51 protein-coding genes and 1 tRNA gene (1 of these 52 running past the window's edge) are annotated in these 57,671 nt (G+C 70.9%); 40 read left to right on the top strand and 12 right to left on the bottom strand.

Features of this window, described 5'->3' with window-relative positions; genetic code table 11:
- From leuC to HZZ10_RS08540, 5 genes are all read left to right on the top strand, one after another.
- Positions 1–1,240, top strand: partial view of a 3-isopropylmalate dehydratase large subunit gene (leuC, locus tag HZZ10_RS08560; RefSeq protein ID WP_179913198.1) — the 3' portion only. It extends 200 nt beyond the left edge of the window; 1,240 of the gene's 1,440 nt are visible here — the last part of the coding sequence; the start codon falls outside the window, past its left edge; it ends in the stop codon at positions 1,238–1,240.
- A 26-nt stretch (positions 1,241–1,266) separates the two neighbouring features.
- The gene (gene leuD / locus HZZ10_RS08555; RefSeq protein ID WP_179913197.1) at positions 1,267–1,905 is read left to right on the top strand and encodes a 3-isopropylmalate dehydratase small subunit; all 639 of its coding nucleotides are present in this window, start codon (positions 1,267–1,269) and stop codon (positions 1,903–1,905) included.
- Between the two features lie 236 nt (positions 1,906–2,141).
- A complete protein-coding gene (gene murA / locus HZZ10_RS08550; RefSeq protein ID WP_056131103.1) occupies positions 2,142–3,458 on the top strand; it encodes a UDP-N-acetylglucosamine 1-carboxyvinyltransferase in 1,317 nt (438 codons plus the stop codon).
- Positions 3,459–3,729: 271 nt separating this feature from the next.
- Positions 3,730–4,707: a lysophospholipid acyltransferase family protein gene (locus tag HZZ10_RS08545; protein ID WP_179913196.1), complete on the top strand. Its 978-nt coding sequence runs from the start codon at positions 3,730–3,732 to the stop codon at positions 4,705–4,707.
- Positions 4,704–5,714, top strand: a complete 1,011-nt coding sequence (locus HZZ10_RS08540) for an NAD(P)H-dependent glycerol-3-phosphate dehydrogenase (protein ID WP_179913195.1) — start codon at positions 4,704–4,706, stop codon at positions 5,712–5,714. Before HZZ10_RS08545 ends, HZZ10_RS08540 begins: the two co-directional genes overlap by 4 nt.
- Before the next feature lie 147 nt (positions 5,715–5,861).
- On the opposite strand, the gene HZZ10_RS08535 is transcribed toward HZZ10_RS08540, so the two are convergent.
- On the bottom strand, positions 5,862–7,046 hold the full coding sequence (locus HZZ10_RS08535) for a trans-sulfuration enzyme family protein (RefSeq protein ID WP_056131108.1): 1,185 nt from the start codon (positions 7,044–7,046) through the stop codon (positions 5,862–5,864).
- Between the two features lie 42 nt (positions 7,047–7,088).
- Between HZZ10_RS08535 and HZZ10_RS08530 the strand changes: the two genes are divergently transcribed.
- Positions 7,089–8,273, top strand: a complete 1,185-nt coding sequence (locus HZZ10_RS08530; protein ID WP_228087293.1) for a D-alanine--D-alanine ligase family protein — start codon at positions 7,089–7,091, stop codon at positions 8,271–8,273.
- Between the two features lie 187 nt (positions 8,274–8,460).
- Here the strand turns inward: HZZ10_RS08530 and HZZ10_RS08525 are convergent, their stop codons facing one another.
- Positions 8,461–9,030 carry a DUF3515 family protein gene (locus tag HZZ10_RS08525; protein WP_308507535.1) on the bottom strand — a complete coding sequence of 190 codons (570 nt, stop codon included), beginning with the start codon at positions 9,028–9,030 and terminating at the stop codon, positions 8,461–8,463.
- A gap of 64 nt (positions 9,031–9,094) precedes the next feature.
- On the opposite strand from HZZ10_RS08525, the gene HZZ10_RS08520 reads away from it, so the two are divergent.
- Complete coding sequence (locus HZZ10_RS08520) at positions 9,095–10,096, top strand: thiamine-phosphate kinase (protein WP_179913194.1); 1,002 nt, start codon at positions 9,095–9,097, stop codon at positions 10,094–10,096.
- Positions 10,097–10,189: 93 nt separating this feature from the next.
- Here HZZ10_RS08520 and HZZ10_RS08515 read toward each other — a convergent pair whose 3' ends face one another.
- Entirely contained in the window at positions 10,190–10,705 is a 516-nt protein-coding gene (locus tag HZZ10_RS08515; RefSeq protein WP_179913193.1) for a GNAT family N-acetyltransferase, read from the bottom strand.
- Between the two features lie 117 nt (positions 10,706–10,822).
- Positions 10,823–11,014, bottom strand: a complete 192-nt coding sequence (rpmB, locus tag HZZ10_RS08510; RefSeq protein ID WP_056131119.1) for a 50S ribosomal protein L28 — start codon at positions 11,012–11,014, stop codon at positions 10,823–10,825.
- A 339-nt stretch (positions 11,015–11,353) separates the two neighbouring features.
- On the opposite strand from rpmB, the gene HZZ10_RS08505 reads away from it, so the two are divergent.
- The 3 genes from HZZ10_RS08505 to rsmD all read left to right on the top strand — a co-directional run bounded on the left by HZZ10_RS08505 (position 11,354) and on the right by rsmD (position 16,521).
- Entirely contained in the window at positions 11,354–13,483 is a 2,130-nt protein-coding gene (locus HZZ10_RS08505; protein ID WP_179913192.1) for a DAK2 domain-containing protein, read from the top strand.
- Positions 13,480–15,762, top strand: coding sequence for an ATP-dependent DNA helicase RecG (locus tag HZZ10_RS08500; RefSeq protein WP_179913191.1), 2,283 nt, complete (start codon positions 13,480–13,482; stop codon positions 15,760–15,762). The genes HZZ10_RS08505 and HZZ10_RS08500 overlap by 4 nt, the downstream gene beginning before the upstream one ends.
- A 168-nt stretch (positions 15,763–15,930) precedes the next feature.
- Complete coding sequence (rsmD, locus tag HZZ10_RS08495) at positions 15,931–16,521, top strand: 16S rRNA (guanine(966)-N(2))-methyltransferase RsmD (RefSeq protein ID WP_179913190.1); 591 nt, start codon at positions 15,931–15,933, stop codon at positions 16,519–16,521.
- 13 nt (positions 16,522–16,534) lie between these two features.
- Here rsmD and HZZ10_RS08490 read toward each other — a convergent pair whose 3' ends face one another.
- The gene (locus HZZ10_RS08490) at positions 16,535–17,386 is read right to left on the bottom strand and encodes a GNAT family N-acetyltransferase (protein WP_179913189.1); all 852 of its coding nucleotides are present in this window, start codon (positions 17,384–17,386) and stop codon (positions 16,535–16,537) included.
- Positions 17,387–17,431: 45 nt separating this feature from the next.
- Between HZZ10_RS08490 and coaD the strand changes: the two genes are divergently transcribed.
- The 7 genes from coaD (at position 17,432) to HZZ10_RS08455 (ending at position 21,836) form a co-directional block, all read left to right on the top strand.
- On the top strand, positions 17,432–18,004 hold the full coding sequence (gene coaD, locus HZZ10_RS08485) for a pantetheine-phosphate adenylyltransferase (protein ID WP_179913188.1): 573 nt from the start codon (positions 17,432–17,434) through the stop codon (positions 18,002–18,004).
- The gene (locus HZZ10_RS08480) at positions 18,001–18,522 is read left to right on the top strand and encodes an ATP synthase subunit B family protein (RefSeq protein ID WP_179913187.1); all 522 of its coding nucleotides are present in this window, start codon (positions 18,001–18,003) and stop codon (positions 18,520–18,522) included. The genes coaD and HZZ10_RS08480 overlap by 4 nt, the downstream gene beginning before the upstream one ends.
- 234 nt (positions 18,523–18,756) lie before the next feature.
- On the top strand, positions 18,757–19,332 hold the full coding sequence (locus tag HZZ10_RS08475) for a YceD family protein (RefSeq protein WP_056131134.1): 576 nt from the start codon (positions 18,757–18,759) through the stop codon (positions 19,330–19,332).
- Between the two features lie 2 nt (positions 19,333–19,334).
- The gene (gene rpmF / locus HZZ10_RS08470; protein WP_012866141.1) at positions 19,335–19,529 is read left to right on the top strand and encodes a 50S ribosomal protein L32; all 195 of its coding nucleotides are present in this window, start codon (positions 19,335–19,337) and stop codon (positions 19,527–19,529) included.
- A gap of 47 nt (positions 19,530–19,576) precedes the next feature.
- Positions 19,577–20,281 carry a ribonuclease III gene (rnc, locus tag HZZ10_RS08465; protein WP_056131137.1) on the top strand — a complete coding sequence of 235 codons (705 nt, stop codon included), beginning with the start codon at positions 19,577–19,579 and terminating at the stop codon, positions 20,279–20,281.
- A gap of 36 nt (positions 20,282–20,317) precedes the next feature.
- Positions 20,318–21,247, top strand: coding sequence for a bifunctional DNA-formamidopyrimidine glycosylase/DNA-(apurinic or apyrimidinic site) lyase (gene mutM, locus HZZ10_RS08460; RefSeq protein ID WP_179913186.1), 930 nt, complete (start codon positions 20,318–20,320; stop codon positions 21,245–21,247).
- 187 nt (positions 21,248–21,434) lie between these two features.
- Positions 21,435–21,836: a DUF4259 domain-containing protein gene (locus HZZ10_RS08455; protein ID WP_179913185.1), complete on the top strand. Its 402-nt coding sequence runs from the start codon at positions 21,435–21,437 to the stop codon at positions 21,834–21,836.
- 117 nt (positions 21,837–21,953) lie between these two features.
- Here HZZ10_RS08455 and HZZ10_RS08450 read toward each other — a convergent pair whose 3' ends face one another.
- Positions 21,954–22,910, bottom strand: a complete 957-nt coding sequence (locus tag HZZ10_RS08450; protein ID WP_179913184.1) for a phosphoglycerate dehydrogenase — start codon at positions 22,908–22,910, stop codon at positions 21,954–21,956.
- Positions 22,911–23,161: 251 nt separating this feature from the next.
- Between HZZ10_RS08450 and HZZ10_RS08445 the strand changes: the two genes are divergently transcribed.
- On the top strand, positions 23,162–23,791 hold the full coding sequence (locus HZZ10_RS08445) for a response regulator (protein WP_179913207.1): 630 nt from the start codon (positions 23,162–23,164) through the stop codon (positions 23,789–23,791).
- Positions 23,792–23,944: 153 nt separating this feature from the next.
- Here the strand turns inward: HZZ10_RS08445 and HZZ10_RS08440 are convergent, their stop codons facing one another.
- The 5 genes from HZZ10_RS08440 to HZZ10_RS08420 are packed head-to-tail and all read right to left on the bottom strand — an operon-like array spanning position 23,945 to position 31,302.
- Positions 23,945–25,147: a sensor histidine kinase gene (locus HZZ10_RS08440; protein WP_056131162.1), complete on the bottom strand. Its 1,203-nt coding sequence runs from the start codon at positions 25,145–25,147 to the stop codon at positions 23,945–23,947.
- Entirely contained in the window at positions 25,131–27,002 is a 1,872-nt protein-coding gene (cydC, locus tag HZZ10_RS08435) for a thiol reductant ABC exporter subunit CydC (protein WP_179913183.1), read from the bottom strand. The genes HZZ10_RS08440 and cydC overlap by 17 nt, the downstream gene beginning before the upstream one ends.
- Positions 26,999–28,690: a thiol reductant ABC exporter subunit CydD gene (gene cydD / locus HZZ10_RS08430; protein ID WP_179913182.1), complete on the bottom strand. Its 1,692-nt coding sequence runs from the start codon at positions 28,688–28,690 to the stop codon at positions 26,999–27,001. The genes cydC and cydD overlap by 4 nt, the downstream gene beginning before the upstream one ends.
- Before the next feature lies 1 nt (position 28,691).
- The gene (gene cydB / locus HZZ10_RS08425) at positions 28,692–29,783 is read right to left on the bottom strand and encodes a cytochrome d ubiquinol oxidase subunit II (RefSeq protein WP_179913181.1); all 1,092 of its coding nucleotides are present in this window, start codon (positions 29,781–29,783) and stop codon (positions 28,692–28,694) included.
- Between the two features lie 31 nt (positions 29,784–29,814).
- Complete coding sequence (locus HZZ10_RS08420; RefSeq protein WP_179913180.1) at positions 29,815–31,302, bottom strand: cytochrome ubiquinol oxidase subunit I; 1,488 nt, start codon at positions 31,300–31,302, stop codon at positions 29,815–29,817.
- 595 nt (positions 31,303–31,897) lie between these two features.
- On the opposite strand from HZZ10_RS08420, the gene HZZ10_RS08415 reads away from it, so the two are divergent.
- The 19 genes from HZZ10_RS08415 (at position 31,898) to HZZ10_RS08325 (ending at position 52,718) form a co-directional block, all read left to right on the top strand.
- On the top strand, positions 31,898–35,743 hold the full coding sequence (locus HZZ10_RS08415; RefSeq protein WP_179913179.1) for an Rne/Rng family ribonuclease: 3,846 nt from the start codon (positions 31,898–31,900) through the stop codon (positions 35,741–35,743).
- A 107-nt stretch (positions 35,744–35,850) separates the two neighbouring features.
- Positions 35,851–36,423: a GNAT family N-acetyltransferase gene (locus HZZ10_RS08410; RefSeq protein WP_308507534.1), complete on the top strand. Its 573-nt coding sequence runs from the start codon at positions 35,851–35,853 to the stop codon at positions 36,421–36,423.
- 361 nt (positions 36,424–36,784) lie between these two features.
- Positions 36,785–37,093, top strand: coding sequence for a 50S ribosomal protein L21 (rplU, locus tag HZZ10_RS08405; RefSeq protein ID WP_174269741.1), 309 nt, complete (start codon positions 36,785–36,787; stop codon positions 37,091–37,093).
- A gap of 76 nt (positions 37,094–37,169) precedes the next feature.
- Complete coding sequence (rpmA, locus tag HZZ10_RS08400) at positions 37,170–37,427, top strand: 50S ribosomal protein L27 (protein WP_056131185.1); 258 nt, start codon at positions 37,170–37,172, stop codon at positions 37,425–37,427.
- A 113-nt stretch (positions 37,428–37,540) separates the two neighbouring features.
- Positions 37,541–39,100 carry a GTPase ObgE gene (gene obgE / locus HZZ10_RS08395; RefSeq protein ID WP_056131187.1) on the top strand — a complete coding sequence of 520 codons (1,560 nt, stop codon included), beginning with the start codon at positions 37,541–37,543 and terminating at the stop codon, positions 39,098–39,100.
- A gap of 136 nt (positions 39,101–39,236) precedes the next feature.
- Entirely contained in the window at positions 39,237–40,349 is a 1,113-nt protein-coding gene (gene proB, locus HZZ10_RS08390) for a glutamate 5-kinase (protein WP_179913206.1), read from the top strand.
- An 87-nt stretch (positions 40,350–40,436) separates the two neighbouring features.
- Entirely contained in the window at positions 40,437–41,732 is a 1,296-nt protein-coding gene (locus tag HZZ10_RS08385) for a glutamate-5-semialdehyde dehydrogenase (RefSeq protein WP_179913178.1), read from the top strand.
- A gap of 180 nt (positions 41,733–41,912) precedes the next feature.
- Positions 41,913–42,065, top strand: coding sequence for a hypothetical protein (locus HZZ10_RS08380; RefSeq protein WP_156382718.1), 153 nt, complete (start codon positions 41,913–41,915; stop codon positions 42,063–42,065).
- Positions 42,066–42,087: 22 nt separating this feature from the next.
- The gene (gene nadD / locus HZZ10_RS08375) at positions 42,088–42,702 is read left to right on the top strand and encodes a nicotinate-nucleotide adenylyltransferase (protein WP_179913177.1); all 615 of its coding nucleotides are present in this window, start codon (positions 42,088–42,090) and stop codon (positions 42,700–42,702) included.
- Entirely contained in the window at positions 42,699–44,171 is a 1,473-nt protein-coding gene (locus HZZ10_RS08370; protein WP_179913176.1) for a hypothetical protein, read from the top strand. The genes nadD and HZZ10_RS08370 overlap by 4 nt, the downstream gene beginning before the upstream one ends.
- Positions 44,172–44,179: 8 nt before the next feature.
- Positions 44,180–44,626 carry a ribosome silencing factor gene (gene rsfS, locus HZZ10_RS08365; RefSeq protein WP_056131202.1) on the top strand — a complete coding sequence of 149 codons (447 nt, stop codon included), beginning with the start codon at positions 44,180–44,182 and terminating at the stop codon, positions 44,624–44,626.
- A complete protein-coding gene (locus HZZ10_RS08360) occupies positions 44,623–45,303 on the top strand; it encodes a histidine phosphatase family protein (RefSeq protein ID WP_179913175.1) in 681 nt (226 codons plus the stop codon). Before rsfS ends, HZZ10_RS08360 begins: the two co-directional genes overlap by 4 nt.
- Before the next feature lie 46 nt (positions 45,304–45,349).
- Positions 45,350–45,422 (top strand) — tRNA-Ala (locus tag HZZ10_RS08355).
- Positions 45,423–46,093: 671 nt separating this feature from the next.
- Positions 46,094–47,380, top strand: a complete 1,287-nt coding sequence (locus HZZ10_RS08350) for an MFS transporter (RefSeq protein ID WP_179913174.1) — start codon at positions 46,094–46,096, stop codon at positions 47,378–47,380.
- A gap of 91 nt (positions 47,381–47,471) precedes the next feature.
- Entirely contained in the window at positions 47,472–48,767 is a 1,296-nt protein-coding gene (locus HZZ10_RS08345) for a hypothetical protein (protein ID WP_179913173.1), read from the top strand.
- Positions 48,768–48,929: 162 nt separating this feature from the next.
- Complete coding sequence (locus HZZ10_RS08340; RefSeq protein ID WP_179913172.1) at positions 48,930–49,280, top strand: ArsR/SmtB family transcription factor; 351 nt, start codon at positions 48,930–48,932, stop codon at positions 49,278–49,280.
- A gap of 146 nt (positions 49,281–49,426) precedes the next feature.
- The gene (locus HZZ10_RS08335) at positions 49,427–50,914 is read left to right on the top strand and encodes an amidase (RefSeq protein ID WP_179913171.1); all 1,488 of its coding nucleotides are present in this window, start codon (positions 49,427–49,429) and stop codon (positions 50,912–50,914) included.
- Positions 50,915–51,014: 100 nt separating this feature from the next.
- The gene (locus HZZ10_RS08330) at positions 51,015–51,608 is read left to right on the top strand and encodes a CueP family metal-binding protein (protein ID WP_179913170.1); all 594 of its coding nucleotides are present in this window, start codon (positions 51,015–51,017) and stop codon (positions 51,606–51,608) included.
- A gap of 264 nt (positions 51,609–51,872) precedes the next feature.
- Positions 51,873–52,718, top strand: a complete 846-nt coding sequence (locus HZZ10_RS08325) for an LLM class F420-dependent oxidoreductase (protein ID WP_056131211.1) — start codon at positions 51,873–51,875, stop codon at positions 52,716–52,718.
- Positions 52,719–52,875: 157 nt separating this feature from the next.
- Here HZZ10_RS08325 and HZZ10_RS08320 read toward each other — a convergent pair whose 3' ends face one another.
- The gene (locus tag HZZ10_RS08320; protein ID WP_179913169.1) at positions 52,876–53,589 is read right to left on the bottom strand and encodes a HEAT repeat domain-containing protein; all 714 of its coding nucleotides are present in this window, start codon (positions 53,587–53,589) and stop codon (positions 52,876–52,878) included.
- A gap of 208 nt (positions 53,590–53,797) precedes the next feature.
- Here HZZ10_RS08320 and HZZ10_RS08315 point away from each other — a divergent pair, with 208 nt between their 5' ends.
- From HZZ10_RS08315 to HZZ10_RS08305, 3 genes are all read left to right on the top strand, one after another.
- Positions 53,798–54,823 carry a LacI family DNA-binding transcriptional regulator gene (locus HZZ10_RS08315; RefSeq protein WP_179913168.1) on the top strand — a complete coding sequence of 342 codons (1,026 nt, stop codon included), beginning with the start codon at positions 53,798–53,800 and terminating at the stop codon, positions 54,821–54,823.
- A gap of 67 nt (positions 54,824–54,890) precedes the next feature.
- Positions 54,891–56,552, top strand: coding sequence for an ABC transporter substrate-binding protein (locus tag HZZ10_RS08310; RefSeq protein WP_179913167.1), 1,662 nt, complete (start codon positions 54,891–54,893; stop codon positions 56,550–56,552).
- 84 nt (positions 56,553–56,636) lie between these two features.
- Positions 56,637–57,614, top strand: coding sequence for an ABC transporter permease (locus tag HZZ10_RS08305; RefSeq protein WP_056131218.1), 978 nt, complete (start codon positions 56,637–56,639; stop codon positions 57,612–57,614).
- Positions 57,615–57,671 lie beyond the last annotated feature (57 nt).

Here is a 57,671-nt window from a genome sequence, read left to right as displayed (position 1 = left end):
GACGCTGAACATCGACCTGCCGATCGCGGACCTCACGAGCCGCACGCAGATCCAGACCCTGCGCAACAACGCGAAGGAGTTCGGCGTCCGCATCCACTCGCTCGGCGACGCCGACCAGGGGATCGTGCACGTGGTCGGCCCCCAGCTCGGTCTGACCATGCCGGGTCTCACCGTCGTCTGCGGGGACTCGCACACCTCGACGCACGGTGCTTTTGGTGCCCTCGCCTTCGGCATCGGCACGAGCGAGGTCGAGCACGTCCTCGCCACGCAGACCCTCCCGCTCGCACCGTTCAAGACGATGGCGATCACCGTGAACGGCTCGCTGCCCGAGGGCAGCACGGCGAAGGACATCATCCTCGCGGTCATCGCGAAGATCGGCACCGGCGGCGGGCAGGGCTACGTGCTCGAGTACCGCGGCGAGGCCATCCGGTCGCTCTCGATGGAGGGCCGCATGACCATCTGCAACATGTCGATCGAGGCGGGCGCCCGCGCCGGCATGATCGCCCCCGACGAGACCACCTTCGAGTACCTCAAGGGCCGCCCCCACGCCCCCGAGGGCGCCGACTGGGACGCTGCCGTCGAGTACTGGAAGACCCTGCGCACCGACGACGACGCGACCTTCGACACAGAGGTGATCCTCGAGGCCGCCGACCTCGAGCCCTTCGTCACCTGGGGCACGAACCCCGGCCAGGGCCTCCCGCTCTCGGCCAACGTGCCGGTCCCGTCCGAGATCGCCGACGAGAACGAGCGCGTCACCGCCGAGCGCGCGATCGAGTACATGGGTCTCAACCCCGGGACCCCGCTGCGCGACATCGCGATCGACACGGTGTTCATCGGCTCGTGCACCAACGGGCGCATCGAAGACCTGCGTGCCGTCGCCGAGATCATCGAGGGCAAGAAGAAGGCCGACACGCTCCGCGTGCTCGTCGTCCCCGGCTCGGCGCGCGTGCGCCTGCAGGCCGAGGCCGAGGGCCTGGACAAGGTGTTCCTCGACTTCGGTGCGGAGTGGCGCAACGCCGGCTGCTCGATGTGCCTGGGCATGAACCCGGACCAGCTGGCACCCGGAGAGCGCTCTGCGTCGACCTCCAACCGCAACTTCGAGGGTCGTCAGGGCAAGGGCGGACGCACGCACCTCGTCTCGCCGCTCGTCGCGGCAGCCACCGCGATCCGCGGGACGCTGTCCTCGCCGTCCGACCTCGCCCAGGACGCGGCCGGCGCCGACGCCCTGCAGCCCGCCTGACCGCCCCGAAGGTTTCTGGAGTCATCATGGAGAAGTTCGCAACGCACACAGGTGTGGGCGTCCCGCTGCGCCGCAGCAACGTCGACACCGACCAGATCATCCCCGCCGTCTACCTCAAGCGCGTGACCCGCACGGGCTTCGAGGACGCGCTCTTCGCTGCCTGGCGCGGTGACGAGTCCTTCGTCCTCAACCAGCCCGCGTACTCGAGCGGCTCCGTCCTCGTGGCCGGTCCGGACTTCGGCACGGGCTCGTCGCGTGAGCACGCCGTGTGGGCACTCAAGGACTACGGCTTCAAGGCCGTGCTGTCCGCGCGCTTCGCCGACATCTTCCGCGGCAACTCCGGCAAGCAGGGTCTGCTCGCCGCGCAGCTCGCCCAGGAAGACATCGAGCTGCTCTGGAAGGTCCTCGAGACCAAGCCGGGCACCGAGGTGACCGTCAACCTGGTCGACCGCACGGCGTCTGCCGACGACGTGGTCGTGCCCTTCCAGGTCGACGACTACACCCGCTGGCGCCTCATGGAGGGCCTCGACGACATCGGCCTGACCCTCCAGCACGAGGCCGAGATCACCGAGTTCGAGGCGTCCCGCGCCGCGTGGCGTCCGAAGACGCTGCCGGCCAAGCACCTGCCGCCCGTCGAGATCGAGGCGGCTCGTCCCGTCTCCTGACGAGAGCCGCGGGCGAGCGCCCGGACGATCACCACGGAGGGGTCACCTGGAGGAACAGGTGGCCCCTCCGTCGTGTTGCACGACGTGGGCGCTGTGCACCGCCGTGCCCCGCGGCCCCGGCGCGCGCGACGGATCGCCAGGCGGACCGTCAGACGCAGCGTCCGGTTGAGTGAAGACACCGTGCATGTCCACCGCTCCGTTAGGAGCAGTGCCGAACGATAGGCGACCATAGCGTCATGACAGATCTGCTCTCCGTCGACGGCGGGAACCCGCTGAACGGCACCATCACCGTGCGCGGTGCGAAGAACTTCGTCTCCAAGGCCATGGTCGCCTCGCTCCTGGGCGAGGGCCCGAGCGAGCTGCGCAACGTGCCCGAGATCCGCGACGTCAAGGTCGTCTCCGGTCTCCTCGAGCTGCACGGTGTCTCGGTCGACTACGACGTACCCGCAGGCGTGCTGCGCCTCGACCCGAGCAACGTCGAGTCCGCCCACGTGGCCGACATCGACGCGCACGCCGGGTCGAGCCGGATCCCCATCCTCTTCTGCGGCCCGCTGCTGCACAGGCTCGGCGAGGCCTTCATCCCCGACCTCGGCGGCTGCCGCATCGGTGACAGGCCGATCAACTACCACCTCGACATCCTGCGGCAGTTCGGCGCCCAGGTGGACAAGCGCGAGCAGGGTATCCACCTCACCGCCCCGAACGGTCTGCGCGGCACCAAGATCTCGCTGCCCTACCCGAGCGTGGGGGCGACCGAGCAGCTGCTGCTCACCGCCGTGCGCGCGGAGGGCATCACCGAGCTCTCGAACGCGGCCATCGAGCCCGAGATCATGGACCTCATCAACGTCCTGCAGAAGATGGGCGCGATCATCTCGGTCGACACCGACCGCGTGATCCGCATCGAGGGCGTCGCCAAGCTGTCTGGCTACCGCCACACAGCCCTCGGAGACCGTATCGAGGCGTCGTCGTGGGCCTCGGCCGCGCTCGCCACGCAGGGTGACATCTTCGTCAAGGGCGCGACGCAGCCCGAGATGACGGCCTTCCTCAACACCTTCCGCAAGGTCGGCGGCGAGTTCGAGGTCGAGGACGACGGCATCCGGTTCTACCACCCGGGCGGCGAGCTCAAGTCGATCGTCCTCGAGACCGACGTGCACCCCGGGTTCATGACCGACTGGCAGCAGCCGCTCGTCGTGGCGCTCACCCAGGCCACCGGGCTGTCGATCGTTCACGAGACGGTCTACGAGAACCGTTTCGGCTTCACCGACGCCCTGCGGGGCATGGGCGCCAACATCCAGGTGTACAAGGAGTGCCTCGGCGGGCGGCCGTGCCGCTTCGGCCAGCGCAACTTCTACCACTCCGCCGTGATCTCCGGTCCGACCCCGCTCGCCGCGGCCGAGATCGAGGTCCCCGACCTCCGTGGAGGCTTCAGCCACCTCATCGCCGCGCTCGCCGCGAAGGGCACCTCCAAGGTCCGTGGCATCACGCTCATCGACCGTGGCTACGAGCGCTTCACCGAGAAGCTCGAGGCCCTCGGCGCGGAGTTCTCCCGCAGCTGACCGAGGCAGCCTCGCGACGCTCTGGCTGACCGACCCGGCCTGGCGCCGCTCGGGTGCCACCGCGCACGACGCCCCGCACCGTCCCTCGACGGTCGCGGGGCGTCGTGCGTCTGATGCCGGGTCGGCCCTGGGCCTTGGGCCCTGGTGGCCTCAAGCCCTCGCGGCATCGTGTCCGCGTGTCCGCGTGAACGCGTGAACGCGTGTCCGCGTGAACGCGTGAACGCGCGACCGCGTGCGGGACGCAGCCGACCCCTGGCGGTAGCCTTGCCCGGTGACATCTGAGTCGAGCACGTCCACAGGCAGTGGCAGGTCCTTCACGTACAGGTTGGCCGCCGGGATCCTCAAGCCCGTCCTGGTGGCGATGGGCGTCAAGGACTGGCAGGGCACCGAGCACCTGCCGACGACAGGCGGATACCTCGCCGTGGCCAACCACATCACGAATCTCGACCCCCTGACCTTCGCGCACTTCCTCTACGACTCGTCCCGCCCGCCGCGGATCCTCGCGAAGGCGTCCCTGTGGAAGGTCCCCGTGCTCAAGGGTGTCCTGGTCCGCACAGGCATGATCCCCGTGCACCGGGGGACCGCAGGAGCCGCGTCCTCGCTCGCCGACGCGGTCCGCCAGCTCGAGTCGGGGGAGTGCGTCGCCGTGTTCCCCGAGGGAACCCTCACCCGCGACCCGGACCTGTGGCCGATGGTCGGCAAGACCGGGGCGGCCCGCCTCGCGCTCAGCAGCGGCGTCCCGGTGATCCCGGTCGCCCAGTGGGGACCGCAGCTGATCCTCCCGCAGTACTCCAAGCGTCTGCACCCCTTCCCGCGCAAGAAGGTCTCGGTCCACGCTGGACCGCCTGTCGACCTCTCCGACCTCCTCGACCGCCCCCAGGACGCCGCCGTCCTCACGGAGGCCACCGAGCGCATCATGGCCGCCATCACGGCCCTGCTCGAGGAGATCCGCGGCGAGAAGGCCCCTGCAGTCCGCTACGACATGCGCAAGGCGGCCCGCGCCCAGCAGGCCGCTGCCGCTGCTTCGGCGGAGGTCCCGGCTGGGGAGCCCGACATGGACGCCGCTCCGGGGACGGTCGCGGACGCTGAGCAGGCCACGAGCGAGCTCGTCCCAGACCTCGAGCCGACGGGAGGCACCTTGCCCGTCGAGGGGACCGGCCGCAGCACCGGTCCTGGCGACGAGCCGGTCGACGGCACCTCCGACGTCTCCGAGCCCGACCAGCCCACGACCGACGAGGGACGCAGGTGATCGCCGCGGTCCTCGGCTCGGGTGCCTGGGGGACCACCTTCGCGCAGGTGCTCGCCGACGCGGGCTGCACGGTGCGTCTGTGGGGCCGCAACGCCGACGTCGCGCAGCAGATCACGACCGAGCACGTCAACGGGAAGTACCTGCCGGGCGTCGTGCTGCCCGAGTCGATCTCCGCGACGACAGACGTCGCCGCGGCCCTCGAAGGGGTCGACCTCGTGGTCGTCGCCATCCCGTCGCAGAGCGCTCGCGCGACCCTCGAACCCCTGCGCGACCTCGTGCCGCCGACCGCCGTCGCGGTCTCCCTCATGAAGGGCGTCGAGCTCAGCACAGACCGTCGCATGAGCGAGGTGGTCGCCGAGGCCCTCGCGATCGACGCCAGCCGGGTCGCCGTCGTCTCTGGGCCCAACCTCGCAGGCGAGATCGCGCGTCGTCAGCCGACGGCGACGGTCGTGTCCTCCTCCGACCCGCAGACCGCGGCGCTCGTCGCGAAGGCCTGCTCCTCCGGCTACTTCAGGCCGTACACCAACGCCGACGTCGTCGGTGTCGAGCTCTGCGGCGCTGTCAAGAACGTCATCGCGCTCGCCGTGGGCATGGCCCAGGGCCGCGGCTTCGGCTACAACACCACGGCGACGGTCATCACGCGTGGCCTCGCCGAGATCAGCCGCCTGGGCCTCGCGCTCGGAGCCGACGCGGAGACCTTCCCCGGGCTCGCCGGGATGGGCGACCTCATGGCGACGTGCGCCTCACCCTCGTCACGCAACCACACGCTCGGCAAGCACGTGGGCCAGGGCATGACCCTCGACGACGCGATCACCGCGACGGGCGGGACCGCCGAGGGTGTGAAGTCGTGCCGCTCGGTGCTCGAGCTCGCCCGGTCTGTCGGTGTCGAGATGCCGATCACCGAGGCCGTCGTCGGGGTGCTGCACGGTGGTCTGCCCGTGGACGACATCGCCCGCGGGCTGCTCGCACGCCCCCAGCGCTCCGAGGGCGTGCGCGGAGACGCGTGACTGCTGCAGGCTCGTGACCCACCAGCTCGTAGCCGACCACGCTGTCCCGGCGGCTGAGCTCCGACGGCGGCAGGCTCGTGACCGAGCAGGAGCCGCGGCTGGTGCCCTGCGCGCACAGCCGCCGCAGGGACCAGCCGCCGAGGCCGTTCAGGCTCCGGTGACGAGGCGCAGCGCACGGTCCAGGTCGGCCCAGAGGTCCTCGACGTCTTCGATCCCGACGCTCAGGCGGAGCAGGTCCTCCGGGACCGTCAGGGACTCGGTCGAGAAGCGGCGGCGACGCTCGAGGGTCGACTCGACCCCACCGAGGCTCGTCGCGGGGACCCACAGGTCGAGGGCGTCGACCACAGCATCGGCCGCCTCGATACCGCCGACGGGCCGCAGACCGATGATCGCGCCGTAGCCGTCCATGACCCGGGTCGCGACCTCGTGGCCCGGGTCGTCCGGCAGGGACGGGTGCCGGACCTGCGCGACGCCCGGGTGCGCGGAGAGGCGCAGGGCGATCTCGGCGGCGTTCGCCTGGGCACGCTCGACCCGCAGCGCGAGGGTGCGCATGCCGCGCAGCGCGAGCCACACCTCCCACGGGCCGGCGATCGCACCGTGCAGCGTGCGGTAGGCACGCACCGAGCGCTCCAGGTGCTCCGAGCTGGTGACGACGGCCCCGAGGACCACGTCGGAGTGTCCGGCGAGGTACTTGGTCACCGAGTGCACCACGAGATCGGCGCCAGACTCGAGCGGCCGCTGGACCAGCGGCGTCGCGAAGGTGTTGTCGACCGCGACGAGAGCCCCGGCGCGGTGGGCCGCGTCGACGAGGACCGGCAGGTCGGCGACCTCGAGCATGGGGTTGGTCGGAGACTCGATCCACACGAGGTCGGCCCCGGCGAAGGCAGCGGCCGATGCCTCGGTGTCCGCGATGTCGACCCGACGGACCGTGACCCTGTGCCGCTGCGCCATGTCGTCGACAAACCCGAGGGTCACCTGGTACGCGTGCTGCGGGACGACGACCGTGCCGCCGTCCGGGACCATCGCGAGGACCGAGGCGATCGCCGCCATGCCGGAGGCGAAGACCACACCGCTCTGCGTGGCCCCCTCGAGCTGGGCGAGAGCGTCCTCGAAGGGCTCCCAGGTCTCGGTGCCGGACCGGGTGTAGAGCTTGTCCTCGGGGGAGGGGACGCCGGCCGAGACGTAGGTCGAGGACAGCACGACAGGGGGGTTGACGGGCCCGCCCTGGACCCGGGGCGGGCGCCCGGCCGTGACGGCGACCGTCGCGGGTGAGACCGGGCCGTGGCCGGTGCGGGGAGAGGTGGGCTCAGGGGTCGTCGACGCGTCGTCCATGCGTCCGAGACTAAGCCGTCACCTCCGGTAAAGTCGCACGCGATGGCTACAGTCTCAGAATCCCAGACTCCCACCCCTGCTCTCGGCGCGGTGGCCCCGGTCGCACCCGGCGAGACCGTCGGCCGCCCTCGCGTGGTCCTGCTCTTCGGCGGACGCTCCGGAGAGCACGTCATCTCGTGCGCGACAGCTGCCGGCGTCATGCGGGCGATCGACCGCGACCGTTTCGACGTGGTCCCGGTCGGCATCACGCGCACCGGTCAGTGGGTGCTCGTCGAGGACGACCCCGACCGCTGGGCCATCACCGAGGGCCGTCTGCCCGAGGTCGACGCGACGGGCACCGAGGTGCTGCTGCCGCTCGCCGTGGGGCAGAACGCCCTGCGCGTCCTCGAGGCCGGTGAGATGCCACGCATCCTCGGAGACGTCGACGTCGTCTTCCCGCTGCTGCACGGGCCCTTCGGCGAGGACGGCACCCTCCAGGGCATGCTCGAGCTCGCCGACGTCCGCTACGTCGGTGCAGGCGTCCTCGCCTCGGCCGTCGGCATGGACAAGCACTTCATGAAGCTCGTGCTCGCCGGGCAGGGGCTTCCCGTCGGGCCGTACACGGTGATCGCACCGGGTGAGTGGGACCGTGACGAGCAGGGTGCGACAGCCCGAGTCGCAGACCTCGGGCTGCCGGTCTTCGTCAAGCCTGCCCGTGCCGGGTCGAGCCTGGGCATCAGCAAGGTCGACGACCTCGCCGACCTGCCTGCGGCCGTCGCGGAGGCGTGTCGGCACGACCCGAAGGTGATCGTCGAGGCCGGGATCGTCGGCCGCGAGATCGAGTGCGCCGTCCTCGGTGGACGCCGCGGCGAGCGTGCCCGCGCCTCGCTGCCCGGTGAGATCCAGGTGACCGACGAGGCTCACGCCTTCTACGACTTCGAGGCCAAGTACCTCAGCGAGCAGAGCGTCGAGCTCAGCTGCCCGGCGGACCTCAGCCCTGAGCTCGTGGCCCAGGTCCAGGACGTCGCGATCCGCACCTTCGAGGCGGTGTCCGGTGAGGGGCTGTCTAGGGTCGACGTGTTCGTCACGGAGGCCGGCGAGGTCATCGTCAACGAGATCAACACGATGCCCGGCTTCACGCCCTTCTCGATGTACCCGCGGATGTGGGAGAAGAGCGGGATCGGCTACGCGGACCTCATCACCGAGCTCGTCGAGCTCGCCCTCGAGCGCGAGACCGGCCTGCGCTGACTGTCAGCGGTCGGCCGCCTGTGTGCTGACCGACGGCCTGCTGTGTGCAGACCGGCAGCCTGTCTGCTGACCGACGGCCGGGGTGGTCGGCCGACTGTCGAGATCGTGACTTCGGAGCGAGATCGTGACCTGCAAGGGTCGATCTCGCTCCGAAATCACGATCTCGCTGCCGCTTGTCGGGCGGGGGTCAGCGGCAGGCGTGGGAGGTGGTGGGGATCTCGGAGACGGCTCGGGCGACGTCGATGAGCGACGCGGTCGGCTGGCTGCCGCCGAGCTCTGTGGGCACCTGGACGGAGACTGCGGGCTCGCGGCCGTAGGTGGTGAAGGTCCAGCCGTTGTCGTCCTGGGTGGTGATCCAGTCGAAGGTGCCGAGCCCGGGGATGCCGGGGTCGACCGACTGGCAGTCCTGCGTGGTCGGGGCCGGCGGCTCGACGCCGCAGCGCAGCGTGATCGCGCGTCCGGGCTCGCCCCACGCCGCCGTCGCCTGGCTCGACGCCCGCACCTTGCTCTGGCCACCGACCTCGTCAGGGAGCATGAGCACGACGGTCGCGCAGATCGGCTCCGCGGCGTCGACGCCTGCGGGGACGTTGATCGTCGGGGTGCAGGCGGTCAGGCCTACCGTCACGGCGACCACGCCCAGCGACGCCGCGACCGTGCGCCGGGCTGCTCGCGCCGACGGGCGGCGGACCACAGGCGTCAGAGGCGCGGGTGAGGGGCTTGGCAGGCCGGAGAGGCGGTGGCGGAGACTCGTGAGCACCCCGACACTCTAGTGCCGCTGCCTGGACGTCAGCCCGGGAGCCGGCCTGGGCTAGGGTGGCCGCGTGAGTGATTCTGAGCGTGTCTGCGACCTGGCCGAGGAGCAGCTGCTCGCGCGGATCTTCCCTCTGCTGCCCGCGACCGCCGCGACCCTGGTGGGCCCCGGCGACGACGCTGCGGTGATCTCCGCACCTGACGGACGCTTCGTCGTCTCGACGGACGTCCTCGTCCAGGACCGCCACTTCATCCGTGACTGGTCGACGGGCTACGACGTCGGGTGGCGCGCCGCCGTGCAGAACCTCGCCGACATCGCCGCGATGGGCGCCCGGCCCACCTCCCTGGTGGTCTCGCTCGTGCTGCCCCGCACCGAAGAGGTGCAGTGGGTGCTCGACCTCGCGCGCGGGCTCGCCGAGGCGTGCGCCCCCTACGGCGCGGGCGTCGTCGGGGGAGACCTGTCGAGCGGCGACGCGATCGTCGTCGCCGTGACGGTCCACGGCGACCTCGACGGTGGGGACCCTGTGCTGCGGTCCGGTGCACGGCCGGGCGACGTCGTCGCGCACGCTGGGGTCCTCGGGCGGTCCGCCGCCGGGCTGGACCTGCTGACGGACGCCGAGGAGACCGCCGCCTACCCCGACCTCGTCGCCGCCTACCTGCGCCCCGACCCACCGATCGGATCGGGGACCCGAGCCCGTCTCGCGGGGGCGACCGCCATGCTCGACGTCTCGGACGGGCTCCTGCGCGACGGCGGACGGATCGCCCGGGCCAGCGGGGTCGTCCTCGACCTCGACGCACCGTCGCGCGCCCTGGAGTTCGACCTCGCCGCCCTGGCGCAGGCCGGCCGCGTGCTCGACGTGGACCCGTCGCGCTGGGTCCTGACAGGCGGAGAAGACCACGGGCTGCTCGCGACCTTCCCGCCTGATGCCGAGCTGCCCTCAGAGTTCCGGCTGATCGGCCGGGTCGTGGCTGCGACAGCCGACCGGTCACCGTCTGTCACCGTGCAGGGAACCGCGCCCGAGGGCGACGAGGGCTGGGACCACTTCGCGGGGCACGGGCACCCGCGAGACTGACCCGCAGGAATCCTGACCTGGAGATCCGGAGACCTGAGAGGCGGGGCGCGTCGTGCCTCGAGAGTGCAGGCCGAGGCGTCGGTCGTCGGGCTGTCAGCGCCGGCGGTAGCGCACCTCGGTGAGCGGGGCGCCGCCGATCTCCTCGATCTTCTCGACCCCGTCCGGCTCGAAGCCGTGGCGCCTGTAGAAGCGACGGGCCCGTTCGTTGTCGGCGAGGACCCACAGGGTGACGTCGGAGTCCGCGGGGACCCCGTCGAGGACCGCTCGCAGGAGGTCGCGCGCGACGCCACGCCCCCAGGTCTCGGGGTCGAGGTAGATCGAGTAGAGCTGGAGGTCGCCCGGCTCGGCGTCCTCGTCGCTCGCGGGCCCCAGGTGCGCGAAGCCCACGGTCCTCTGGTCGAGGACGGAGACCAGGGTCCGACCCGCGGGTCTGTCGAGGAGCTCGACCCACCACTGCTCTCGGGCGTCGACGTCGAGGCCTTCGAGATAGGCGGTCGGGACGATCCCCGCGTAGGCCTCGCGCCAGGAGGCGACGTGGATGCGGGCGATCGCCGGGGCGTCGGCCGCTGTGGCCGGACGGATGGTCAGGTCGTCACGCTCGATGTCCATGCCAGCCAGGGTCGCACGTCACCTGCGTCAGGGCCAAGGGTTTCGGCGGTCCAACACCGACAGCCCGCCGGACCGAGGTCCGACGGGCTGTGCGAGAGAACTTCCGCGAGGGGAGTCTCAGATGTGACGCGTGACCTTGCCTGCCTTGAGGCAAGAGGTGCACACGTTGAGGCGCTTGGGAGCGCCGTTGACGATTGCGCGAACACGCTGGATGTTCGGGTTCCAGCGGCGCTTCGTGCGCACGTGCGAGTGCGAGATGCTGTGCCCGAAGCTCGGGCTCTTTGCGCAGACGTCGCAGTTGGCAGCCACGGTCTCTCCTGATCGTCATGCACGCCGCTGTGCGGCGACTTCAATGGTCTGTGGATGCGGAGCCGCAGTGAACCCGCGCCGAGGCCTCGAGAGGTCTGCGGGAGGGTGGTGTCGCGGTTCGCGCATGCCCTGGTGTGTGCGGGCAACCTCGATAGAGTAGCCGATCCTCGACGCGCTACCCAAATTGCCTGCGGACGCAGGAGCACGCACGGCTCCCAGGGGGTTCCCGCGTGCTCTGCCGGGATCGGCTGCGAGAGCCGGTCCCTGAGGTCCCGGCCTGTGTGGCACGAGACGATGTGCGCCATCATATGACGTCGGACGGTCGAGAGGGGAGAGGGCGTGGGCACGAGAGGCAGTGGTGCTGACGAGCTCCGCGACCCCGCCGACGACGGCGCCAGCCCTCGCGACCCCGCTGGCGACGACGGCCCTGCTGGGCCGGTCGCCCCTCTGGGCTCAGACCGTCCAGGTGACGTCGTCGGTCTCGAGGTCGTGCTGCGGTGGGCGGACGGGGCAGCCGAGGTCCTCGAACGTGCTCGTCCCGTGCTCGACCGGGCCAACGTCTTCCCCGTGCCCGACGCCGACACCGGGACCAACCTCGCCGCCACCCTCCGTGCGGCTCGCGACGCAGCAGTCGCCTCGGCCGCGTCGGACGCGCCGTCAGCAGACCGGGTCCTGCACGCCTTCGCCCGGGGTGCTCTCGTGGGCGCGCGGGGCAGCTCTGGTGTGATCTTGAGCGAGTTCCTCCGTGGTCTTGCCGGGGCGGCGCCGTCCAGCACCGGGTCGGCGGGCACGGTGACCGACGCGACCCGTCTGGCCCGCGCGATCGACCGCGGGGCGCGACGCGCTGTCGCGGCTGTGGTCGACCCTCGCCCGGGCACCATGCTCACTGCGGCGCGCGGTGCGGCGGACGCGGCCCTCGAGGCGGCTGCGGGTGGTGGAGACCTCGTCCAGACCGTCGAGAGCGCACGTACTGGGGCGTCGCAGGCGCTCCGTCGGAGCGTCGACGAGCTGGACGTCCTGCGCGCGGCCGGGGTGCTCGACGCCGGGGCCTACGGCTTCGTGCTCCTCCTCGACGCCCTCGCCGCAGCTCTCGGTCCGGACCTGGAGAGCGCGGCCGACCGCGTGTCGGTGGGGCACGGCACGATCGTGCTCATGGACTCTCTGGCCGTCGCCGACGCCCCGGCGGGGTCAGGGACCTCAGCCGGCACGGGCAGCGACACGGGCGCTCGACCACCCGGGGGCGACGACCTCCACGGATCCCGGACGTCTCCTGACGACCACGAGCGCGACGGCCGCCCCGGTGAGTGCGTGGGCCACGGGAACCGGGAGATCAAGAGCAACCACACGAACCACGGCGAGCACCACGCCGTCGACGGCGAGTTCGAGCTCATGTGCGTCGTCCGTCACGCTGTGCGACGTACGCCGACGCAGGCCTCCGGAGACCCTGAGGGTGCGGCAGCTGCTCTCGAGCGCCCATCCGGCAGTGTCGACAGCCTCGGCGTCTCCGACGGCATCGACGGTCTCGACGTCTCCGACGCGCTCGCCGCTGTGGCCCCGGCGCTGCGGTCCGGGCTCCAGCAGGTCGGAGACTCTGTCGTCGTGGTCGGCGGCGCAGACCACGAGGTCGCGGACGTGTCCGGGGACCTCCACGGCCTCTGGCAGGTCCACGTCCACACCGACCATCCCCTCGAGGCCCTCCGTGTGCTGGAGCGCTGGGACGTCGGCCCGGTCGTCGTCCGCTGCCTGTCCCACCAGGTCTCCGCCGTCTCGACCCGTGCCGCTGGGGCCTCCGCGCCCGTGGGTGTCGTGGCGTGCACGGCCTCGCCGGGACTGGTCATGGACCTCGCCCGGTCGGGGGCCGTCGTGGTGCTGCGCGGCGACGGCGAGATCGAGCGCTCGGACCTCCTGAGGGCCGTGCACGAGACCGACGCCGAGCACGTCGTCGTGCTGCCGGCCGACGAGCAGACCCTGGCCGTGGCCCGCACCCTGGCCGATCTCTCGCACCCGCAGACGACCGTGGTCGACTCGACGAGCGACCTGCACGTGGTGGCCGCCCTGTCCGCCTGGGTCGTCGGCACCACAGCACCGTCGGCCGACCTGGCTGCGGCGCTCGCCCCCGTCGTCGACGCCGTCGGCGCTGTCCGGGCCGTCCGGCTCGACGCCTCGCGGCCCACGGGGGTGCTCGACGGGATCGACAGGCTCCTCAGCGCCTCCGCAGCACCTGGCCCTGCTGCTGGTGGGGCAGCCACCGGTCCTGACCGTGCCCCGGTTGCGACGGACCGCGCGACCGACGTCGCGTCCTCGCCAGCCCTGACCGTCCTCACCGTCCTCGTCGGGGACCTCGTCCCCGGGCAGGTGGTCGACGACCTCGTCTCCCGCGCCGAGCACCTCGTGCCCGGTGTCGAGGTCGTCGTGCTGCCCTCAGGCCGCCGGTCGACAGCCCTCGTGATCGGAGCAGAGCAGCAGTGAGCATCGACAGCCCCTTCAGCCTCGACGAACGCCTCGACAGGCTCCTCGGGAAGCGCCCCGCGGCGCCGCTCGCGAAGCTCGGCCTGGAGACCACCGGCGACCTGCTCCGTCACTACCCGCGGCGCTACGCCGATCCCGGCACGATGACCGAGATCTCGATCCTCGTGGTCGGGGAGCACGTGACGGTCGTCGCCGAGGTCGTCAGCGCGACGGTCCGCGAGATGCGCAGCCGCGGCGGGGCGATGCTCCAGGCCGTGGTCTCTGACGGCACCGACAGGCTCTCCCTCACGTTCTTCGCCAAGCACAAGGGTGCGCTGCGCACCCACGAGGCGCGCCTCAAGCCCGGCCGCACCGGGTTGTTCACAGGCGTCGTCTCCGAGTACCGCAACGAGCGCCAGCTGACCCACCCCGACTACCTGCTGCACGGGGTCGACGTCGACAGCGCGGAAGCCGGGCTGGTCGAGGCCAGCCTGCTCACCCCGATCTACCCGGCCAGCGCCGCCATGCCGACGTGGAAGCTCCACCAGACTGTCCGGACAGTCCTCGACCCGTTGACCCCTGCGGACATCCCCGACCCGATCCCCGCCGAGGTGCTCGAGCGTCGCGGGCTGGAGAGCCTGCACCAGGCCTTCCGTGACATCCACGTCCCGGCCGAAGAGCAGGAGTGGCGTCGCGGGCAGAAGAGGCTGCGCTACGAAGAGGCCTTCGTCCTGCAGACCGCGCTCGCGCTGCGCCGCTCCGAGGCCGCTGCGCTCGAGGCGACAGCCCGGCCGCTGACCACCGACGGCCCCTCGCTGCTGAGCGACTTCGACGCCTCGTTGCCGTTCACGCTCACCGACGGCCAGCGGGAGGTCGGCGCGGAGATCGCGGCCGAGCTCGCTGCCCCGCACCCCATGCAGCGGTTGCTCCAGGGTGAGGTCGGCTCCGGCAAGACCGTGGTCGCCCTGCGGGCCATGCTCCAGGTGGTCGACGCCGGTGGACAGGCCGCGCTCCTGGCCCCGACCGAGGTCCTCGCGGCCCAGCACGCCCGGACGCTCTCCGGTCTGCTCGGCGACCTCGCGGCCGGCGGCATGCTCGGCGGTGCCTCGCACGGCACCCGTGTCGCCCTCGTCACCGGGTCCCAGCCTGCCGCCGTCAAGAAGAAGAACCTGCTCGACGCCGCGTCGGGCGCGGCCGGGATCGTCGTGGGCACCCACGCGCTGCTCAGCGCCGGCGTCCAGTTCGCCGAGCTCGGGCTCGTCGTCGTCGACGAGCAGCACCGCTTCGGGGTCGAGCAGCGCGACATGCTGCGCGCCAAGGCCCGCACGGTCCCGCACCTGCTCGTCATGACCGCGACGCCGATCCCTCGCACCGTGGCCATGACGGTCTTCGGGGACCTCGAGACCTCGACGCTGCGCGAGATCCCGGCCGGCCGCTCGGGGATCACCACGCACGTCGTCCCGGCGCAGAAGCCGGCCTGGATCGCCAGGACCTGGGCGAAGGTCCGGGAGGAGATCGACGCCGGGCGGCAGGCGTACGTGGTGTGCCCGCGCATCACAGGCGACACCGACGAGGCCGACGGGGCTGACGAGCCGGGGTCCGACGACGGGACGCTCGGCCTCGACGTGCCAGCCGGCGCGTCTGGCACGGGAGCGCCCGCCGCGCCCCCCACGTCGAACCGCCGCCCCCTGCGCGCGGTCCTCGAGGTGGCCGAGGAGCTCGCCGACCTCGAGGTGCTCCGCGGTGTGCGGATCGGGATCCTGCACGGCCAGATGCCCCCTGCCGAGAAAGAGGCGGCGATGGCCGCCTTCACCGCCGGTGACGTGGACCTGCTCGTCTCGACGACGGTGATTGAGGTCGGGGTCGACGTGCCTCGCGCGACAGCGATGGTCGTGCTCGACGCCGACCGCTTCGGGCTGTCCCAGCTGCACCAGCTGCGTGGCCGGGTCGGTCGAGGGGCCGACGCAGGTCTGTGCTTCCTCGTCTCGGAGATGGCCGAGGCAGCGCCGGCGAGCACCCGCCTCAAGACTCTTGCCTCGACGACCGACGGCTTCGAGCTCGCTGCGGCGGACCTCGAGATGCGCAGCGAGGGCGACGTCCTCGGAGCCGCGCAGTCCGGCCGGTCGACCTCGCTCCAGCTGCTGCGTGTGGTGCGGGACACGGCAGTGATCGAGCAGGCGCGCGAAGACGCTGCGACCCTCGTCGCTGCCGACCCGACCCTCGCCGGTCATCCCTTGCTGCTCGCCGAGATCACCGAGCGGGTCACGGGGGAGCGGGCCGAGTACCTCGACAGGTCGTGAGGCGCCCCGCCCTCGCAGAGCCCGCCGGACCGCTCGGGCCGCTCGGAACGCTTGAACCGTTCGGACCGCTCGGACGGTCGGGCTCTGCGAGACCGGCTCGGACCGCGCTCGCGGCCCGCGCGGCTGCGGCTGGCCCGACCACGGCTCGGTGATCGCTACGCTGGTCCGGTGACTCGGATCGTGGCAGGGCTCGTCGGCGGCAGGAGCCTCGCCGTCCCACCGAAGGGCACGCGCCCCACGAGCGACAAGGTGCGCGAGGCGATCTTCTCCAGGCTCGAGCACTACGAGGTGCTCGACGGCGCGCGCGTGCTGGATCTGTGCGCGGGGTCGGGGGCGCTCGGTCTCGAGGCCGCCAGCCGCGGGGCCTCGACCGTCGTGCTCGTCGAGGCGGGCCGGGTTGCCGCCCAGGTGTGCCAGAAGAACGTCGACTCCCTCGGGCTCCCCGGGGTGCGGGTGGTCACGGACCGCGCCGAGCGCTTCGTCGCGCAGCCGCCCACCCAGCCGTGGGATCTCGTGTTCCTCGACCCGCCGTACGACATGAGCGACGACGACGTCGCCGCTCTGCTCCTCGCCCTCGAGGGGCACGTGTCGGACGACGCGGTGATCGTGGTCGAGCGGTCGTCACGCACCCCCGAGCCGACCTGGCCGGCGTCGTGGAGGCTCATCGTCACCAAGCCCTATGGCGAGACGCTGGTGCACTACGCCGAGCCCGTCGGGGCAGGCGAGGACGACGGCGCGCAGACCGCCGGCATCTCCTAGGCCGGCACCTGGCTCAGGAGTCGTCGCCGTCCTGGATCGGCGCAACCTCGGTGGCCCACGCCATCCCGACCGGGACGCTCGCGAGGTCCGTTGGGTCGACGAGCCCGACCGTCGGGCCGCTCACAGAGTCCAGCAGCGCCCGGGTGTCGGCGTCGTCACGCAGCGACTCCTCGGAGCCGACGAGGTACGCCTCGAGGAACGTACGGAGCGGACCGGCCACCACGGCTGTCGGCGCGTCGACGGGGCCCTCGGCGACGGCCTCGGGCGCGACGTGCAGCGTGGTGAGGAGCAGCGCAGGGACGCGAGCACCGGCAGCCCCCAGCCCGGGCTGGAAGTACGGCACCGCGAGCACCCGCGCCCCGTGGCGGGCGTAGAAGCGCAGCCGTGCTGCCGGGTCCCCGTGCGCCTCGCTGGCCTCGTGGTGGTCCGGGTGCTCGACCTCGGCGAGCAGCAGGCCGGGGGCGGACTCGGCCACCCACGTCTGGACCGCGGCATCGAGCAGCGCGCCGCCGATGCCGCCGCCGCGCTGCCCCGGGGCGATCGCGAGGTAGACCAGCAGCATCACGTCGCCGGGTACTCCGGAGCCCGCGGCAACGGCACCGGCCACGATCCGGCCGTCGCGCCGGACGCCGAGCGCACGGGTGCGGCCGCTCGTGCAGCCCTCCACGAGCGACTCGAGGCTCTCGAGCTCTTCGGACGGGAAGGACGGGCTCAGCACACCGGTGTGGAGCTCTTCCAGGTCGGCGGCGGTGACCAACGGCTCGAGGTCGACCCCAGGTCGGGCGGAGGACGCCGGGCGGGTACCTGGACCGTCCGTCGTCGAGGGAGCGGGGTCAGGGGCCGGCTGCTCGTTCTCGGACGTCATGGCTCAATCATGGGACACGAGGTGGGGGTGTACTACCGTGAGCGGGTGACTCTTGCCGTCTGCCCGGGATCCTTCGACCCGATCACCCTGGGGCACCTGGACGTCGTCCGTCGGGCGACGCTGCTCTTCGACGAGGTCGTGGTCGGCGTCGCCCGCAACGCCTCGAAGTCGGCGCTGCTCGACGTCGACTCGCGTGTCGCTCTCGCCCGCGCTGCGTGCGCTCACCTGCCCTCCGTCCGGGTGGTCGAGGTGCCGGGGCTCCTGGTCGACCTCTGCCGCGAGCTGGGCGCCGTCGCCGTCGTCAAAGGGCTGCGCGGGGGAGCGGACTACGACGCCGAGCAGCCGATGGCGCTCATGAACCGCCACCTCTCGGGCGTCGAGTCGGTGTTCCTCACCGCAGACCCGCGCTACGCCCACATCGCCTCGTCGATGGTCAAGGACGTCGCCCGTCACGGCGGGCAGGTCGACGACCTCGTCCCGCCGGGTGTCGCAGACGCCGTGCGACGAGCCCTCGGTGTCGTCTCGACCGGCGCGCAGCCCGGCTCGCCAGCCACACCTCTTCCCGGCGGGGTCACCCCTCCCGGCCCCGCCGACCACCCGAACCAAGGAGCCTCATGAGCCCGCAGGACGACCACGAGACCTTCGTCGAGGGGGAGAGCGCCGGTGTGCCCGCGATCCTCGACGCGCTGACCGACCTCGTCGAGCGCGCCCGGACGATGCCGATGTCGTCGTCGGTCCTCGTCAACCGGAACGAGGCTCTCGACCTCCTCGACGAGCTCCGCGAGGCGCTGCCGACCCAGCTGACCCGTGCCGACGAGGTGCTCTCCGACGCCGACCAGGTGCTCAACGACGCCCACGCGCAGGCCGAAGAGCTCATCGAGACGGCTCGTCGTCGCGCCGCCGAGCTCGTCGCCTCCGAGCAGGTGGTGCTGCAGGGCCAGGTCCAGGCCCGCGAGCTCGTCGCCGAGGCCGAGGCGACCGCGGCCAAGCTGCGCCGCGAGGCGGACGACTACTGCGACCGTCGGCTCGCCGAGTTCGAGATCGACCTGGGCAAGGTCCTCGCCCAGGTGCACGCGGGCCGCGACAGGCTCGCCGAGCGTCTCGACGAGGCAGGCCAGCCGCAGGACCAGAGGTAGGCAGGGCGGCACGTCCGCCCTGGCGGGCGCCCGCTGCGGCGACGGCTGCTGCTCGCCACGAGGGTGAGAAGGGTCTCACCGTTCGCCGCAGGTCCCGCTCTCCAGGGGTCTGGGCACAGCCCTCGATGGCGTAGTATTGTCTGTTGGCCCTGCCGGTGACGGTGGGGCTGCTGATCCCCGGCTCACGTCGGTGGCCAGCCGACGATCCCAGCACCCACCACCTTCGGACACACCGTGGAGCACCTCATCACTCTCGATCCTCGTTCGCCTCTCGTTCTCGACACTCGTGAGCTCAGCAGGCGTCCTGGCTCGATGCGTGAGGTCACGCTCACGGTCCCGGCGCCGGTGGACCTCGGGACTGTCGTCATCGGGATCCCCGAAGGTAGCGACATCAGCCTCGACCTGAGGCTCGAAGCCGTGATGGAGGGTGTCCTGGTCTCCGGAACCGTCGCAGGCCAGTCGGTCGGCGAGTGCGTCCGGTGCCTGGACGAGGTGGTCGACGACGTCGACTTCTCCGTCACGGAGCTGTTCGTGTACCCCGAGCGTGCCAAGGCCGCCGAGGACGCGGGCGACGACGACGAAGAAGAAGAAGTGCACGAGCTCGAGGACGATATGATCGACCTCGAACCCGTGCTTAGGGATTCGGTGGTGCTTGCACTACCATTCCAACCGTTGTGTTCGCCCGACTGCCCGGGGCTGTGCTCCGAGTGCGGTGCCCACCTGGCGGACGATCCTGATCACCAGCACGAACTGCTCGACCCCCGGTGGTCGACACTCAAGAGCATTATCGACGAGACGAAAGAGAGCTAGCCGTGGCTGTTCCGAAGCGCAAGATGTCGCGCAGCAACACCCGTGCGCGCCGTTCGCAGTGGAAGACGACCGCCGCGAACCTCACCACGTGCCCGCAGTGCAAGGGCGACAAGCTGTCGCACGCTGCGTGCCCGACGTGCGGCACCTACAAGGGTCGTCAGTACGCCGAGGCGCTGCGCACCGAGCACGCTAACTGATTCGCCGGCGCTGCTGGCGTCACGAGTCGGTCGAAGGAGAAGTTCCGGTGGCATCACACGCACGTCGTCAGGTCTCACCGGCTTCTAGCCTTCTCGAGGAGCTCGGGGTCCATCTGGACCCCGAGCTCCTCGTGCTTTCCCTGACGCACAGGTCTTTCGCCCACGAGGCTGGAGGCATCCCGACCAACGAGCGCCTCGAGTTCCTCGGGGACGCCGTGCTCGGCCTGGTCTCGGCCGAGGCGCTGTTCGAGCGTCACCCAGACCGCCCCGAGGGCGACCTCGCCAAGATGCGTGCGGCCTCCGTGTCGCAGCGCGCCCTCGCGGCCGTGGCCCGCAGGCTGTCCCTCGGCGACTACATCTTGCTCGGCAAGGGGGAGTCGCAGACCCGCGGCTTCGACAAGGACTCGATCTTGTCGGACACCGTGGAGTCACTCATCGGCGCCGTCTACCTGAGCCACGGGCTCGAAGAGGCCCGCAGCTTTGTCCACAGGCTCCTGGACAGCACCCTCGACGCCGCCGCCGACCTCGGTGCCGGCCTCGACTGGAAGACCTCGCTCCAGGAGGCCGCCGCCGAGCACGAGGTCGGCGCCCCCGAGTACACGAGCGAGGGCGAAGGGCCCGACCACGCCCGCCTGTTCACCGCGCACGTGATCATCGACGGCACAGTCATGGGCACGGGCCAGGGCACGGCCAAGAAGCACGCCGAGCAGATCGCCGCGCAGCAGGCGTACGCAGCCCTCACCGGTCGCTGAGCCCTGTGCGCGTAGACGTCGTCGCCGAGGCGCACCGTGCCTGAGCTCCCCGAGGTCGAGACCGTCCGCGACGGTCTCGCCCGCCACGTGCTGGGCGCGCGCGTCGACCGTGCCGAGGTCCGCCGCGACTACAGCGTCCGCAGGCACGAGGGCGGACCCGTCGACTTCGCAGCCCGCCTGCCCGGCCGGCGCCTCGTCGAGGCGGCACGGCGCGGCAAGTACCTGTGGCTCACCCTCGACGAGCCCGGCCTCGCGCTCCTGGGCCACCTCGGCATGAGCGGTCAGCTGCTCGTGCGCTCGGGGGACACCCTGGCCACCGAGTCGAGCCACCTCAGGGTGCGCCTCCACCTCACCGCAGCCGACGGTGAGCCGCTCGCCCTCGACTTCGTCGACCAGCGGACCTTCGGCCACCTCAGCGTCGCCGAGCTCACCAGCACCCCCGACGGCCTCCCCGGAGGTCTGGGCACCGACATGCCGCTCGTGCCCGAGCCCGTCAGCCACATCGCCCGCGACCTGCTCGACCCCGCCGTCGCCGAGGGGACACCCGGCCGGGCGGCGCTCGTCGACAGGATCCGTGGCCGGCGCACGGGGATCAAGCGAGCCCTGCTCGACCAGACCGTCGTCTCCGGGATCGGGAACATCTACGCCGACGAGGCGCTGTGGCGCGCCTCGACGCACTACGCCCGCGGGACCGCCGGGATGTCGCGCGCGCAGGCAGGTGCGGTGCTCGCTGCGGCAGAGCAGGTGATGCGCGAGGCGCTCAGCCAGGGCGGGACCAGCTTCGACGCCCTCTACGTCAACGTCAACGGCGCGTCGGGCTACTTCGACAGGTCGTTGGCGGCCTACGGACAGGCCGGGAAGCCGTGCCGACGCTGCGGCGCGACGATCCGACGGGACGAGTTCATGAACCGTTCGTCCTTCAGCTGTCCGGTCTGCCAGCCACGGCCGCGCAGTGCCACCCGCTGACGGGCTTCACCTGGGAGCCCTGTGGGACTAGGGTGCTCAGGCGGGCCTCACGTCAGGAAGATGGCGACCGCAGCCTGGACGCAGCGGCGCGTCTGGGCGGCGGAGGAGCAGCACACGTGCCGCGCGGCCCGACAGGGGCGTGTCGCGCAGCCCGACGGGGGCACAGGACGAGACGAAGGAATGCCATATGGGTGCGTGGAGCAGCGAGCCGTTCGGCAACGACGGAGCAGGGGACCTCGTCGCTGACATCCAGCACGGGGAGTTCAGCTTCGAAGGGCTCGGATGGGCCTTCGAGGACGACTACCTCGAGGTGGACGGCGGTCAGTACGCGATCGCTCTCGTCGAGATCGCCCTCGTGGTGCAGGGGACAGAGCCCGCGCACCCGGCTCTCGCGGACGTGGACCTGTCGAAGGTCGCCCCGCTGTTCACCGAGGACAAGATCCGGTGGATCGTCGAGATGGCAGACCGCGCCCTGACCGACAGCGAGTCCTCGGAGCTCTACGAGCTCTGGGAAGAGGCCGGCAGCCTCGACGAGTGGCGCACGCCCTCCGTCGAGTCCCTCGACCGTCTGCGCGCGACCCTCGCCTGAGCCCTGAGCTGCCGGTCTGAGGCGGCATCCGTCCTCGGCTGCGGGGCTCCCGGGCCGCGGGGCCCGGTGGACCACTGATCCCGGGGCTCCTGCGCGGCAGGCGCGCCGCTCGGCCGGTCAGCGCGAGACGACGTTCCGGAGCTCGTCGCCAGACCGGAACGCTGCGAGGTTCTCGGACACCAGACGTCCGGCGCCCTGAGGACGGCCACCCGCGGCGTGCGGTGTGATGACGACGTTCGGGGTCGTCCAGAGCGAAGAGTCCGCTGGGAGCGGTTCGACAGCGGTGACGTCGAGCGCAGCCCCGCCGAGCGTGCCGGCACGCAGGACCGTCTCGAGCGCGACCTCGTCGAGCGTCGAGCCACGGCCGACGTTGACCACCCACGCGTGCGGGGGCAGCGCGTCGAAGACCTCCTGGGAGATCACCTTCTCGGTGGCGGGTGTCGCGGGGAGGATCGCGACCAGCAGGTCGGTCTCGGCGAGGCGTGCGGGGAGGTCGTCCTCGGTGATGACCGGGAAGCCGTTGCGCTCCCCGGTGGTCGTGGCGACCCCGACGACGTCTGCGCCCAGCATGCTCAGCAGCGGTGCCAGGGCCTGGCCGATCGAGCCGAAGCCCCAGACTGTCACCGAGGCGCCGGCCAGGGTGCCCAGGCCCGGGTACGTCGACCTGTCGGCCGACTGCGAACCGCCGAGCTCCTCTGCCCACCGGGAGTCCCGCTGGGCGTCGAGCATGAGGTCGAGGCGCCGGGCTGCCGTCAGCGCGAGGGCGAGCGTGTGCTCGGAGACCGGGCCGTCGTGGAGCGAGCGGCCCGAGGTGATGACGACGTCCGGGGCGAAGCCTGCGGCGACGACAGCGTCCGGGCCGGCGGCGAGCGCCTGCACCCAGCGCACAGAGGTGAGGCGGTCCGCTGCGTCGGCGAGCTGGTCGGCCGGGTTGCCCCACACGACGAGCGCGTCGGCGTCGGTGTGCTCCTGCGGCACGGGGAGCGTCGGGTCGTAGGAGACGTGCTCGACGCCGTCGACGGTCTCGTCGAGGGGGAGGTCGAGGCTGATGCTGGTGGGGAGGAGGATCTTCATGCCTCCACTGTGCCAAAGATCCAGACCAGCGCCCGACGGGCCCCTGGGGTGAGCCTCGGCGAGGGCTCGCGACGCCGGAGGACGGTCCGGTGCAGCCCTGTCAGGTCCGGGTGGTCTGTCCTCAGGGAAGGCCGCTGCTCTCCGACCAGATCTCCCGCCGCGTCCACCGGTCTGGTGGGGTGCCGCCCGGATAGGATGTGGTCGTGGACACGACACGCGAGACCCCCCAGCCCGACGACAAGATCAGCGTCATGATCGTCGACGACCACGAGGTGGTCCGACGAGGGATCGCCGAGGTCATCGACCGCTCCGAGGGGATGAGCGTGGTCGCCGAGGCCGGCAGCGTCGCCGAGGGTGTGCGACGGGCGAGCCTGGTCCACCCGCAGGTGATGCTCGTCGACCTGCAGCTGCCCGACGGCACGGGGATCGACCTCATGCGTGCGGTCCGTGCGACCCAGCCCGACACCCGTGCGATCGTCCTCACCTCCTTCGACGACGACTCCGCGCTCGCTGCGGCTCTCGAGGTCGGCGCAGCCGCCTACGTGCTCAAGAGCGTGCGCGGCGCGGAGATCGCCGACGTCGTCCGTGCGGTCGCCGCCGGGCGGGTGCTGCTCGACGAGCGCACCATCACACGCCGCCGGCGTGAGCACGACGACCCCACCGAAGACCTCACCCCGAGCGAGGTGCGCGTCGTCGACCTCATCGGCGAAGGGCTGTCGAACCGCGAGATCGCAGAGCGACTGAGCATCGCCGAGAAGACCGTCAAGAACCACATCACCTCGCTCCTGGCCAAGATGGGCCTGCAGCGTCGCACCCAGGTCGCCGCCTGGGTCGCAGCCCGCAAGCACCACGCCTGGGCGCAGGACTCCACCAACCGCTGACACGACGACGCCCGCCCGGGAGCCGAGAGGCTCCTGGGCGGGCGTCGTCGTGTGCGGTACTCCACCGCTGTCCCGGCCGGTGGCGGCTCGGCGATCCCGCGTGACCGTCGGTCACCAACCACCGGCCGCCCTGGTCCCGGAGGCGCCCTGCGGTCAGCCCCGCTCGGTGAGCGGTGCCGACCACGTGAGGATGGTCCCGCGGCCGCTGTCGGAGTTCTCGAGGCTCGACGAGCCGCCGTGCTGGCGGGCGCGGGCGGCGACGTTCCAGGTGCCGGACTTGCGGCCCGTGGGGGCGCCGAGCCCGACGCCGTCGTCCTCGACCTCGACGGTCACGTCGCCGGGGCCGAGCTCGAGGGTGCTCACCGTGACGCGGACCGACACCGACGAGGCCTGGGCGTGCCGGGCCGCGTTGGCGAGGCCCTCGCGGACCACGGCGAGGATGTCGTCGGCCAAGGACTGCACGACGAGCTGGTCGACGATCTCCTCGTCGTCGTCGATCGCACCGAGGCTGCGGTCGTTGAGCGAGATGACCAGCGACGGTGCGAAGCCGAGCCCCGTGCGGGCGAGCGACGCCTCGCGGCGCAGCCTCTCGACGAGCCCTGTCGCGGCGTCGGGGTCGCGCAGGGAGTGCACGATCGACCGGATCTCACGGACCGAGTTGTCGACGTTGTCGAGGGCTTCGTCGAGGATCGCGATGAGCCCGGCCTTGTCGAGGCCGCGCGCGGCCCGGCGGCGCACGGTCTCGAGCTGCATGCCCGTCGCGAAGAGCTGCTGGATCGCGAGGTCGTGCAGGTCGCGCGCGATGCGCTCGCGCTCCTCGACGAGCTTCGACAGGCCCTGCGCCTGGCGAGCCTCGGCGAGCACGAGGGCGAGTGCGGCCTGGTCGGCGAAGGTCGAGGCGCGCTCGAGGTCTTTGCCGATGAAGGCCTCCTGGCCTACCTTGCGCAGCAGCACGAGGACACCGACGGGCTTCTCGGCCGTGCCCATGGGGGCGTAGAGCGCGGGGCCGTACTTCTGCATCGGGGGCAGCTGGAGATTGCGGGCGAGCGACAGCGACGGCACCAGGCGGCCCTTGCCGGTCCGCAGCGCCGTCCAGGACAGCCCGCCGTGCGGCATGGTCAGACCGAGGAGCTCGTCGGCGTTCCAGCCGCGGACGATCTCCATGACGAGCTCACCACCCAGACCCGGCAGCACAAGGCACGCGGCGTCGGCCTCGGCGATCTCGCGGGCCACCGAGACGATGTGCTCGAGGACGTCTTCTTCCGGCGCACCGGACAGGAGCATCGTGGTGATGTGCGCGCCTGCGCTCAGCCACCGTTCTCGTTCGACAGCGTCTGCCTCACCTGGTCGCACCATGGCTCCTCGTGGTCTCGTCGGTCCCGTGCTCGCGGTCTACTGTCGCACGGTATCCGTGCTGCGTGACCAGGAGCGATGCGTGCGTGCCTCGCGCGACGACACCCCCGGCGTCGAGCAGCACGACCTCGTCTGCCGCCGCCAGCGCAGAGAGCCTGTGGGTCGCGACGACGACCCCGCGAGGCTGCGCGGAGTCCCGCCCGGCGCGCAGGAGGTCGGTGACGAGCTCGTCGGCCGTCGCGGGGTCGAGGTGCTCGGCGGGTTCGTCGACCAGCAGATAGGTGGCGGGGGAGCACAGCGCGCGGGCGAGCAGCAGACGCCGTCGCTCGCCGCCCGAGATGGTCGCCCCGTCGGCCCCGAGCCGGGTGTGGACCCCGTCCGGCAGCCCGCCCAGCCAGGACCCGAGCCCAGCCCGTCCGAGCGCGTCGACAGCCTGCTGCTCGTCGACGTCACCGCGCGCGACGCGCAGGTTCTCCAGGATCGTCGTGCTGAACACGTGGGCGTCTTCGGTCGTGAGCACGACGTGGTGGGCGATCTCCTCGTGCGGCAGGCCGGCTGCAGGCTTCCCGTCGAGCGTGAGACTGCCCGCGCGCGCCGCGACCAGGCCGGCGAGCGTGAGGAGGGTCGTCGTCTTGCCGGTCCCGCTCGGGCCCACGAGCGCGACCGACCGCCCTGGGCGGAGGTCGAGGTCGAGGCCCTGGACGACGGGGGCAGCACCAGGCCAGCCGCAGGAGAGGTCGCGGGCGACCAGAGACGACGCGGTGGCTGCGGACGTCGTCCCGGGGCGGGTCGACGTCGTGCTCGTCGCCTCGGCCGCGGACGGCCTGGGCGTGGTCGTGCCGGGGACCGTCGCGCCGGTGGTCTTGGGCGCTGCGGCGTCCGAGGGTGCGGCTTCGGCGGAGTCCAGCAGCGCCATGATCCTCGTGGCGGCCTGACGGGACCTGTGCAGCTGGATGGCTGCGGCAGGCAGCGTCTGGGTGATCTCGAAGACGGCGAGCGGCGTGAGCACCACGACCGCGAGCTGGACCGGGCCGAGGGTCCCCGCAGCGACCGAGGGGATCGCGAGGAACAGGGTGGCGACGACGGCCAGCCCGACCGCGAGCGTGCCGATCCCGGCGGCCAGCCCCGAGGTCCGGGCTCCCACGTCGGTCGCCTCAGCGAGCCGGCGGTCCGCTGCGGCGAGCGCCTCGGTGCGGGAGGTCAGCGTGCCAGAGACTGTGAGGGGCGCGGCGCCGTCGACGATCTCGAGGGCGAGGGACGCCATGTCGGACCTGGCCTGGGCAGTGCGCTGCTCGGTCGTCGAGGCACCGCGGGCCGCGAGCCACGGGCCGACGATCCCCGAGAGCACGAGGCAGGCGGCCAGCGCCGCGGCGGCGCCGAGGTGGAACACCCCGACGAAGGCGACCGAGCCGACCCCGAGCACGAGAGCGACACCGGCGGGCAGCAGCGCCCGGACCACCACGTCGCCGACGGCGTCGACGTCCGCTCCGACCCGGGCGAGCAGGTCCCCGCGCCGCAGCGAGGCGACGGCGTCGAGACGCCCGCCCGCGAGCGAGGCGTAGATGCGGGTGCGCAGCGAGGCCATGCCGCGCAGCGCGACGGTGTGGGAGGCGAGCCGCTCGAGGTACCTGAACAGACCGCGCGAGATGCCGAAGGCGCGGACCGCGACAGTACCGACGGTGAGCGTCATCACCGGTGGCATCTGCGAGGCGTACGAGATGAGCCAGGCGGACACCGCGGCCAGGGCGATCGCGCTGCCGAGGGCGAGGACCCCGAGCAGCAGGGCGAGGGCCGTACGGCGGGTGTCGACCTCGAGCAGCCTCACGGCACGGCGGAGCGGGTCGGTCGTGCGGCTCATGCGAGGGCCTCGTCACGGGTGCGGGGGGCGGAGGCGACCTCGACGACGTCGTCGGCGAGCTCGACGAGACTCGGCCTGTGGGCGACCACGACGACGGTCCGGCCGGCGTCACGCAGCGCGGCGAGCGAGGCGAGGACCTGGTCCTCGGCGAGGGCGTCGAGGTGGGCCGTGGGCTCGTCGAGCACGACGAGAGGCTCTTCTCCGAGGAGGGCGGCTGTCAGGGCCACACGCTGCCGCTGGCCGACGCTCAGTCCCACCCCGCCCTGGCCGAGCACGGTGTCGAGCCCGTCGGGCAGCGTGCTGACGACGGTGTCGAGCCCGGTGAGCCGCATCGCGCGGGTCACGGCCTCGGAGGCCGGGGCGCCGACGCTCGCCGTCCGCTCGGCCTCCGCGACGCCGAGCGCCTCGCGGAGCGTGCCGGGGGGCAGGGTGCTGCGCTGGGGGAGCCAGGCCACCTGGCTCCACCAGGTGGAGAGGTCGACGTCCGCCAGGTCGGTCCCGTCGACACGGACGGACCCGGAGTCGGGGGAGACGAGACCGAGCAGCGCGAGCACCGTGGTCGTCTTGCCGCTGCCGCTCGGACCCGTCAGCGCGACCATCCGGCCCGGCCGGATCGTCAGGCTGAGGCCTGCGGGTGCGCGGAGGTCACGTCCCGGGGCGTCGACACCGAGACCGTCGACCGTGATCGTCGCCCTCGCGAGGTCAGGTGCAGCGACTGTGCCCTGCGGACGGAGCGGCTCCTCGATCACGTCGAAGGCCTTCTGCGCTGCGGTGATGCCGTCGGTCGACGCGTGGAACTGCACACCGATCTGCCGGATCGGCAGATAGACCTCCGGGGCGAGGACCAGCACGGCGAGCGCCGTCTCGAGCCCGACCTCGCCGTAGACGAGCCGCAGCCCGACGCCGACGGCGACGAGCGCGACCGACAGCGTCGTGAGCAGCTCGAGGACCATGCCGGAGAGGAAGGCCACCCGCAGCGTGCTCATGGTGGACCGGGTGTAGGCGTCACCGAGCTCGCGGACCCGGGCGACGGGCCCGCGCTCGCGGCCGAAGGCCCGCAAGGTCGGGAGCCCTGCGAGGAGGTCGAGCACCTGCGCGCCGAGCCGCTGCATGACCGCGAGCCGGCGCTCGGAGTACGACTGCGTGAGCTGACCGACCAGGATCATGAAGACCGGCACGAGCGGGATGGTCACGATGATGATGAGCGCGGAGATCCAGTCGAGGCCGAGGACCACCACGAGGGTCGCCGGCGTCACCGTCACGGCGAGCAGCAGCTGGGGCAGGTACCGCACCAGGTAGGGCTCGAGGTCGTCGAGCCCGCGGGTCGCGAGGGTGACGGTGTCGACGCCCCGTCCTGTCGAGAGCCAGCGGGGGCCGAGCGCTGCGGCGTGCGCGAGCACCTGACCGCGCAGGCTCGTCACCACGCGGGTGGCCGCCCTGTGCGCGTAGCGCTCCTGCAGGCCGGTGACCACAGCGCGCGCCACGACGACGCCTGCGAGCCACCGGAGGTGGCCCGAGACGTCGTCGAGGGTCGCCCCGGCCGAGACGACCGGGGCGAGCGTCGCAGCGATGAGCAGAGCCTGGGCGACGACCAGACCTGCCGTGGTGATGCCGAAGGCTGCCGTGAGCAGCACGTACCCGCGAGCGGGCGCCGCGTACCTGAGCAGCTTCGGGTCGAGAGGCTTCACGTCAGCGCGTGCCCTGCGGCTCGGTGCCCTGCTGCTCGGCGCCGGGTGCCTCGGTGCCGCGCGGCGGTGTGAGCGACGGCAGCCCGATGGGCTCAGGGATGTGGTGCGTCCCGATCCGCTTGCGGAACACCCAGTACGTCCAGGACTGGTAGATCAGCACGAGCGGGGTGAGGAACAGCGCGACCCACGTCATGACGGTGAGGGTGTACTCGGTCGACGAGGCGTTGCGGATCGTCAGGGAGTTCGCCGGGTCGTTGCGGGCCGGCATGACGTCCGGGTACATCGAGCCGAAGATCAGCACGACAGCGGCGAGGATCGCGACGGCCGAGAAGAGGAAGGCCCAGCCTTCTCGTGCCCGGGCGTTCGCGACGACGACGGCGACGAGCGCGGCTGCTGCGACGGCGACGGCTCCCCAGGTCCAGGTGGCCCCGTAGGCCAGCTGGGCCCAGAGCGCCCAGCCGCCGGCGGCGACGACCGACGCGAGAGACGTGGTGCCGGCGAGGCGACGAGCCCGGCCTCGGATGTCGCCCTCGGTCTTGAGGGCGACGAAGACGGCGCCGTGCGTGAGGAACAGCAGCATGGTCACCACGCCGCCGAGCAGCGCGAAGGGGGAGAGCAGCGCGAAGAACCCGCCGGTCACCGTGTGGTTCGCGTCCATCTCGACGCCGCGGACGAGGTTGGCGAAGGCGACACCCCAGAGGATCGACGGCAGCCAGGAGCCGATGATCACCGAGGCGTCCCACCGCCGGCGCCATGCGGCGTCGTTGATCTTCGAGCGGTACTCGAAGCCCATGCCGCGGACGATGAGGCAGATGAGGATGACGAACAGCGGGATGTAGAAGCCCGAGAACAACGAGGCGTACCACTCCGGGAAGGCCGCGAAGGTGGCGCCGCCAGCCGTCAGCAACCAGACCTCGTTGCCGTCCCAGACCGGGCCGATGGTGTTGATGAGGACCCGGCGGTCCTTCTCCTCGCGGCCGAGGATCGGCATGAGCATGCCGACGCCGAAGTCGAAGCCCTCGAGCACGAGGTAACCCGTCCACAAGACGGCGATCAGTACGAACCAGAGCACCTGGAGCGTTTCGAGGTCCATGTCTGTGTCCTATTCTCGCGAGCGCGACGGGTCAGTAGGCGAAGGACAGCGGACGGTCGGCCGCGTCGTCGTCGGAGCGGGCTTCGGGCGAGTCGTCGTGGACGGTCTCCGGAGCGCCCTCGACCATGTAGCGCCAGATGAGCCGGCCCCAGATGATCGTCAGGACCGTGTAGACGAGCGTGAAGATCGCCATGGAGGCGAACACGACCCCGGCACCCTGGGCGAGGGAGACGCCCCGCTCGGTGAGCATGCGGATCTGGTCGATCCCCGTGGGGTTGGGCACCACGACCCACGGCTGACGTCCGGCCTCGGTGAAGATCCAGCCGAAGGCCGAGGCGAGGAACGGGGTCGGGATCGCGATCAGTGCGATCCGCGCCAACCACGGGTTGTCGGTCACGCGGCCCTTGCGGGTGAGCCACAGCGCCATGAGAGCCAGGGCTGCGGACCCGACGCCGAGGCCGATCATCAGGCGGAAGCTCCAGTAGGTCAGCGCGAGGTTCGGCGAGTAGTCGATCGGGTTGCCGGCGGCGTCGGTGTCCCCGTAGCGATCCTGCATCTGCTGCTGGACCTCGTTGACGCCCGGCAGGGGCGCCGTGAAGGAGCCGTCGGCGAGGAAGCTGGTCAGACCAGGGATCTCGAGGACGTGCGTGACGTCCTCGCAGCTGTTCGCCAGGTTGCCGATCGACAAGATCGAGAACGGCGCGCCTCCGGGCGAGGACTCGCAGAGAGCCTCTGCGGCTGCCATCTTCATCGGCTGCTGCTCGAACATGAGCTTCGCCTGCGCGTCACCTGAGACGGCGATGCCGGCGCCCGAGACGATCATGACGATGAGCCCGAGGATGACTGCCGGGCGGTAGACGTCGCGCGCCACGTCCTTGCGTCCGCGCCGGACCTCCCGGACCATCCACCAGGCGGCGATGCCTGCGACGAAGGTGCCGGCGGTGAGCCAGGCTGCGGTGATGGTGTGGGGGAAGGCGGCGAGCAGGGTGTTGTTGGTCAGCACCGCCCAGATGTCGTTCATCTCGGCGCGCCCGGTCTCGGCGTTGAAGGTCGCCCCGACAGGGTGCTGCATCCACGAGTTCGCCGCGAGGATGAAGAAGGCCGAGAGGTTGGTGGCCAGGGCGACGGCCCAGATGCACGCGAGGTGGATCTTCTTGGGGAGCTTGTCCCACCCGAAGATCCACAGCCCGAGGAACGTCGACTCGACGAAGAAGGCGGCGAGGGCCTCCATGGCGAGCGGTGCGCCGAAGACGTCACCGACGAAGCGGGAGTACTCGCTCCAGTTCATGCCGAACTGGAACTCCTGCACGATCCCGGTGACCACGCCGATCGCGAAGTTGATGAGGAGCAGCTTGCCGAAGAACTTGGTCAGCTTGAGCCAGCGCTCGTTGCCGGTCCGGACCCAGGCGGTCTGCATGATGGCGACCAGGGGTGCGAGCCCGATCGTCAGAGGTACGTAGAAGAAGTGATAGACGGTGGTGATGGCGAACTGCCACCGTGCTATGTCCAAGACGTCCACGGTGCTCCTGGTGTGTGGGTGGGGGCGCGGGTGTCACCGCACGGCTCGAGATGACGTTATGCCGTGAAGATGTGGGGGCGTGGGACCAAGGTCCCTGCTCCGTGCGGACGAGCCTCCCGGCCATGTGACCTAGGTCTCGGGCGGTGCCGTAGGTGGTGTGAGCACGGTCGGCGCTGCCTGGTATCGAGGGCGTCGTGGGCGCTCTCGGACGTGCTGCCAGTCTGGCCCTGCGGGCTGGTCCGGCACCAGACCCGGTGTGGCCGCGCGGCAGACCGGGTCGGCTGGTGCTCCCGACACGCCTCGGGCGGACGCACGACGGGCGCCGCAGGGCTCCTGTGCGATACTGAACGAGGCTCAAGGGCCCCACACGCCTTCGATGCCGAGCTTGTGAACGCAGCACGTGCGAATCGCGGATTGTGTCGCGCCGCAGTCGGGAGAATGGCCCGACCGCCTGGCGCACACCGTCGCTCGCCCCTGCCGCGTATCCACACCGACGACTTCCGTCGCGGCACACCTGTGCTGACGACGACTGAACCGCCATGGTGGCGCCGCACGTGTGGGGCGGAGCCCTACCAGGGCACATGGAGCACACCACGTGACGCTCGACAACACGACCACCCCTGACAGCACAGACGCGACAGCGAAGAAGCCGGCGCGACGCCGGGTGACCCGCGCCGCAGGAAATGCTGCAGGCACGCCAGCCCCCGACTCCACCCAGGCGGCACCTCCCGCCACTCAGGCCGCGGCCTCAGACACCCAAGCGGCACCTGCCGCCGCGCAGGCCGCCCCGGAGCAGCCCGCCGAGAAGCCCGTCCGTCGTCGCGCGACGAGCAAGAAGGCCTCCGCAGCGACCGAGACCCCGGCAGCCGAGCAGGCCCCCGCAGCACAGCAGGCCCCCGCAGCGCAGACCGCCGCCACGGCGCCTGCCGAGACCCCGGCCGCAGACCTCGCGCCCGCTGCACCCGCGAAGGCACCCCGCCGCTCGCGCAGGGTCGTCAAGACGACCGAGCAGCTCGACGTCTTCGCCGAGCTCTCGCCCACGACCAACCCGGTTGCCGAGGCAGCACCGACGACGCCGGTCGCCGCATCGCAGCCCGAGGCGCAGCAGCCGGCGACCTCGTCGCCGACCGCCGCAGACGAGCCCGCGGCATCGACAGCCCCCGCCGCCCCGGCACGGCGCCGCCGCGCCGCCACCCGACCGGCGTCGAGCGCGACACCGACGACCAGCACGGCACCGACGACCAGCACGGCTCCGGCAGCCCAGGAGCCCGCCGAGTCTGCACCGGCCGCAGCCGCCGCCCCGGCCTCCGCCACGGTGGACCAGCCTGCCGCGCCGACCACGACGAGCGGCCGCGCCCCGCGCCGGTCTCGCTCGCGCGCCGCAGCACCGGCGACCACCCCGAGCCACGAGGAAGAGGTAGCGAGCCTCGACGTCGTCGCGTCGATCGAGGCGCTCGCCGCTGAGCCTGCAGCACCGGCCCGCCGGAGCCGCCGCGCCACCAGCTCCGCGCCGACGACCACCGCCCCGGCCCTCTTCGAGGACGCCGAGGTCACCCGCCCGCGCCGTGCCGCGACCCGCAGGGCCGCCGCGCCAGCGCCGGTCGAGGCTGAGACCGCCGAGGCCTCTGCACCCGTCGAGGCCCCGGTGGCCGCTGCTGCGACGACTGCTCCTGCGACGACAGCTCCGGAGGCTGCCGCCGAGGCCCCACGCAAGACGCGCAGCCGTCGCTCGCGCTCTGCCGAGCCCGTCGAGACACCTGCCGCACCCGTCGCCGAGCGCGCTGCGGCACCTGAGCAGGTCCAGGCCGACGAGGCCCCCGCCGAAGAGGCTCAGGCACCGCGCCGCACGACAGCGCTGCTGTTCCAGGCTCCGGACCCGGAGGCCGCGCGTCCGCGTCGTCGCCGCGCGCAGACTCCCGCAGGTCCGCCCAAGGCGGTCTCCGAGGCTGCAGCCGCTGCCGCAGACGAGGTGCTCGAGGACGAGGACGCCGAGTCGACCGAGGACGTCCTCGCGCTCGACGCGAGCCTGGACGCCCTGATCCCGGCGACCGAGGACGAGGGCACGGACGCCTCCGAGGACGACTCCGACGACACCGAGGACGAGGACGACAACGGCCAGCCGCGCCGTCGCCGCCGTCGTGGTGGTCGCGGACGCCGCAACCGTGGCGGCTCGGACTCGCGCGACGAGGACTCCCGAGACTCTCGTGGCGCCAGCCAGGACGACGAGTCCTCCGAGGACTCCGACGACGAGGACGACGAGGACGAAGGCTCCGACGAGCCCCGCGGCCGCTCGGAGAACGGGCGTTCGCGCTCGCGTCGCCGTGGCCGTGGAGCGGCTCCTGCCCAGGACGCCGACACGCAGGACGACGACTCCGAGAGCTCCTCGGACGAGGAGACCGACTCCGACGAGCACGACGACTCGGACGACTCCGCGTCGAGCCGTCGCCGTCGTCGTCGCCGTCGTGGGTCGCGCGGCTCGGACAGCGAGACTGCTCCCGCAGCCGCGTCCTCGGGCCGCAGCGCAGGTGCCAGCACCAGCAGCCGCAGCGGTCGCACAGGCTCCGACGAGGTCACCGCGCTCAAAGGCTCGACCCGCCTCGAGGCCAAGCGCCAGCGTCGCCGCGAGGGCCGCGACGCCGGTCGTCGCCGGTCGATCATCACCGAGGCCGAGTTCCTCGCCCGCCGCGAGGCCGTCGAGCGCTCCATGATCGTCCGCGAGCGGAACGGTCGCACGCAGATCGCCGTGCTCGAGGACGGTGTGCTCGTCGAGCACTACGTCTCCCAGCAGTCGCAGGCCTCGATGGCCGGCAACGTGTACCTCGGCCGGGTGCAGAACGTGCTCCCGAGCATGGAGGCCGCCTTCGTCGACGTCGGCAAGAGCCGCAACGCCGTGCTCTACGCCGGTGAGGTCAACTGGGACGCCCACGGTCTCGAGGGCGCACCGCGCCGGATCGAGCAGGCGCTCAAGTCGGGCGACTCTGTCCTGGTGCAGGTCACCAAGGACCCGATCGGCCAGAAGGGGGCCCGCCTCACCTCGCAGGTGACCCTCGCGGGTCGCTATCTCGTCTACGTCCCCGGCGGCGGCATGACGGGCATCTCGCGCAAGCTCCCCGACACCGAGCGTGCCCGCCTCAAGAAGATCCTCCGCGAGGTCGTCCCCGAGACCGCCGGCGTCATCGTCCGCACGGCGGCCGAGGGTGCGAGCGAAGAGGAGCTGCGCGCCGACATCGCCCGTCTGCAGGGGCAGTGGGAGGCCATCGAGAAGAAGTCCAAGACCGCGTCGGCGCCTGCTCTGCTCCAGGGCGAGCCGGACCTCGCGATCCGCGTGGTGCGCGACATCTTCAACGACGACTTCAGCTCGCTGACGATCTCGGGTGACGGCGCGTGGTCGGAGATCTCCGAGTACGTCAACGCCCTCGCCCCCGACCTCGCCGGGCGCGTCAAGCGCTGGACGAGCGAGAAGGACGTCTTCGCCGAGGCGCGGATCGACGAGCAGCTGGCCAAGGGCATGGACCGCAAGGTCTGGCTGCCCTCGGGTGGCTCGCTCGTCATCGACCGCACCGAGGCCATGACCGTCGTCGACGTCAACACCGGCAAGTTCACGGGATCGGGCGGCACGCTCGAGGAGACTGTCACGAGGAACAACCTCGAGGCGGCCGAGGAGATCGTCCGGCAGCTGCGCCTGCGCGACATCGGCGGGATCATCGTCGTCGACTTCATCGACATGGTCCTCGAGTCCAACCGTGACCTCGTGCTGCGCCGCATGGTCGAGTGCCTCGGTCGCGACCGGACCAAGCACCAGGTCGCCGAGGTGACCTCGCTCGGGCTCGTGCAGATGACCCGCAAGCGCGTGGGCCAGGGCCTCGTCGAGGCGTTCTCGGAGACGTGCGACCACTGCAACGGCCGCGGGTTCATCGTCCACGACGAGCCGAACGAGAAGCACTTCCAGGGCGGCTCTCAGCCGTCGGGCGCTCAGGTCGCGGCGCAGGCTGCAGCCTCGGCTCCCGCCGACGGCGACAGCAAGCGCGCCCGTCGCAAGCGGGGTGCCAAGGAGACCGAGACCGTCCCGGCGGTCCCCGTGCTGCCCGAGGCTCGTGAGGCCGTCAAGGCCACGCTCGCGACGATCGCCGCAGCGGCGGCGCACGCCCACGAGCACGACGACGAGCACCCCGACGGCGCCGAGCACGGTGCTGACGAGCACGGTGCCGGCGTCGAGCAGGGCGTGGTCGTGACTGTCGACGTCGAGACCGCCGAGGTCGTCGACGTCCGTCAGCCCGGCACGGAGAGCGTGACCGAGGCACCCTCGGAGAGCGTCGAGCAGTCAGGCGTCTCTGAGGTCCAGGAGCCTCGGCGTCCTGTCCTCGACGTCGTGGCCGAGCTGCGCTCCGTGCGTCGCCCGGTCTCCGGCCAGGGCCGCGGAGAGCAGACCGACCAGCAGTGACCCAGACGGGACGTGGGGCTCAGGACCGGGGGACCGGTGAGCCCGCAGGCTCCCAGACGCCGCAGGCGCGGACGACACCGTCGTCCGCGCCTGCGGCGTCTCCCGCGGTGCTTCGGCCGTGGCAGGCGGAGGACCTCCCTGTCTACAGGGAGTGGTTGCGCCCGCACCACGAGTGGCACCTCTGGGACGGTCCGTACTACGCGCGCCCCACCGACGACGAGGCCGACGAGATCGTCGCCCGCCGCGCTCGCGAGATCGAGACGGACGGGGCAGCGGCGTCCACGCCAGACCTGCCCCCGCGGTCGCTCGTCGTGGCGAACGCCGCCGACGGGACCTTCTGGGGGACCGTGAGCTGGTACTGGGAGTCCCAGGAGACCGAGTGGGCGCGGATCGGTGTCGTCCTGCACGACCCGGCCGTGCGTGGCAGGGGAGCGGGGACCGCCGCGATCGAGCAGTGGACCACCCTGCTCTTCGCAGCCACAGGCTGGCGGCGGCTCGACCTCGCGACGTGGTCGGGGAACCACGCGATGTCCCGGGTGGCCGAGAGGCTCGGGTTCACGCTCGAGGCGCGGTTCCGCAAGGCGCGCGTCGTCCGCGGCGAGGTCTACGACTCGCTCGTCTACGGCGTGCTCCGGGAAGAGTGGGCGCAGCGGTGCCACGACGGCGGAGCTGGTCGCTGACGACAGACGTCGAGCCCGGTGCTGGGCTCGAGCCCGGGCGCCGGTGAGTGCTGTCTCACAGGGCTGACCGCCCCATGGTGGTGGAGACTCGCCCCCGAGTAGGGCATGATGGTCCACGGAGCCTGACGGCTCCGTCTGTGCGCAGGTCGTGCAGGCACCTGCGAGCCAGACACCGAGAGCTGGCGGCAGTGCTAGCAGTGGCATTTGACCCTGAGCGCAAGATTCCGTAATCTTGAACGTCGGCGCGTACTGATTCGCGCTGGTCCCCGTGTGCTCCCTGAGTCTCATGACGCAGTCAACGACCACGTCTTCGATTCAGGTGATGAGCATGCCGCAGACACTAAGAGAGATGAGCAGCAACGTGGTGTACGCGATCGTCAAGGCCGGTGGCCGCCAGGAGAAGGTTTCCGTGGGCGACGTCGTCGTCGTCGACCGACTTTCCGGCGACGCTGGCGAGTCCATCGAACTTCCCGCGCTGCTTCTGGTCGACGGGGAGAAGGTGACCACCAAGGCAGCAGACCTCGCCAAGGTCAAGGTCACCGCGGAGATCGTCCGGGACGAGAAGGGCCCGAAGATCACCATCCTCAAGTTCAAGAACAAGACCGGTTACCGCAAGCGTCAGGGTCACCGTCAGCAGCTGACCCGCCTGAAGGTCACCGGCATCAAGTGATTTCCTCGTCGCGGTAGGCCTGGCCTCCTGCGAACGAACTCGTCAGACACTCTTCAGCAGGAAAGCAGGTTCGGCCATGGCACACAAGAAAGGCGCGAGCTCCTCGCGCAACGGTCGCGACTCGAACGCACAGCGTCTCGGTGTCAAGCGTTTTGGCGGTCAGGTCGTCAGCGCTGGTGAGATCATCGTCCGCCAGCGCGGCACCCACTTCCACCCCGGCAACAACGTCGGACGTGGCGGGGACGACACGCTCTTCGCTCTGACCGCCGGTGCGGTCCAGTTCGGCACCCGTCGTGGCCGCAAGGTCATCGACATCGTCGAGGCTGGCGTCTGAGCTTCAGACTCCTAGATCTTCCGCAAGAGGGGCGCACCGGTTCGGTGCGCCCCTCTTGCTCTTGCACGCCCCACACTGCCCTCGCGGCAGCTCGCTCGATGATTGGTTGACCGATGGCTTCGTTCGTAGACCGCGTAGTCCTGCACGCCACAGGCGGCAACGGCGGGAACGGCTGCGCCTCGATCCGCCGCGAGAAGTTCAAGCCCCTCGCCGGCCCTGACGGCGGCGCCGGCGGCATGGGCGGCAGCGTGATCCTGCGCGTCGACGGTCAGGTCACCACCCTCCTCGAGTTCCACCACCTGCCGCACCGCAGCGCCCCCTCGGGCACCCAGGGCATGGGTGACTACCGTCAGGGCGCCAACGGCGAAGACATGATCCTGTCGGTGCCCGACGGCACCGTCGTCAAGGACACCGACGGCAACGTGCTCGCCGACCTCGTCGGCATGGGCGCGGAGTACGTGGTCGCCGAGGGCGGGCACGGCGGGCTCGGCAACAACGCGCTGGCCTCGAAGGCCCGCAAGGCTCCCGGCTTCGCCCTGCTCGGAGAGCCCGGCTCCGAGGCGTCCGTCGTCCTCGAGCTCAAGACCATCGCCGACGTCGCGCTCGTCGGCTACCCGAGCGCCGGCAAGTCCAGCCTCATCGCCGCGATCTCGGCCGCACGGCCCAAGATCGCCGACTACCCCTTCACCACCCTGGTGCCGAACCTCGGCGTCGTGCAGGCGGGCTCGTCCCGCTACACGGTCGCCGACGTCCCCGGGCTGATCGAGGGCGCGAGCGAGGGCAAGGGCCTCGGCCTGGAGTTCCTCCGTCACATCGAGCGCTGCGCTGTCCTCGTGCACGTCCTCGACTGCGCGACCCTCGACCCGGGCCGCGACCCGCTGAGCGACCTCGAGGTCATCGAGCAGGAGCTCGCGGCCTACGCGCCCGACCTCCAGTCCGACGGCACCCGCGTCCCGCTCAACGAGCGGCCCCGCGTCGTCGTGCTCAACAAGATCGACGTCCCCGAGGCACGCGACCTCGCCGAGCTCGTCCGCCCCGAGTTCGAGGCGCGCGGCGTCAAGGTCTTCGAGGTCTCAGCAGCGAGCCACGAAGGGCTCAAGCAGCTCACCTACGTGCTCGCCGAGTACGTCGAGCGTGCCCGCAAGCTCGCCCCGAAGCCGAGCATGGCCCGCACGATCATCCGGCCCAAGGCTGCCGACGGCTCCGAGTTCACCGTCCAGCGCAAGGAGTCCGGCGGCCAGACGTACTTCGAGATCCGCGGCACCAAGCCCGAGCGCTGGGTCCGCCAGACGGACTTCGCCAACGAGGAGGCCATCGGCTACCTCGCGGACCGTCTCGCGGTCCTCGGCGTCGAGAAGCAGCTGTTCAAGGCTGGCGCTGTCGCGGGTGACGAGGTGCGCATCGGTCCCGAGCACAACGCCGTGATCTTCGACTGGGAGCCCACCCTCGTCACGGGTGCCGAGCTCCTCGGTGGCCCGCGAGGCACGGATGCGCGCTTCGCCGAGTCGCAGTCCAACCGCCCGACCCGTGGTGACAAGCGCCGCGAGTACACCGAGCGCATGGACGCCAAGGCCGAGGCCCGCGCCGAGCTGTGGACCGAGCGCGAGCAGGGCATCTGGACCGACCCCGAGATCGACGCAGACGCTCCTGTGGACAGCCCCTCCAAGGACTGACCGCCTGCGCGAGAATGGTCCGGTGAGCGACACCGGAACTTCGAGCGACGACCTTCAGACCGCACCTGCAGCCCCGCCGGCCCCGCCGCGCGGGGCTCTGGCGCCTCGGGAGGTCCCCGTGACGCCACGCTCGCTCATGGGTTCTGCTCGGCGCGTGGTGGTCAAGGTCGGCTCGTCGTCGCTCACAGCGGCCGACGGGCGTCTCGACGTGCAGGCGCTGCGCGACCTCGTCGAGGTGATCGCCGCACGGCACGCGGCCGGCCACCAGGTGGTCCTCGTGACGTCGGGCGCGATCGCCGCAGGCCTCGGCCCGCTCGGCCTGACCTCACGCCCGAGCGACCTCGCGACAGCCCAGGCTGCCGCATCGGTCGGCCAGGGGCTGCTCGTCGCCCGGTACACCGAGGCCTTCGCCGCGCACGGCATCCGGGTCGGGCAGATCTTGCTCACGGCCGAGGACACAGTCCGGCGCGGTCACTACAAGAACGCCCAGCGCTCTCTCGAGCGGCTGCTCGACCTCGGGGTCGTGCCCGTCGTCAACGAGAACGACGCCGTGGCGACCGACGAGATCCGCTTCGGTGACAACGACCGCCTCGCTGCGCTGGTCTCGCACCTCGTCCGCGCCGACGCGATGGTGCTCCTCACCGACGTCGACGGCCTGTACGACGGACCGCCGTCACGGCCCGGCACCCGCCAGATCCCTGAGGTCCGCAGCCCCGCGGACATCGAGCACGTCGAGGTGACAGGTCGGGGCAGCTCGGTCGGCACGGGCGGGATGCTCACCAAGCTCGAGTCGGTGTCGATCGCGACGCAGTCCGGGATCCCCGTGGTCCTCACCAGGTCCTCCAACGTCCAGGGCGCGCTCGACGGGACGCCCGTGGGCACCTGGTTCCACGCGACCGGGCGACGGACCACGCGACGGCGTCTCTGGCTCGCCTACGCGGCCAAGAGCCGTGGCCGGCTCGTGCTCGACGACGGCGCTGTGCGCGCCGTCCTCGGTGGCTCTGCCTCGTTGCTCCCGGCGGGGATCACGGGGGTGGAGGGGGAGTTCGAGTCCGCCGACCCTGTCGAGCTCGTCGACACCGAGGGTCGGGTGGTCGCCCGTGGGTTGTCGGCCTACGACGCGGCGGAGATCCCCGGCCTGATGGGCCAGACCACCGGAGACCTGCGCGACGCCCTCGGGGCCGGCTACGACAGGGCCGTGGTCCACCGCGACGACCTGGTGCTCGTCCGTCGGCCGCGGAAGGTCTGACCCGGTCGGTGCCCGGTCATCCGTCTCGGCCGGACCACCCAGCGGGACGTGGGTGACTCCACGACCGCGGGTGGCTAGCCTGGGGGGATGACTCAGGTAGCCGACGCAGCAGCGCTCCAGGACGTGACCGAGGCCGTGCTCGAGACCGCACGCCGCGCGAAGATCGCCTCGCGGACGCTCGCGACCGCAACCCGCGCGACCAAGGACGCAGCGCTCGGCGCCCTCGCCGACGCGCTCGTGGCGAACGCCGACGAGATCGTCGCGGCGAACGAGATCGACCTCGACAGGGGACGGTCCAACGGCACCTCGCCCGGTCTGCTCGACAGGCTCGCCCTGACCCCCGAGCGCATCGGCGCGATCGCGGACGCTCTGCGCGAGCTCGCCTCCCTCCCTGACCCCGTCGGCGAGGTCGTGCGCGGCTCGACCCTCCCCAACGGCCTCCGGCTGCGGCAGGAGCGCGTCCCGATGGGCGTGGTCGGGATGATCTACGAGGCACGCCCGAACGTCACCGTCGACGCTGCCGGCCTGGCGCTCAAGAGCGGCAACGCCGTGATCCTGCGCGGCGGCAGCGCCGCAGCCAGCTCGAACGAGGTGATCGTGCGGGTGCTCGCCGACGCCCTCACGGCGCAGGGGCTCCCGGCCGACCTCGTCCAGTCGATCGACGCCTACGGGCGACCCGGCGCTGTCGCCCTCATGCATGCTCGTGGCCTGGTCGACGTCCTCGTGCCGCGCGGGGGAGCGGACCTCATCCAGACCGTCGTCCGCGAGTCGACGGTCCCCGTCATCGAGACGGGGGTGGGCAACTGCCACGTGTTCCTCGACGCCTCGGCCGAGCTCGAGACGTCGATCGCGATCGTGCTCAACTCCAAGACGCACAGGGTCGGGGTCTGCAACGCCGCCGAGACGCTGCTCGTGCACGCCGACGCCGCGCAGACGCTGCTGCCCGGCGTGCTCGCCGCGCTCGGTGCTGCCGACGTCGTGGTCCACGCCGACCCGCTCGCCGCCGCGCTCGCCCCCGAGGGGGTCACCGTCGTCCCGGCGACCGACGAGGACTGGGCCACGGAGTACCTCTCGCTCGACCTCGCGGTGCGGGTCGTGGCTGACCTCGACGAGGCCATCGACCACGTGCGCACCTGGACCTCGGGGCACACCGAGGCCATCGTCACGAAGGACCTGCGGTCCTCGGAGCGCTTCGTTGCGGAGCTGGACTCGGCGGCCATCATGGTCAACGCCTCCACGCGCTTCACCGACGGGGGGCAGTTCGGGCTGGGTGCGGAGATCGGCATCTCGACGCAGAAGCTGCACGCGCGCGGCCCGATGGGGCTCGCCGAGCTGACGACCACCAAGTGGGTCGTCAACGGCGACGGTCACATCCGCTCCTGACCCGCCGCGCGACCTGCACGGACGTCCTACCGTGCGAACCTGGTACGTCTCCAGGCTGAAGGTCGAGACGTCCTGTGCCGATGGATGACATGAGAGACTGGGCGTCTGAGCGATGCTCACGACGTGTGAGCAGCGGGGCGCACCCTCGACCCGCCGATGCCCGACCCGATGGAGGATGACGTGTTCGCAACAGTGCTGGCAGCCGCAGAGGAGCACGAGGTCGTGAACCACCTGGCGATCCCGCCCGTCGCCTTCGGCATCACGACCTTCGTGATCCTCACCGGCCTGCTCCTGGTGACCTACGCCTTCCGCAGCGTGTGGACCCGTCACTGACCGTCGTCAGGACCTCGAGCTGATGACCTCTGAGCGCCAGCGTGTCGGTGTCATGGGTGGCACCTTCGACCCCATCCACCACGGGCACCTCGTGGCGGCGAGCGAGGTGGCCGCACGCTTCGACCTCGACGAGGTCGTGTTCGTGCCCACTGGGCAGCCGAGCTTCAAGCAGGGGCAGGACGTCAGCCCTGCGGAGCACCGCTACCTCATGACGGTCATCGCGACCGCGTCGAACCCTCGCTTCACCACGAGCCGTGTCGACATCGACCGTCCTGGTCTCACGTACACGGTCGACACGCTCCGAGACCTGCGCGCGCAGCGTCCCGACGCGGACCTGTTCTTCATCACCGGCGCCGACGCGATCGAGCAGATCGCCACGTGGAAGAACGCCCCCGAGCTCTGGGAGATGGCCCACTTCGTGGCTGTCACCCGACCGGGGCACGTGCTGTCGGTCGTCGGCCTCCCGAGCGAGCACGTCAGCCTGCTGGAGATCCCGGCGCTGTCGATCTCCTCGACCGACTGCCGGGCGCGCGCCCGTGCAGGAGACCCCGTCTGGTACCTCGTCCCGGACGGCGTCGTGCAGTACATCACGAAGTACCGTCTGTACCGAGAGTCGGCTGTGAAGGTGGCATCATGACGAACCCAGCGGACGGCGCACCACTCACGCGCCGCCAGCTCCGCGAACGGGCCGAGGCAGAGGCAGCGCTCAAGGCCGGGCAGACCGGTCCGCCGGCCTACGCGCAGCCCGCGGCGGCCCCGGCGTCCGAGCCCTCTGACGGTCCTGCTGGTGCAGCACAAGCACCCGCACAGGCGGGATCGCCTCGCCCGCCCGCGGCCTCGACACCCCGTCCGGCATCAGCCACCTCCGGACCGACCGCCGCGACGGCCGCTCCTGCGGAGAGCGGGACGCCCGCCGGGGCCTCACGCCCCGCACAGGCGGCGCAGGCTGCCGGGACCGCGCGTCCTGCAGCACGCGTCGGCGACCCGCAGCGGAGCCCGGCACCGCAACGGACCCCCGCCCCTCAGCAGGCACCGGCTCGACCGACCGCCGCGGGGGAGACCTCGACCCCTTCGCCTGCCGCTGGGCCAGCCTCCGCCCCGCAGACCGTCCAGCGCCCGACCGCTCAGGAGCGTCAGCCAGCCCTGTCGCGCCGCTCGCTGCGTGAGCAGGCCGGCGGTCTGACCGACACGGGCACGATGATCGTCCCGCCGCACCAGACGGGCAAGATCCGCACCGTCGACGAGACCGGAGAGCTGACCGCCTCGCGCCCAGTGCCCACGGGCCAGGGAACGGCGCCTGGCGCCGCCAGGCCTGCAGCTCCCGCGGCGCGCCCGGCAGCAGCCGCGCCGTCGGCAGACGCCGCTGGGTCGACGATGAGCTTCTCGCAGCGCCTCGCGGCGTCGGCCCCTCCGTCCGCCCGGCCGGCGAACGGTCGGACGCAGCCGCCAGCCGCCCAGGGCATCCCTGCCCAGGCTGCCTCGGTCCCCGCCGGACCGGGGTCGGTCTCGCGGACCTCGTCATGGGCGCCTGTCGCCGCTGCGGACGTCCCCTGGGCGCCTGTGCCGACGGTGTCGCCTGCGACGCAGCCCCCTGAGGACGCCGTGGTGACGGCCGAGCCCGGCTCGACAGCGGGCTCTTCGGCTGCCGAGGCGGACGCAGCAGCCGCGCCTGCCGGTGCGGCTGGGTCGACGACCGAGCCGTCGTCCGGCAGTGACGTCCCGCCTGGCCTCGCCGACGGGGCGGAGTCCTTCACTCAGGCTCCGCGGTGGGACGCGATCACCGCCGGAGCAGGCTCAGCGACGAGCTCCGACCCGGCCCTCCGCGAGGAGCGTGACGACGACGAGGACGAGGACTACGACGACTCGGACCACAAGTACACGTGGTTGCACTACGTGATCCTCGTCGCCCTGGCCTTCGTCCTCGGGCTGATACTCTGGAAAGTCGCCTTGGAGGGCGAGAGCGGGGCAGCATCTGCGCTGCCTGCACCGTCTTCAGCATCGTCGACAGCCGCGCCTGCAGCCCTGGTCCCCGGGACCTGGACGGACCAGGCTGGTTGGACCGTCGACGACGCCTCCGGCGTCACCGTCATCGAAGAAGTCCTCTAAGGAGAGCTGTGCCTGCAACCGAACGTGCCGTCGAGCTGGCGATCGCCGCGGCCCGAGCCGCATCTGACCGCAAGGCGGCCGAGATCATCGCCCTGGACGTCAGCGAGCAGCTCGTCCTGACCGATGTGTTCCTCATCGCCTCCGGCAACAACGAGCGACAGGTGTCGGCCATCGTCGACTCCGTCGAAGAGGCGCTCCACGGCCTCGGCGTGAAGCCGATCCGGCGCGAGGGCAAGGGCGAGTCGCGCTGGGTCCTCATCGACTTCGGCGACATCGTCGTCCACGTCCAGCACCAGGAGGACAGGGTGTTCTACGCCCTCGAGCGCCTGTGGAAGGACTGCCCGGTCATCGAGCTCCCCGAGGACGCTCGTGGTGGAGACGGCCACGCCCCCGAGTACGACGCCGACGACTTCGGTTACCCCTCGCCGGCTGACAGCCGCGACGACACCGTATGAGTGCCGGCTCCGTCGTCTTCCTGAGGCACGGGCGGACCGCGTACAACGCGGCCGGCCGTCTGCAGGGCCAGGTCGACATCCCCCTGGACGAGGTCGGGCAGTGGCAGGCCGAGCACGGCGCCCGTGCTCTGGCCACGTTCCACGCCTGCTCGCGCGTGGTCGCCTCCGACCTCGTTCGCGCCAGGGTGACGGCGGAGCACTACGCACGGGTGGGCGGGCACGAGCTCGTCATCGACCCACGCGTCCGTGAGCGCAGCTTCGGTGACTGGGAGGGCCTGACCCGTCCCGAGATCGAAGAGGGCTGGCCCGAGGAGTTCGCCCAGTGGCGACGCGGCGAGCAGCCCTCCGGGGCGAGCATCGAGACCCGCACCGAGGTGGCCGAGCGCATGCTCGCGGCCGTCGACGAGCACGGGGCCGACCTCGGGGCTGACGACACGCTCGTGATCGTCTCCCACGGGGCCGCGATCACGATCGGGGTCACCGCGCTCATCGGGCTCGACCCGGAGGCGTGGCGCGGGCTGAACGGCCTGCACAACGTCCACTGGAGCCACGTCGAGCGCTCCGGACCTGCGGCGACGACCCCGTGGAGGCTCCTCGCGCACAACGTCGGGGCCGGTTTTCCGCTGGATCACTGGAACGCTGGACCCGATTGGAACTTGGAGCCAACTTCGGTCTAAGATAGCAACGCCTCGGCAACGGGGACAGGAACTTTCCGAAGTTCTTGGGGCTGTGGCGCAGCTGGTAGCGCACCTGCATGGCATGCAGGGGGTCAGGGGTTCGAGTCCCCTCAGCTCCACCGAAGATGAAAGACCCGGCCGGGAACGGCCGGGTCTTTTGTCGTTCTGGGTGGACGTCGATGGAGACGCTCACTGACGAGTGTGATGTGACTCACGCCCGGCGTCGATCGACTCGATCCTAGGGGCGGAGCGCGCGACGCTAGTGGTGGACCCGGCAGCGCGGGCGCGCTCTGGGGGGCGCCCAAAGACTGGTGCGACGCACGTGGTAGGGCGTTCCGTGACGGCGCGGAGCAGGTCGCTGCAGCCCGGTGAGAGCGCTCGCGGCGGCCGGAGAAGGCCGTTCGTGCAGAAGCTATGGAGGCTTGCTGTTCGGCCAGCAAGTCCGTCGTAGGGCGGCGCCGCGGAAGCCGTCGACGAACTGCCAGAGAAGGTGCTGCATGGCCCGCCTCCTGACGGCTGTCGATCCGCTCTGCGTGGCCGGCAGCCCTTGAGCCGACATAATAGGACATCTCCGATTTGACCATTCCTCGACACATCGTTACGCTCCGATATGTCGATGGGTTGACGCCGGGTATGTCACAGATGCCGTGCGGCGCGTGATCGACCTTCCGTGGTCCCGGTGGAGAGGGGTGCGCGGCGGGGTCGTGCCGTCCCACATCCTCTCGCCCGGATATGCCGGTGTTTCGATGCGTTGTCCGACAGGGCAGCGCCACCAAGAAGGGACGTCATCGTGACGAAGAAGAAGACAGCCGCTCTACCAGCTGGGCTCATCGCTCTAGCGTTGGGAGGCTTTGGGATCGGACTGACAGAGTTCGGTCCCGTGGGCCTGCTCCCGCAGATCGCGACGGACTTCTCGGTGACCGAGAGCGTCGCGGGCTACCTGGTGTCCGGGTACGCCCTTGCCGTGGCCTTCGGTGCGATCGCGATCACCGCCGCCTTCTCCCGCTCCGAGCGCAAGAAGGTCCTCCTGAGCCTCGTGGTCCTGTTCATCGTGGGGAATCTGATCTCGGCCCTCGCGTCGACCTACGGTGTCATGCTGGCCGGACGCATCATCGCTGCTCTGTGTCACGGAGGTTTCTTCGGTATCGGCGCCGTGCTCGCAGCCAGCATGGTTGAGGAGAAGAAGAAGGCCGGTGCCATCTCGCTCATGTTCGCAGGGCTCACGGTCGCCAACGTCGTAGGCATCCCCTTCGGGACCTTCGTCGGTCAGCAGCTCGGCTGGCGCGCCACGTTCTGGGCGATCACAGGAATCGGGATCATCACGTTCCTCGGCATCCAGTTCCTCGTCGAGAGGTCACGAGCCTCCGAGACTGCGGGGCTGCGCACTGAGCTCGGAGCCCTCCGTCGCCCGCAGGTGCTGCTCTCTGCCATGGTGAGCATCTTGACCTTCGGTGGAGTTGTCGGTGCCTACACCTACATCGCCTTCACTCTGACCGAGGTCAGCGGATTCGCGACCAGCTCAGTCCCATGGTTGCTGCTGCTCTTCGGGGTCGGAACCTTCGTCGGCAACATCATCGGCGGCAGGCTGGCTGATCGCGCCCTCGACCGGTCGCTGCTAGGCATACTTGCGGGCCTGGTCCTCGTGCTCGTGGCCTTCGCCCTGAGCGCCACGATCTGGTGGGCCGTGCTCATCGCCATGTTCCTGCTCGGCGCTGTGGGTTTCGCGACCGCTCCAGGCCTGCAGCTCCGGGTCATGCACTTCGCCGGTGACGCTCCCACTGTCGCCTCCGGGACGAACATCGCAGCGCTGAACGTCGGGAATGCTATCGGAGCCTGGATCGGCGGCCTGGCGATCGCCGCAGGCCTCGGGTTCGTCTCGCCGCTGTGGGTCGGTGCTGCTCTGGCTGCCGGGGCGTTCCTCGTCCTGTTGCCCACGAGCATCGCGAGCAGGCGCCGTGCAGCACGGCCTCCGATGCCCGGCGCTCCGATCGAGGAGCCCGTTGTCCGTCCCGTCAGCGGTCATGTCGAGGGCCACGACGGTCATCGCGGCGACGTGGCGTCGGGGGCGCCTCGCTGACCTGACCGGACGCTCGCGATCCGCATCCATCGCTGGGCCATCCGGGGAATCGACCGCGGCCGAGAACCATGACGTCACGTAGGGGTTGACGATGAGCAGCAACAGCACTGTTCCGCTGAGGGAAGACCGGTTCTCACGTACCACAACGAATTCACATGCTCGACGACGGCGGGTGCCGTCCGTCGAACCGGACGGTCTGAGCACAGTCGTGTTCTTCCCAGGGCTCGGGAGCCGGTCGGCATACCGTGACATCGATCAGCGCACCGTCGGTGCTGGCTCGACTGCAGCCCTTGAGGTCTATGAAGCAGCGGCCCACGCACTCGGGCAGGTTCACACCCCGCTCTCTGGGGTGGCACGCGACGTCGCTCGGCAGGTCCTCGCTGCGGTGGATCAGATCAAGCCCGACGCGATCCAGGACGAGAACCAGGGGCGTCACGGAGACTACGAGAGGGTGTCTGCGTCAACAGCCATGTTCCTCGCCTTCGACCGTGCAGGGCTCGCCGACCTGCTGAGCGGTGAGCGCGACAGGATCTCGGAGGCTCTGGCTGCACTGGAGAACGTCCCCACCCCGTTCTTCCGGGGACGAGGCGGTGCCATGCTCATCGGTGCTATCGCGCTCCTGGGCCGGGAGGACTCCCTAGCCTCGAACGGGACAGCCGATTCCATCTTGGCAACGATGGACGCGGTCGATGACATAGGTCTCTACCCGACCTTCCCCAGCTCCATGTCCGAGGGCTTCATCAAGGCCTATCCGTTGCTGACTATGCTCAGCGCGCTCAGCACGCTGAGTGACCCTCATCGGTACGTCTTCTCCGGCACGGACCGACTGCAAGAGGCCACTGACCTCATGGCAGAGCTCGAACCCGTCGAGCGCACCCACATGGCGCTCTACTACGTGATGGCGCTCGAGAACCTCGGGCAGCGTGAGGCCTACCTGCCCGACCTCAACGCCTTTGTCGAGCAGGTGGTCGGACTGTGGCCAGACATCGATCCCGGCCGTGACTACTTTCTCTACGGCATCTCCTACGCCTACCTGATCCAGCTGGCATATCTTTCGGGCCGAGTCGATCTCATCACCGACACCATGATCAACCGGATGCTCGGAGCCTTCCGCTCTCTCGAGGTGACGCCGGAAGGTCGTGCGAACAGGCCGTACCCCTTCAGCTACGCCCTGAACGTGCTGACTGAGCTCGGACGCGGCGACCTGCTCCACACCCCTCATCCGGACTACGACGGCAGGTCGCCCTACAGCTGGGTGATCGAACGTCTGTCAGACGGTGGTCGAGAGGAAGGAGGGCGGCTCTACATGCTCGACCACGCACTCATCAGCTGGGCTCTGCGTCTCCGGGCTCCCAACCGGGGCCGAGAGAGGAGAACGCCCCGATAGTCGCAGTTCGGTCGACGTTCCGCGCACGTGACAGGCGCCGGCCGACGTATGCGGCGCGATGCACAGGACGGTGACCGGGCCAACCCGCCGCCTGTCGGCGGGTTGAACGGTGCTAAAATCATCGAAGTATCACGATGGATCGTTCTCGGAGAGAAGAGGGTCATGACACCGCCTACCGAGGACATCTCTGCACCCACCGAGAATCTCTCCAGCCTCGTCGAAGTCCTCAAGGTCCTTGCACACCCGATGCGCCTGAAGATCCTGCAGTGGCTCCGAGACCCGCGAGGTCAGTTCCCGGTGGAGCAGGGCATCGCGGACCCCGACGTGTACGGCATCTGCGTCAGCCAGATCACGGACAAGGCCCAGCTGGCGCAGTCGACCGTCTCGTCGTTCATGCGCTCGCTCGAGCGTGAGAACCTCGTGACCTCGACCCGCGTCGGCAAGTGGACACACTACAAGCGCAACGAGAAGCGGATCGCCGAGATCCGGGAGGCCGTCTCGCTCGCCCTGTAGAGGCGAATGAGCCGGGCGAGCGGGAGTGCGAGGACAGCTGCCGTAGTCCGTTGCAAAACAAGAGCATCGCGAGTGCGCTGGGTCCGCTCCTCGGTCGGCGAAGAGGTCTCTGCCAGGGTTCTGGAACGCGGACCTATGCTGGATCGATGACCAGCCTGCACGAGCGCACCGCGACCGAGATCAGCCGCCAGCTCCGCTCCGGCGAGCTCTCACCGACAGAGGTGACCGAGCACTATCTGGGTCGGATCGCCCGGCTGGACGGGGAGCTCGGGGCCTTCGTCACCGTGACCCCCGAGGCTGCCAGGGGACGAGCTGCGGATCTCGCGGCGCAGGGTCCGCCGTCAGCGGTCACCGACGCCCCGCTCTGGGCCCTGCCGATCGGCGACAAAGACCTCTCCGACCGCGCAGGTGTCCCGACGGGCTTCGGGTCGCGCACCTTCTCTGGGGCCTTCCGGTACGTCCCCGAGGTGAGCAGCGACATCACCCAGGTGCTCGACACCGCGGGCGTCGTGTCGCTCGGCAAGACCGCCGCCCCTGAGCTCGGCTTCCCCTCGTACACCGAGACCTTTGTCGGTCCGCCCGCGCGCAACCCCTGGGACCTGACCCGGGGCGCCGGGGGGTCGAGCGGTGGTGCCGCGGTCGCTGTCGCCGCCGGGCTGCTGCCCGTGGCGCCAGGGTCTGACGGAGGCGGGTCGATCCGGATCCCTGCCGCGGCCTGCGGACTCGTCGGCCTCAAGCCGACCCGTGGTCTCCTGCCGGCCGGGGGAGGGGTGGAGTCGCTCGGTGGCCTGGTGGTGCACGGACCGATCGCTCGCACCGCCGCCGATGCCGCGCTGCTGCTCGAGGGCATGCTGCCTCGCACCGCAGACGGCCACGTGCCGCACCCGCGGACCCTGCGGACGCCTGCTGCTCCCGCCGGGTCGTACCTGGCCGCCGCAGAGAGCGGAGAGACGCCCGAGGGTCGCCCGCTCCGCATCGGGCTGAGCACCTTCAGCTCGTGGGACGGCGCCTACGACATCGCGCTCGGCGAGGAAGCCAAGACCGCCCTCGCCGCCGGAGCCGCTGCACTCGGAGCCCTCGGGCACGACGTGGTGGACGCTCCTGCCTGGGACCCTGACCCGACGTACGCGGCAGCCTTCAGGACGCTGTGGATGGGTGGTGCTGCAGCCGTGCCGATCGACGAGCCCGAGCGCCTCGCCCTGCTCGAGCCGCTGACGCAGTGGCTGGTCGAGCGCGGCCGGGCCGTCACCGCTCGCGAGCTGGTCGAGGCCCTCGGGGCGCTCGCGGTCTTCGAGCGCACGATGGTCGCCCGCGTCGAGGTCTACGACGTGCTCCTGCTCCCGGCGATGGCGCAGACGCAGCGGCCGATCGGCTGGTACGACGCGACGGACCCCGAGCGGAACTTCGCGCAGCAGTGCGAGTACACGCCGTACACGTCGATGATCAACGTCTGCGGGCTGCCGGCGATCACCGTCCCGACGCACTGGACGACGCCCGACGAGCACGCTCCGGCGGGTCTGCCGATGGGGATCCAGCTGGTCGGCCGGCCCGGCGGGGAGCGCACGCTCCTCGCAGTCGCCGCGCAGCTCGAGGACAGCCTGCGCTGGCCCGACCGCCAACCACCCGTCTGGTGACCTCGGGTACGGGTACGGGTACGGGTACCGGGACGAGGCACGGTGCCTCAGGACCTTCCTCCTACCCTGGTCTGCGCGCCCGCGGGTGATGATGGGACGCATGATCTCTCGACGCCTTGCCGCCGTGCCCGTCGCCGTCGCCCTCCTGCTCGCAGGGTGCTCGTCGTCCAGCACCCCGTCCTCCGACGCCGAGACCGGTGCGCCGGCAGCGGCAGACGCCTCGTCTCTGCTGCGTGACTTCGGGCTCGACGGCATGGACACCCGAGAGGTGATCGACCACCTCGACAGGCTGGGCGGCGACGAGCGCCCGACCAACCTCATAGCCTCGATCCGGACCGACGAGGTCGTCCTGTCCGACGGGACCCGCGAGACCACGCTGCCGATGCCCGCCGACGAGCTCTACGTCTCGATGGCGCCGTACGTCGACCAGACGCACGACTGCTTCTTCCACAGCCTCACCACCTGCCAGGGCGAGCTGGTGGACGCAGACGTCGACATCCTCGTCCGCGACGACCAGGGGGAGGTCGTGCTCGAGGAGACCACGACCACCTACGCGAACGGATTTGTCGGTGTCTGGCTACCACGCGACCTCACCGGGACCGTCGTCCTCACCGTCGACGGACGGTCGGTCGAGGCTCCCCTGAGCACGACGGCCGACAGCGCCACCTGCCTGACGGGCCTGCAGCTGGCGTGACCGGGGCGAGCCCGCAGGTGGAGGGCTCGCGCGGAGGCCGGTCGTGAGTGACTGGTGCACCCGACCCGGCGAGACATCGGCTCGTGAGCCGACAGCGCAGCGCGACCCAGGGCCAGGCGACGGATCCCTGAGCCAGCGGCACCTGCACGGGGTAGATTGACGCGAGGGTCGACGGCGAGGCAGCCGTGACCCGTCCCGACCTGCGACGCCTGTCTGGCGCCATCTTCCTCGCCCGGTGGTCCAGGCCACCTGATCGGAGCCCCCATGACCTCGGAATCCTCGACCGAGAACGCCCAGCCGACAGGCGGCCCGCGCCGTCCCGTGCGCATCGGCGTGCAGATCGCGCCCCAGCACGCCTCGTACGAGAAGATCCGCGAGACCGCGGGTGCCCTCGAAGACCTCGGTGTCGACATCCTCTTCAACTGGGACCACTTCTTCCCGCTGTCGGGTGAGCCCGACGGTCTGCACTTCGAGTCGTGGACGATGCTCGCCGCTCTCGCCGAGCAGACGAGCCGCGTCGAGATCGGTGCGCTCGTCAACTGCAACAGCTACCGCAACGCCAACCTGCAGGCCGACATGGCCCGGACCATCGACCACATCAGCGCCAAGGGTGGCCAGGGCCGGTTCATCTTCGGGACCGGCTCGGGCTGGTTCGAGCGTGACTACGACGAGTACGGCTACGACTTCGGCACCGTGGGCACCCGCCTCGACGCCCTCGCCCGCGACCTGCCGACGATCGCTGACCGCTGGGGGAGGCTCAACCCGGCACCGACCCGCAAGATCCCCGTCCTCATCGGCGGCGGTGGCGAGAAGAAGACGCTCCGGATCGTCGCCCAGCACGCCGACATCTGGCACAGCTTCAGCGACGCGGAGACCCTCGAGCGCAAGCTCGGCATCCTTGCCGAGCACGCCCGGGTGGTCGGCCGCGACGTGACCGAGATCGAGATCTCGACAGAGATCGGCAAGCGCAGCGTCGAGGAGGTCGAGGAGCAGCACGCCCTCGGCGCAACCCTCTTCACGATCGGTATCTCCGGCCCGGACTACGACATCTCGGGTGTCGCCGACTGGCTCGCCTGGCGCGACGCGAAGAACGCCGAGCACGCGGGCTGACCAGCCCCACCAGGACGTGACGACGGCCCATCACGCGATCCCGCGTGGTGGGCCGTCGTCACGTCACGCGCGGTCCAGCCCGGTCGGCGGGGCGCGACGTGCGGCTGCGAGGCCGGAGGTCCGACGAGCAGACCGTCGCCGGGCGACCGTCCTCGCCTCAGGAGCGCCGATCGAGGACTGTGCGGAGCCGGGACTTCGAGAGGTTGCTGCGCAGGATCCATGCGACGTCGGGGTCGTCGTCCGTGCCGAGGGCGTCGAGGTCGAGCAGGCCCTCCTCAGGTGCTGCGGCGATCGCGACGCTCCACGCGTAGCCGAGAGCCTGGCGCAGGGTCCGCAGGTCGGGGTCTGCGCGCAGGTCGCGGCGGACCGCGCGGATCGAGTCCGTCGCGGCGCGGCAGGCCTCGAGCGCGGCGCGCGCCGTCGCGGGGTCGGTGAGCAGGCGCGGCTCGCAGATGCCGGCGACGGCAGCGCGGCGCACGAGCGGGTCTGGGGCCGTGACCCAGTCGGCGACGACGGACCTCAGGTCCGTGCGGTCGGCGTCGCCGATGATCTGGAGCGCCATCGCGGCTGCCTCCCGCACCCGCCACAGCGGATCGGCCGCGCGCTCGCGCAGCAGGGTCAGGACCTCGGTCCTCGCCGGACCGTCGGCGAGGAGCCGTCCCAGCCCAGCGGTGCCGCACATCCGCAGGTATTCCTCGGGGGAGCCGGCGAGGTCGAGCAGGGTCGGCTCAGGCAGGCTCCGCGCAGCGGCGTCGACGAGGGCCAGGTTCGCGCGAGGCCCGGGGAGCCCGGAGTGCTCGAGCAGGAACGAGTCGAGATCTGCTCGGGGGGTCGCTCCCAGGTCGGCCGTCCATGCGCGTCGCTGTGCCATGCTCCGACGCTATCGAGCGTCTCGGGCCCCGAGCGAGGGACCTTCGGTCCGGTGGCGTGCGCGCCGCCGAGACCTGCGCACGGACGCGGCTCGTCCCTCGGTATCGGGTGAGCTGGGCATTGACAGCCGCGGATCCGCGCCATACCGTGTGTAACGCGCGCAACTAACGCGCGTTACATCTAGTTCACGATGACGAGGACTTGCGACGATGACGTCTCCCCTCGCGACCGGCAAGGTGACCATGAGCGACGTCGCCCGCCATGCCAAGGTCTCCCGGACCGCCGTGTCCTTCGCCCTGAGCGACCCCGAGCACCCGAGCGTCTCTGCCGAGACCCGCCAGCGGATCCTCGAGGCTGTCGCCGACCTCGGGTACAGGCCCAACGCTGGGGCGCGTGCTCTCGCATCGCGCCGCAGCGACTGGTACGGCCTGGTCACCGAGATCGTCACGGCGCCCTTCGCCGTCAACATCATCAAGGGTGCCCAGGACCGCGCCTGGCACGACCGCCGCTTCGTGCTCATCGCCTCCTCCGAGGGCGACGGCGACATGGAGGAGGCGGCCGTCGAGAAGCTGCTCGAGCAGCGCGTCGAGGGTCTGCTCTACGCAGCGACCTGGCACCGCGCCGTGAAGGTCCCGGACATCGCCCACGAGGTGCCGACGGTCCTCGTCAACTGCTTCGACGCCGACGGGGTGCTCCCGTCGATCGTCCCTGACGAGGTCGCGGGAGGGCGCCGGGCCACCGAGCGGCTGCTCGCCGCAGGCCACCGGCGCATCGGGCTGATCACCTTCGACTCGGATATCCCTGCGGCGATTGGGCGCCGTGACGGGTACAGCTCCGCGCTCCGCGCGGCAGGCGGGGACCTGGACGACGAGCTCGTCGTCGGTGGGGGAGCGACGGCGACCGACGGGTACGCCGCGGCCGTCAGGCTGCTCGACCTGCCCGTGCCGCCCACGGCGATCTTCTGCGCCAACGACCGTATGGCGATGGGCGCCTACGACGCGATCAAGGAGCGGGGTCTGACGATCCCGGGTGACATCTCCGTGGTGGGCTTCGACAACCAGGAGCTCATCTCCGCATACCTCCGACCGTCGCTGACGACAGTCGCGCTCCCCTTCGAAGAGATGGGTGCGCGCGGGGTCGACCTGCTGTCGGAACTGACGAGCGGGCAGGTGACGGGACCCTTGCAGGTCGTCGTCGACTGCCCGCTCGTCGAACGCTCGTCGGTGCGACCGTGAATCGCCCGTCGAGCACCCCTGACCGCACTTCTCCTGAACTGATGAAGAGAGGAAAGAGACCCCCATCATGACATCTCCGACCCGCAGAAGGTGGACCGGCATCGTCGCCGGGCTCGCCGTGGCATCGCTCGCCCTCGCAGGGTGCACGGGTGGCACAGCCGCCACCGACACGAGCGGCGACCAGCTGCTCACCATCCCGCGTGAAGACATGGGCACCTTCACCCGCAACTTCAACCCGTTCTCGCCAAACGCCGCACCCATGACAGGGCAGGCGGTCTACGAGTCGATGCTCGTCTACAACCCTGCCGACGGCGGGACCGTCCCGTGGCTCGCGACGGAGTGGGAGACCTCCGAGGACGGCCTCACGTCGACCTTCACCCTCCGCGACGACGTCCAGTGGTCCGACGGGGAGCCGCTCGTCGCCGACGACGTCGTCTACACCTTCGGTCTGCAGAAGGAGATCCTCGGCGGCTTCGAGTACGTCGACTCCGTGACGGCCACCGACGAGGACACCGTCACCTTCACCTTCAGCAGGGCGTACTCGCCCGCGCTGTTCGAGATCGGCCAGCAGGTGATCGTCCCCAAGCACGTCTGGTCCGAGATCGACGACCCCGCGGGCGAGACCAACCCGGACCCTGTCGGCACGGGTCCGTACACGGAGGTCACGACCTTCCAGACGCAGTCCTTCGACCTCGGCAAGAACCCGCACTACTGGCAGCCCGAGAAGCAGAAGATCGCGGGCGTCCGGATGCTCGCCTTCGCAGGCAACGACGGTGCGAACCTCGCGGCCGTCGACGGGTCGGTCGACTGGGCGCCGCAGTACATCGCAGACATCGAGAACACCTTCGTCGCGAAGGACCCCGAGCACCGGGCCTACTGGTTCCCGCCGACAGGCTCGACCATCAGCTGGCAGCTCAACACGACGGTCGCGCCCTTCGACGACGTCGAGGTGCGCAAGGCGCTCAGCCTCGCGATCGACCGCGAGCAGATCGTCGCTGTCGGCATGAACGGCTACACGGTCCCGGCCGACTGCACAGGGCTCTCGGGTGCCTACGACACCTGGCGCTCCGAGACCGTGGTCGAGTCCTGCGACTGGACCTCCCGCGACGTCGACGCCGCGGGAGCGATGCTCGACGCCGCCGGCTACCCGCTCGGTGAGGACGGGATGCGGACCTTCGCGGACGGATCGCCCTTCGCCTTCGACATCAGCGTCGGGTCGGCGTCCTCCGACTGGCTCTCCGTGGCCAACATCATCGCGCAGAACCTCGCCGAGATCGGTGTGACCGTCACGGTCGACGCACCCGACTGGCCGGCGGTCTCGGCAGGGTACGAGAGCGGCGACTTCCAGAGCGGCATCGTGTGGAGCAACAACGCTCCCACGCCGTACCAGTTCTACCGCGGCACCATGTCGACCGAGACCGTCAAGCCTGTCGGCGAGACGACCTACGAGAACTACCACCGCCTCGGGCTGCCCGAGGCCGACGAGCTCTTGGCACGCTTCGCCGCGACCTCCGACCCTGCCCAGCAGACCGAGATCGTCGACGGGCTCCAGCAGCTCTTCGCCGACAACGCTCCGGTGATCCCGCTGTTCCCCGGCCCGGAGTGGGGCGCCTACACGGACACCCGCTTCACGGGGTGGCCGACCGAGGCCGACCCCTACGCGACGCTCTCCACCCGCGCACCCACGACGGTGCTCGTCCTCACGAGCCTCGAGCCAGTCGTCTCCTGACCGTGGCGCGTCGCGCCCGGGCACGCCGGACAGCACGTCCGGCGTGCCCAGGTGCGGCGACCGCACCTACGAAAGGTCCTCGTCATGGGATTCATCCTGCGTCGGCTGGGCACCTACGTCCTCGCGTTCTGGGCGTCGCTGACCCTCAACTTCATGCTCCCGCGGGTCATGCCGGGCGACCCGGTCAGCCGCATGGTCTCCAGGGCGCAGTCCCGCCTCGAGCCCGACCAGATCGAGCAGCTCCGACGGCTCTTCGGGCTCGACGACCGCCCGGTCTGGGAGCAGTACCTGTCGTACCTGAACAACATCGCGCACGGTGACTTCGGTGTCTCGATCTCGAGGTTCCCGACCCCGGTGAGCGAGGTCATCGCCGGGCAGATCGGCTGGACCATCCTGCTGGGCGGCACCTCGTTGATCGTCGCCGTGGTGATCGGCAACCTGCTCGGCATCGTCGCCGCGTGGCGTCGAGGCGGGCTGGTCGACTCGATCTTCCCGCCGATCCTCATCTTCGTCGGGTCCTTCCCGTACTTCTGGCTCGCCATGGGGGCGCTGTACCTCTTCGGGGTGACGCTCGGGTGGTTCCCCATCAACCACGCCTTCTCCGTGGGGCTCGTCCCCGAGTGGTCCCCGGCCTTCGTCCAGGACGTCCTCGTGCACCTGTTCCTGCCGGCCCTGACCATCGTCGTGGTGTCGATCGGCGGGTGGATGCTCGGCATGCGCAACACGATGATCTCGACGACGGCCGAGGACTACATCCTCATGGCCGAGGCCAAGGGCCTGCGCCCCGGGCGGATCATGTTCCGCTACGCGACGCGCAACGCGCTGCTGCCGTCGGTCACGTCGCTCGGGCTCTCGCTCGGCTTCATCGTCGGCGGTGCGCTCCTCACCGAGGTCGTCTTCGCCTACCCCGGTGTCGGCTACCAGCTGCTCTCCGCGGTCCAGGGCCTCGACTACCCGCTCATGCAGGGACTGTTCCTCACCATCACGGCCGCGGTGCTCGTCGCGAACTTCCTCGTCGACATCGTCTACGTCCGCCTCGACCCACGCGTCCGCGTCTCCTGAGCTGAAGGAAGAGACACCATGGCTCTCTCGACAGGCGGCGCCGCCGCCCCAGCAGTC

The sequence above is a fragment of the Sanguibacter inulinus genome (assembly GCF_013415325.1).
GTDB classification, from domain to species: domain Bacteria; phylum Actinomycetota; class Actinomycetes; order Actinomycetales; family Cellulomonadaceae; genus Sanguibacter; species Sanguibacter inulinus.
Note: the sequence above shows the minus strand (reverse complement) of the source record. Positions and strands in the feature narration are given on the sequence as shown.

Excerpts from the sequence above, each read along its gene's own strand:
- HZZ10_RS08340 (WP_179913172.1), top strand. The coding sequence starts at position 48,930 with ATGACACCGCCTACCGAGGACATCTCTGCACCCACCGAGAATCTCTCC.
- murA (WP_056131103.1), top strand. The coding sequence starts at position 2,142 with ATGACAGATCTGCTCTCCGTCGACGGCGGGAACCCGCTGAACGGCACC.
- HZZ10_RS08335 (WP_179913171.1), top strand. The coding sequence starts at position 49,427 with ATGACCAGCCTGCACGAGCGCACCGCGACCGAGATCAGCCGCCAGCTC.
- HZZ10_RS08480 (WP_179913187.1), top strand. The coding sequence starts at position 18,001 with ATGAGCCCGCAGGACGACCACGAGACCTTCGTCGAGGGGGAGAGCGCC.
- cydC (WP_179913183.1), bottom strand. The coding sequence starts at position 27,002 with ATGAGCCGCACGACCGACCCGCTCCGCCGTGCCGTGAGGCTGCTCGAG.
- HZZ10_RS08445 (WP_179913207.1), top strand. The coding sequence starts at position 23,162 with ATGATCGTCGACGACCACGAGGTGGTCCGACGAGGGATCGCCGAGGTC.
- HZZ10_RS08310 (WP_179913167.1), top strand. The coding sequence starts at position 54,891 with ATGACATCTCCGACCCGCAGAAGGTGGACCGGCATCGTCGCCGGGCTC.
- HZZ10_RS08330 (WP_179913170.1), top strand. The coding sequence starts at position 51,015 with ATGATCTCTCGACGCCTTGCCGCCGTGCCCGTCGCCGTCGCCCTCCTG.
- HZZ10_RS08315 (WP_179913168.1), top strand. The coding sequence starts at position 53,798 with ATGACGTCTCCCCTCGCGACCGGCAAGGTGACCATGAGCGACGTCGCC.
- proB (WP_179913206.1), top strand. The coding sequence starts at position 39,237 with ATGGGTTCTGCTCGGCGCGTGGTGGTCAAGGTCGGCTCGTCGTCGCTC.
- HZZ10_RS08370 (WP_179913176.1), top strand. The coding sequence starts at position 42,699 with ATGACGAACCCAGCGGACGGCGCACCACTCACGCGCCGCCAGCTCCGC.
- nadD (WP_179913177.1), top strand. The coding sequence starts at position 42,088 with ATGACCTCTGAGCGCCAGCGTGTCGGTGTCATGGGTGGCACCTTCGAC.
- HZZ10_RS08450 (WP_179913184.1), bottom strand. The coding sequence starts at position 22,910 with ATGAAGATCCTCCTCCCCACCAGCATCAGCCTCGACCTCCCCCTCGAC.
- HZZ10_RS08515 (WP_179913193.1), bottom strand. The coding sequence starts at position 10,705 with ATGGACATCGAGCGTGACGACCTGACCATCCGTCCGGCCACAGCGGCC.
- HZZ10_RS08490 (WP_179913189.1), bottom strand. The coding sequence starts at position 17,386 with ATGACGTCCGAGAACGAGCAGCCGGCCCCTGACCCCGCTCCCTCGACG.
- HZZ10_RS08360 (WP_179913175.1), top strand. The coding sequence starts at position 44,623 with ATGAGTGCCGGCTCCGTCGTCTTCCTGAGGCACGGGCGGACCGCGTAC.
- HZZ10_RS08325 (WP_056131211.1), top strand. The coding sequence starts at position 51,873 with ATGACCTCGGAATCCTCGACCGAGAACGCCCAGCCGACAGGCGGCCCG.
- HZZ10_RS08345 (WP_179913173.1), top strand. The coding sequence starts at position 47,472 with ATGAGCAGCAACAGCACTGTTCCGCTGAGGGAAGACCGGTTCTCACGT.
- HZZ10_RS08440 (WP_056131162.1), bottom strand. The coding sequence starts at position 25,147 with ATGGTGCGACCAGGTGAGGCAGACGCTGTCGAACGAGAACGGTGGCTG.
- HZZ10_RS08385 (WP_179913178.1), top strand. The coding sequence starts at position 40,437 with ATGACTCAGGTAGCCGACGCAGCAGCGCTCCAGGACGTGACCGAGGCC.
- HZZ10_RS08455 (WP_179913185.1), top strand. The coding sequence starts at position 21,435 with ATGGGTGCGTGGAGCAGCGAGCCGTTCGGCAACGACGGAGCAGGGGAC.
- HZZ10_RS08320 (WP_179913169.1), bottom strand. The coding sequence starts at position 53,589 with ATGGCACAGCGACGCGCATGGACGGCCGACCTGGGAGCGACCCCCCGA.
- HZZ10_RS08535 (WP_056131108.1), bottom strand. The coding sequence starts at position 7,046 with ATGGACGACGCGTCGACGACCCCTGAGCCCACCTCTCCCCGCACCGGC.
- HZZ10_RS08530 (WP_228087293.1), top strand. The coding sequence starts at position 7,089 with ATGGCTACAGTCTCAGAATCCCAGACTCCCACCCCTGCTCTCGGCGCG.
- leuD (WP_179913197.1), top strand. The coding sequence starts at position 1,267 with ATGGAGAAGTTCGCAACGCACACAGGTGTGGGCGTCCCGCTGCGCCGC.
- cydB (WP_179913181.1), bottom strand. The coding sequence starts at position 29,783 with ATGGACCTCGAAACGCTCCAGGTGCTCTGGTTCGTACTGATCGCCGTC.
- obgE (WP_056131187.1), top strand. The coding sequence starts at position 37,541 with ATGGCTTCGTTCGTAGACCGCGTAGTCCTGCACGCCACAGGCGGCAAC.
- rpmA (WP_056131185.1), top strand. The coding sequence starts at position 37,170 with ATGGCACACAAGAAAGGCGCGAGCTCCTCGCGCAACGGTCGCGACTCG.
- HZZ10_RS08305 (WP_056131218.1), top strand. The coding sequence starts at position 56,637 with ATGGGATTCATCCTGCGTCGGCTGGGCACCTACGTCCTCGCGTTCTGG.